Genomic DNA, 53,460 nt, shown 5'->3' with positions numbered 1-53,460 from the left:
CGTCTCTCGCGCCCTTGTGGGTCGGAGTGACTTCCTCGGCGTAACGCGCAATTACCTCGCCCAGGGTCGTGCGCTCAGCCTCAATGCGGCACTGGTGCGTGCCCTTGTCGATCTCTGTTTCTATGGCCCGTGCCCAGGCTTCCGCCTCCTGTTTCGTGCGGAAGCTCTTTACCTCGGGCGGGAACCCCTGGCGCGTAACTCGGGCTTGCCAACGCTCGCCCCGTGGTCTGATTGAAGCCATCGTTCATCCCCATTTGGACAAACGTTGGACAGAAGTTGATTTGAACCCCTGGCAGTGCTCAAAGCCGTGTCGGCTTAGTGAAAGCTGCTCCGATTTTGGCTGGGTTGAATCTCCAGCAAGATCAGAAGCTTAGTCTTCCGCCTTCCAGTGCCCGGACTTGCCGCCTTCCTTTTCGAGCAGGCGGATGCCTTCCATCGTCATGCCCTTGTCCACGGCCTTGCACATGTCGTAAATGGTGAGCAGTCCGACCTGGACGGCGGTGAGGGCTTCCATTTCGACACCGGTACGGCCGACGGTTTCGGCAGTGACGGTGCAGCGGATGGTGTCCTCGCCTTCAGGCACGAAATCGGCGGCGACGCGGGTCAGCGGAATCGGGTGGCACAGGGGGATCAGGTCTGCGGTCCGCTTGGCGCCCTGGATGGCGGCGATGCGCGCGATGCCGATCACGTCGCCCTTCTTGTTGTCGCCAGCAAGGATCCTGGCCAGGGTGGCGGGCTGCATCACGATGCGCCCTTCGGCGCGGGCAACCCGGCGGGTTTCGGACTTGGCAGAGACATCCACCATGTGGGCCTGGCCGTGGGCGTCGAAATGGGTGAAGGCGTCGCTCATGGGGCGGGGAACTGGTTGCAGGGGTCGCGTATCATAGCACCGTGAAAAATCGACTGATCGCCGCCCTGTTGTGCGTGGCCATGATGCCGCGCGGCTTTGCCCAGAACCTGCCGGAGCTCGGCGACAGTTCCGCGAGCGATCTTTCTCCGGTCGCGGAACAGCGCATCGGCGCGCAGATCATGCGCGAGATCCGCTGGCGCGATCCGGCCTACCTGCAGGATGCCGAGATCGAGGACTATCTGAACAATCTCGGTGACCGGTTGGTGGCTGCAGGGGCTGGGGCGGGGCTTCCCTTCGAGTTCTTCGGCGTTAACGACCCTTCGCTCAACGCGTTCGCGATGCCGGGCGGCAAGATCGGCGTGCATACCGGGCTGATCGTCGCGGCGCAGAGCGAGTCTGAGCTGGCCGGCGTGCTGTCCCACGAAATCGCCCACGTCACCCAGCACCATATTGCGCGCATGGTCGGCAAGCAGAGCCAGACCGGTATCCTGATGCTGGCATCCCTGCTGGTGGCGGTGCTGGCCGCCAAGTCCAATTCGCAGGTCAGCCAGGCGGCGATCATGGCCGGCCAGGCGGCGGGCATCAGCAATCAGCTCGCCTACTCGCGGGACTTCGAAAGCGAGGCTGACCGGCTCGGCGTGCAGAACCTGGGCGCGGCGGGTTTCGACGTGCGCGGCATGTCGAGTTTCTTCGAACGCCTGCAGAAGAACAGTCGGCTCTACGAGAACAGCGCTCCGGCGTATCTGCGCACCCACCCGCTGACCTCCGACCGGATCAACGAGATGGAGGGGCGGGTGATGCAGATGCCGTATCGCCAGGTGCCGGACTCCCTCGATTTCCAGTTGGTGCGGGCCAAGCTGAAGATCGGCAAGCAGGTGCGCCGCGAGCAGATCGAGGAGCTGGAGCGGGCAGCGCGCAGCGCGTCCCTGTCGGCACCGACGCAATATGAGCTGACGCGAGCCTACCTGGCAGCCAAGCGGCTGGCGGATGCGGACAGGGCCATGGCTGAACTGCGCAAGCGTCACGTGGTGTCGCCGATGATTGACGGCCTGGAGGCGGATCTACGCCTTGCTCATGGAGATCCGGCCGGGGCGGCAAAGATCTTTCGTGAGGCGCGTGCGCGCTTCCCCCAGTCCCTGCGTCTGCTTTATGGGGAGCTGGGGGCGCTGGCCGATGGCGGGAAATACGCAGAGGCCCTTGATCTGGTCAAGGCCGAGGTGCAGACACGGCCGGGAAATGCCGCCTTGTGGGAGTTGCGGGCCCGTGCCGAGTCGGGCTTAGGCAGGCGTCTCGCTCAGCATCGTTCGCTGGGCGAGGTCTACGCGATCCAGGGCAACTATGCGGCGGCGGCCGAGCAGCTCACGCTGGCACAAGGCGCAGCCGATGGTGATTTCTTCGAGCACTCGGCGGTGGACTCCCGTCTACGTGAGGTGCGGGCGCTGCTGGCGGAACAGATGAAAGAGAAGCGTGAACAGCGTTGATTGACGACGTTCAGATCATCTGGCCGTAACGGGTGTACAGGGCCCATACCAGGTCGGCAAAGGCGCGTTGATTGAAGCGTGGCCGTCCGCTGACCGCCAGTACCAGCCGTGTACGCCCTACATGCATGGGCCAGAAGCTGAGGCCACTGACGCCCGCTGCGTCCACGTTTCCCCAGCCGTCGAGAAGATGGGCCCCAAGTTGCGCCAGTGGAGCCGCCTGCCGTTCGGCGACCGACAGGATGTCGGCCCCGACAGCAGCCAGCGCATCGCCGATGTCGGCCGCGTAGCCGGTAACTGCCAGGCAGAAGCCCTGGTGATCGGCAAGCAAGGCCTGGCCACTGTCGCTGAGTACCGCCAGATACTGGGGCAGGGTGGTTCCCAATGCGCCGGTCGGTGCGCTCCGGGGGGATGGCCAGGCTTCGAGGCTGGCGTCGTTCTGTAGGGACAGGAGGGTTTCCAGGGCTATTTCCGGTGATGCTTCCCCGCTCCACATGGTAGCCGTCTCCAAGTCCAGCAGCGGGCTTTCCACCTTCTGCAGGATGCTGCGCAGGATTCGCCGCCGGGGACAGCCGTCGTCGGTACGGGCAACGGCCTGCCAGGCACCGTAGGGCGTGACGGCGAGATGGTAGCCGGGGACGATTTCAAGCATCGCTCAGTCCAGGATTGAGGGTGAAGAGAAGTGCCTTCACCAGCATTGCCACGTCATCGCGGCTACGGGCGTCGACGCGGAAGACTGCGGGCACAGGGGTGTGCCCGAGTTCGGCCAGGCGGGCCCGATACGCATCCAGATCCGGAGCTGGTGCGCGATCCATGTGCGTGACGCCAATGGTGACGGCAGTGCCGGCGATGAAGTTTGAGAAGGCGCCCAGGTAGTTCTCCAGGTCGGTCAGAGGTTCAGGCTGGGCGTTGTTGATCAGCAGGATCAGGCCGATCCCGCCGTTACTGAGAATCTCCCACATGAAGCTGAAGCGTTCCTGGCCCGGTGTGCCGTAGAGCATGACCTTCTCTCCGCCGGGCAGGTTGAGTACGCCGTAGTCCATGGCGACGGTGGTGGTTTTCTTCATGCCGGCGATCTCGTCGGTGGCCAGCGCTTCGGTGCTGACCGGCAAGATGTCGCTCAAGGCATTGATGGCTGTGCTTTTGCCGGCACCCACGGTGCCGGAGAAGATGATCTTATTGTGACGGACGCGTTCAGACAGCATTGAGAAGTTTCCTCAGAATGCGGGAAAGGATGGAGGGACGTTGGGGGGGAATGGGGGGCGCTACATCGTTGGCCGCTTGTTCAGGGGGCGAGATCGTCGCAACGGGCTCCGGCTGGAACAGTCCGGCAAAGCGAGCGGATGTGTAAACCGAGAAGACGTAGCGTTGCGGAATCCCGAGCCGTCTCGCGATCTCCACCGGACTGGCCCACTCGCGGGTCCATAGGGCGACGATCCGTAGTGCATGCGGTGCCGCCCAGGTCCGCGTGAAGTTGGGCCAAGCCCGCAGGCGCACGGGCCGATAGGGATCGACGCCGATCGGGAGGCGGCCGCGGGCAGCCCATGCCGCAATGTTCCACAGGAAGTCTTCGGCGGTATGGAGCGTGTCCGTGCTGCCGGAGCCGCTGAAGGTCAGGGCATTGACGACGCGTGCCGTAGCATCCGGCAGCTGGGCCATGGAGAAAGGTCGCAATTGCGTGTCGCGGAAGCTCGTGACGCAAACGGGCTGCGGCAAGGGGTGGACGCCGATCAGGCGGGGCAGGCCCGACACGACGTGGGGGCGGCCGGTCTTGATCGCTTCATCCAGCGCCCGGGCCAGATGTCCGACCAGGTATTGGGTGGGTTCGAAAAACAGCTTGGCGGGCAGGGGGGCGCGGGGCGAGGGCGGTATGTCGTCGAGTGAGCCGCATAGATCCGGCTCCTCGTCGCTGGCCCGTGGGCGGGGCTCGCTGCTCTCCGGGATCACCCTGTTGGCCAGGGCGACCTGCTGTGGAGGGCGTCCGAGCTGTGCAGCCTGGTTCAGTACACCGGGCAGTGCATCCAGATTGAGAGGCTTGCTGACGGTGAGATGGTTGGGAAAGCGGGTCTGCAGGCTCTCGGGACGGAACGCATAGCCGACGACACCGATCCCGGGGCGGCTGGCCAACTGCCTCAGAGCTTCGTCGACGCCGGGGCGGTCATGATCCACGAGGACGACGTCGGCTTCGTCGAGGGACTGTGCGAGGCGGATGCTCTGCTTCCAGTGCCGTTCGATGGAGAGTCCGATCAAGCGGTTATCCATGCTTCCGATGTGCAACAGGAAGACTGCGGTCGGGGCCGGGACGAGGACGGGCGAAGGGCGGCTCATGGCATTGGGTGGGGCAGGGATCCACAGAAAGGACTCAGGGGGTACGGGACATGCCGGCAGGGGAGGTGTGGGTTGGCGCAGGCCGGAGGAAGATCCGCTCTCCTTCCACCGGTCTGGCCAGTACAACACCGCGCAGGGCGAGCTCGGGATCGTGGCGATCGACGCCGCGGTGCAGGCGGGCGTGCAGGTAGATGTCCAGATTGTGCTGCTCCAGCGCCGCGTGATGCTGGCGGAGCATGCGAGTCCGCAGATCGAGTCCGCATGCTCCGAGGGCGATCCACAGGTCTACGACCGCTGCTGCGGTCTGGGCGGGATTGCCGAGCGCGTGCCAGACCGAGATCCGTTGCATGTGGGCATGGAGGTTTCCCGGGTGACGTCCGATCTCACCGGCCAGCAGCGTGGCCGTTGCCGGCGACCGCCAGACCGCCGCGATGTCCAGTGTTCGGACCGGGAGGCCGAAATCCGCCGGTGGTGCAGGTTCCTGCAGCCGCTCAGGGGCGTCGGGGATCGTGATGAAGATGTTCACTGGGTCAGAGTGGAAATGATGTCGATCATGAACTCGACGTCTTCCTGCTGGATGGGTTGCCAGCGGGTGGCGCCGAGTGCCGACAGCAGATCCTGCCCCTTTTCCGTTTCGTGCATGGACAGCAGGATGCGTACGAAATCGTCGGCCCGGGAATGCAGATCGCGGCCGATCAGGAAGACATGATGGATGACCTGGATGTCGCTGGTAACCAGGACCTTGAGTTCTCGTCTGACAATGGAGGACAGGCCCCGATAGGCGCCCACCGGCATGAAGCCCACATCGACCTGGCCGCGCAGGACGTCCTTGGCGACCTGGATGTAGGTGCTGCGTTGTTGCTCGAGGGTGTTGTCCGCGTTCAGATTGGCGGGTTCGAGCAGGATGCGGCCGATCGTATTGACGCACGGATCGTTGGCGCAGGCGATGCGGGTTCCGGGTTGAAGGTCACCGATGGCTTGAGCAGGGTGACTGAGCGCCGTGACGACAACCATTTCGTCGGGCGCGCCATCCGGCTGCGCGATGGCGCGAAAGCCCTTCTCCCTTACCAGCAGGGAGGCGTCGAAGGGGTTGGCATGAATCAGGTCCACCTGTCCCGCTTCGATCGCAGCCCGTTGCGCGTCGAAACCGTCATGGAGTTCCAGGTGGATGGGAATCGACAGAGAACGCTGCAACCAGGTGTTGAAGATATACCAGTCGGAAATGCGCTCGGCTGGGAAGCTGGGGCTGACGGTGAAGTTGAAGCTCATGACCGGATCCACTCCCTGTAAGTCGCTTCGGCCTGGGCTACTTTCTCACGGGAGGGTTCCCGCCGGACCGAGGTATAACCGACGATGCGTTCGTCCCGGACGTTGGGGACCACCGTGGCGAACACCCAGTAGTGGCCGCCATCCTTGCGAAGGTTCTTCACGTAACCGTGCCATTGGCGTCCGGCCTGCACCGTTTCCCACAGATCGCGGAAGGCCGCAGCAGGCATGTCTGGATGACGCAGCAGGCAGTGGGGCTGGCCGATCAGCTCGCTGCGCTCGTAGCCCGACATGTCCACGAAGGACTGGTTGCATTGGGTGATGATGCCGCGGGTGTCGGTACGTGAAACGATCAGCCGGCCCTGCGGGTAAGGCGTTTCCACATGAGTCACGAAAACCCGGCGGCGGCTGCCGTCGGCGTAGTCCAGGCGATGCTCGATGGCGCCGCCTGCGTTGGAGGGAGGAGGCATGTCGAGCATCGTGGGCTCCTTGTCAGCCGAGAATTCCGCCGATCGCGTCAGCCGCGCGGCGTACATCGAGAAATACCAGGCCCAGCTTGGCCGTGGGCTTGGCCATGACGGTAAGTACTGCATCGGTGCCTGCCTGAACCATCAGCACGTAGCCCTTGGCGCCCTTGATCAGAACCTGTTCGAGGTTGCCGCGGGCCAGTTCCCGGGCGGTGCGGTCCCCCAGGGACAGCATGGCGGCGCTCATCGCGCCGACCCGGTCTTCGTCCACGGTATTGGGCAGCAGGGCCGCCATCATCAGCCCGTCGGAGGAAATGATGGCTGAGGCCTCTATATCCGCTGAGCTTCCGTTCAGGTCATTGAGTACGGTTTGAAGCATGTCGGATCGCATTGGCATCACTTTCAAGGTCGATTTTCTGTAGAGATCTGCTTTAGCCGGTAAGGCGGAAAGCAGGCCCGGGAATCCCATTCGTTTAGGTGTTTTGATTTGTTTCTGAATGTCATTATTCCATATGTTTTGAGGGTGTATAAGAGTGTCGTCGGGGGATTGTCGATGTCCGGCTCGATAATGGGGCCTCGCGTTAGAATCGCGGTTTGATTGCCTCAGCGCGAGATGGAGCTAGATGATGGATTTCGATAAGGAAGTGGACGCCCGGGGGCTCAATTGCCCATTGCCGATCCTGCGGGCCAAGAAGGGCTTGGCCGAACTGCAGGCCGGGCAGGTGATGCGCGTACTGGCGACGGATCCGGGGTCGGTGAAGGACTTCGCGGCCTTTGCCCGTCAGACGGGCAATGATCTGATCGGTCAGCAGGAGCTGCCGGATGGCGCTTTCGAGTTCTTCCTGAGGCGGAAGTAACAGCGGATGGGCAAAAAAATGGCCACGCAAGCGTGGCCATTTTTTTGAGCGTGGCGCCCCGGAGGCGCCACGGTGTCAGACGCCGGTCAGCTTGGCCAGCTGGGGCTTCAGCTTGTCGACGGTGGCGGTGAAGTTGGCCAGGCGCTCCTTCTCCTGGGCCACGACTGCAGCCGGGGCCCGCGCGACGAAGCTCTCGTTGGACAGCTTGGCGTTGGCCTTGGCGATCTCGCCTTCCAGGCGGGCGATTTCCTTGGACACACGCTCACGTTCGGCGGCGATGTCGATCTCCACCTTGAGCATCAGGCGCTGCTCACCCACCACGGCAACCGGGGCGAGTTCCTCGCTGCCGATCTCATCCACCACCTGCACTTCCGACAGCTTGGCGAGGCCGGCGATGTAGGGGGCGAACTTGCTCAGGCGTTCGGCGTTGCCGGTGGCCACCAGCGGCAGGCGCTGGGCGGGGGAGATGTTCATCTCGCCACGCAGGTTGCGGCAAGCGTAGATCAGGCCCTTGAGTTCGGCCACATCGGCTTCGCTCTTCTCGTCGAGCTTGCCCACGTCGGCCTCGGGGTAGCGGGCCAGGCACAGGCTGTCGCTGTCCTTGCGGCCGGCCAGCGGGGCGACGGTCTGCCACAGCTCTTCGGTGACGAAGGGGATCAGCGGATGGGCCAGGCGCAGCACAGTCTCCAGTACGCGGATCAGCGTGCGGCGGGTGCCGCGCTGGGTGGCTTCGTCGCCGGTCTGGATCTGCACCTTGGCGAGCTCCAGGTACCAGTCGCAGTATTCGTCCCAGATGAACTCATAGACGGACTTGGAAACCTGGTCGAAGCGGTATTCGCCGAAATGGTTGGCGATCTCCTGCTCCAGGCGCTGCAGGCGGCTGACGATCCAGCGGTCCACGAAGGAGAACGCTAGCGGGGCACTGCCACCGCAGCTGGGGCCGTCCTGCTTATGCTCGAGGCCCAGGTCGTGGCCCTGGACGTTCATCAGCACGAAGCGGGTGGCGTTCCACAGCTTGTTGCAGAAGTTGCGATAGCCCTCGCACCGGCTCATGTCGAACTTGATGTCGCGGCCGGGGCTCGCCAGGCTGGCGAAGGTGAAGCGTAGTGCGTCGGTACCGAAAGCCGGGATGCCTTCCGGGAATTCCTTGCGGGTCTTCTTCTCGATGCTGGCGGCCTGCTTGGGGTTCATCAGGCCGGTAGTGCGCTTGGCGACCAGCGCATCGATGCCGATGCCGTCGATCAAGTCGATCGGGTCGAGCACGTTGCCCTTCGACTTGGACATTTTCTGGCCTTCGCCGTCGCGGATCAGGCCGTGCACGTACACGTGCTTGAACGGGATCTTGCCGGTGATGTGCTTGGTCATCATGACCATGCGCGCCACCCAGAAGAAGATGATGTCGAAGCCGGTGACCAGCACCGTGGACGGCAGGTAGAGGTCCAGCGCGTCGTTGGACCTGGCGGGCCACTCGGACGTCCAGTCGAGGGTCGAGAACGGCCACAGGGCGGACGAGTACCAGGTGTCGAGCACGTCCGGATCGCGGGTCAGCGGGCCGGGGTAGCCGGCCTTGTCGGCCAGCGCGCGAGCTTCTTCCTCGCTGTGGGCGACGAAGCACTCGCCATCGATGCCGTACCAGGCCGGAATCTGGTGGCCCCACCACAGCTGGCGGGAAATACACCAGTCCTGGATGTTGTTGAGCCACTGGTTGTAGGTATTGACCCAGTTGCCGGGGACGAATTCGATCTCGCCGGAGCTGACGACTTCCAGCGCCTTCTCGGTGATCGACTTGCCGTCTTCGCCCGGCTTGGACATGGCGACGAACCACTGGTCGGTGAGCATCGGCTCGATGACCACGCCGGTACGGTCGCCGCGCGGAACCTGCAGCTTGTGGGGCTTGGTGTCCACCAGCACGCCGGCGGTTTCCAGGTCGGCCACGATGGCCTTGCGGGCGTCGAAACGGTCGAGGCCCTGGTACTTGGCCGGGGCGTGCTCGTTGATCTTGGCGTCCAGCGTGAGGATGCTGATCTGGGCGAGCTTGTGGCGCTGGCCGACGGCGTAGTCGTTGAAGTCGTGAGCCGGGGTGACCTTGACCACGCCGGTGCCGAACTCGCGGTCCACGTAGTCGTCGGCGATGATCGGGATGTCGCGCTCGCACAGCGGCAGACGCACGGTCTTGCCGATCAGGTGGGCGTAGCGCTCGTCTTCCGGATGCACCATCACGGCCACGTCGCCGAGCATGGTTTCTGGGCGGGTGGTGGCGACGGTCAGCCCGGTCAGTTCGCCGATCTGGCCTTCGCTGAACGGGTAGTGGATGTGCCACATGAAGCCGTCTTCCTCTTCCTGGACCACTTCCAGGTCGGAGACGGCGGTGTGCAGCTTGGGATCCCAGTTGACCAGGCGCTTGCCACGGTAGATCAGACCTTCGTTGTAAAGGCGCACGAAGGTTTCGGTGACGACCTTGTTGAGGCCGGCATCCATCGTGAAGCGCTCACGGCTCCAGTCCGGGCTGGTGCCCAGGCGGCGCATCTGCTTGGTGATGGTGCCGCCGGAGTATTCCTTCCACTCCCAGACCTTCTCGAGAAACTTCTCGCGACCGAGGTCGTGGCGGGACACGCCCTGGGCGTCGAGCTGGCGTTCGACGACGATCTGCGTGGCGATGCCGGCGTGGTCGGTGCCCGGCTGCCACAGGGTGTTCCAGCCGCGCATGCGGTGGTAGCGCGTCAGCGCGTCCATGATGGTCTGGTTGAAGCCGTGACCCATGTGCAGGGTGCCGGTGACGTTGGGCGGCGGCAGCAGGATGCAGAAGGATTGTTCGGCAGGCTTGCTGCGATCGAGGCCGGCGGCGAAGTAGCCGCTGGCTTCCCAGTGTTCATACCAGCGGCGTTCAATTTCCGCCGGCTCGAAACTCTTGGCCAGTTCCATGGGGTCTGTCTTTAAGGCAAAACGCGGATTATAGCGGATGCGCCGGGCTCGACTGCCGGCGACCACCGATGGGAGACGGATCAGCCGAGTTGGGTGTCGTCGTCCAGCGTGTCGGCGATCTCGGCCGACAGGAGAGGGAGGAGCGTGGCGCGAAGATGGGCGGCGGCGGCTTCGCGCAGTCGTTCGGCGAGATCGTCCAGTTCGCGGGAGACCAGTTGAGGCAGCTCGTTGTTGACCCATTCCTCGATATGGCGGCTGATGGCCGTGTCGAGGGCGACGAGGCGTTCTGCGAGATGATCGGTGGCTTGTCCGACGGCCAGTCGCGATGCAGGCTCATCTTCGGGGGCGGGCGCCTCGTTGATCGGCTCCAGGATGATCGGGCTCGAACTCTCGCCTATGTAAGGCTCGATGCGTTCATCGACAACGTCGGTAAGAACGGGTAGATCGTCGCCTTCGTCCGGCTCGTCGAGCGACGCAACGAGCTCCTCGTCATCGAGGGAGATTTCAAATTCCGGCTTGGTTTGTGTCATTCGCCGCTCCGTTGGGCGAGATCGTGGGCACTGAGGGTGTATCCCCGCTCCTTGTAGCTGCGGTAACGGCGGCGGGCGGCCTGGCGTTCCGCCTCGCTGGGGCCGACGATCTCGAGCACCAGCTGGAAGCGGTCGAAGGTGGCAGGCAGTTCGTCCCCGAGATTGACCAGCACTTCATCGTGCGGCAGCACGTCCAGCGAGTTGCCGATGACGACCGGCGTTTCCGCAGCGAGCGGCGAGCCCGCCGCCACGTGGGGAACGAAGGCGAGGGGCTGGAAGCCCCACAGCATCTGGTCGAAGTGGCGGGCGACGCCGTTGTCTGGAGCGAAGACCGAGATCCTGTGCCCGCGGGCGTGGGCCTTGGTCGTCAGCACGCAGGCTACCCGCAGCCGGTCGGGGGCGTTGTGGTAGAAGCGGATCTCGTTCGTCACGCCGGGCTCGTGGGCCGGTTCAGCGGCCACCGGCACGGCCGATCAGGAACTCGGTCAGCAGCGGTACGGGGCGGCCGGTGGCGCCCTTATCTGCCCCGGACTTCCATGCGGTGCCGGCGATGTCCAGGTGCGCCCATTTGTAGGCCTTGGTGAAGCGCGACAGGAAGCAGGCCGCGGTAATGGTTCCAGCCCCCTTGCTGCCGATGTTGGGGATGTCGGCGAAGTTGCTCTTCAGCATGTCCTGGTACTCGTCCCACAGGGGGAGCTGCCAGGCCTTGTCGCCGGCAGCCTGGCCGGAGGCCAGCAGTTCGGCGGCGAGTTCGTCGTCGTTGGCGAGCAGGCCCGAGGTCGCGTTACCCAGCGCGATGATGCAGGCGCCCGTCAGCGTGGCGATATCCACCACAGCGGCCGGCTCGTAGCGCTCGGCATAGGTGAGTGCGTCGCACAGGATCAGGCGGCCTTCGGCGTCGGTGTTGAGGATCTCGATGGTCTGGCCGGACATGGAGGTGACGATGTCGCCAGGTTTGATGGCCGAGCCGCCAGGCATGTTCTCGGTGGTGGGGATCAGGCCGACCACGTTGATCGGCAGCTCCATGCGGGCGATGGCCTTGAAGGTGCCCAGCACGCTGGCAGCACCGCACATGTCGTACTTCATCTCGTCCATGCCCTCGCCGGGCTTGAGGGAGATGCCGCCGGTGTCGAAGGTGATGCCCTTGCCGACCAGCACGACCGGCTTGTCCTTGGCCTTGCCGCCCTTGTAGTTGAGGGTGATGAATTTTGGGGGTTCGTGGGAGCCGCGGGCGACCGACAGCAGGGAGCCCATGCCGAGCTTCTCCATGTCGGCACGCTCGAGCACCTCGACCTTGATCTTGTGGTCCTTGGCGAGCTTGCGGGCGGCGGTTGCCAGGTAGCCCGGGGTGCATACGTTGCCCGGCAGGTTGCCGAGGTTCTTGGCGAGGGCCATGCCTTCGGCCACGGCTTCGCCGCGCAGCAGGGCGGCCTGGAGCTCGTCGCCGGCCTTGCCACGGACGATGAAGGCGAGTTTCTTGACGCCCTTCTTCGATTCGTCCTTCTTGGACTTCAGTGTGTCGCTGCGATAGGTGCTGTCCAGCAGGATCTGCGCCGCCTGGCTGAGTCGCCACGGCAGGTCGCGCGGTGCATCGATGTCGGCCAGAAGGAAGGCTGCATCGTCGGTGGCGAGGCCACCCAGCTGTTTGGCGGCTGCGCTGACTGCGTCACGGTAGGCCTTGTCGGACAGTTCGGCTGCCTTGCCGAGGCTGACCAGCAGGACGCGCGGGGCGGCAATGCCAGGCAGGCTGTGGAGCAGGAGAGTGGCGCCGGCCTTGTCGTCCAGATCGCCGCGCGCAACGATGGCGGCTAGGGCACCGTCACTGGCCTTGTCGAGGGCTTGCGCACCTGCGCTGAGTTCTCCCCCCGCGTATACGCCCACTACCACGCAGCCGTTCTTGAGTTTTTCCGGCGATCCGGCCTTTATGGTAAATTCCACCCGCTTCTCCTTGGAAATACGCGTCAATCGGACATTGCGCCACATTATGGCCGCCACCCCGACCCACGTCAAAACGGCCCGCAGTCGCCGCTAATACTTTTCCCGCATGATTTTTCTTCGAGCTGCCCAGCGCGAATTCACGCAGAACGCCGTGGCGGTCTTCGTGGCGCTGTTCGCAATCCTGATTTCCACGGTCCTGATCCGTCTGCTGGGTCAGGCCGCCGGCGGCCGCGTGCCGGCCGATGCAGTGCTGGCTCTGATCGGCTTTGGCGCCATTGCGCAGATGCCGGTGGTGCTGTCTCTGACCGTGTTCATTGCCATCCTGATGTCCCTGTCCCGCTGTTATCGGGATTCCGAGATGGTCGTCTGGTTCTCCAGCGGTTTGCCGCTCACTGCCTGGGTGCGGCCAGTGCTGCGTTTCACCTTGCCAGTCGTGCTGCTGATTGCGTGTTTGTCCCTGTTCGTTGCACCCTGGGCGCAAAAGAAAAGCGTGGAGTACAAGGAACAGCTGAACAACCGGGACGACGTTTCCCGAGTGGCGCCAGGCTTGTTCCGTGAATCCTCTGGCGGCGAACGGGTCTTCTTCGTCGAGGCGCTGTCCGGTGAGGAGGGGCGGGTCCGCAACGTCTTTGCCAGCAGTATGCAGCACGGGCGGCTTGGCGTTATGGTGGCCGCCCAGGGGCATGTGGAGAACGATGCCTCCGGCAATCGCTTCGTCGTGCTTGAGCATGGGCGGCGCTACGAGGGGACTCCGGGAACGCCGAGCTATCGGGTGATGGAGTTTGAGACGTACTCCATCCGGATGGAGTCCAAGGAAGCCAATACGGCCGAGCGACAGCCGAAGACGCTTGCATTGCCCGCCTTGTTGAAGAATCCCGACGCCCGAAACCAGGGTGAACTGCTTGCGCGGATCAGCACTCCGTTGCTGGCGACGATGCTGGCCCTGCTAGCCATCCCCTTGTCGTTTGTGAACCCGCGTGCCGGGCGTACCAACAACTTGGTGCTGGCGATCCTGGTCTACCTGATCTATAGCAACACCCTCAGCGTCTGCCAGGCCTGGGTCGGCCAGGGGCGGCTGCGTTTCGACGTGGGCTTGTGGGCGCCGCACCTGATCATGCTGGTCGCGTTGGGGGCTTTGTTTTATCGACGTCTCAGCGTTTTTGCGCGCTGGCGGAAACGCTGATGATCCCCGTTTATATCCGTTATCTCAGCCGCGAGATCTACGCGGCGGTTGCGCTGGTGTTGCTGGCCTTTCTCGGCTTGTTCGCTTTTTTCGATCTGGTGAACGAACTGGACGATATCGGCAAGGGGGGCTACATGCTCCATCACGCGGCGATCTACGTCGCGATGATCATGCCGGGGCGGGTGTATGAACTGATGCCCATCGCGGTGCTGATCGGGACGCTGTATGCGCTGACCACCCTGGCGCGTCATTCCGAAATCACGGTGCTGCGTGCGTCGGGCTTGTCGACCCGGCGCCTGTTGTCGGGTCTGCTGGCGATCGGAAGTGTTTTCGTAGCCTTGACCTTCGTCTTTGGAGAATACTTGGCGCCGCCGGCGGAGCGGGCGGCGCAGCAATGGAGGCTGGCTGCAACGCGCTCGATGGTGTCCCAGGAATTGCGTACGGGGCTCTGGGTCCGCGATGGCCGGCGTTTCGTCAACGTCAGTAGCGTGCTGCCGGATACCAGTCTGCAGGGCATCCGCATTTATGAGTTCGACGAGCGCGCAGTTCTGGTGTCGATCAGCGAAGCGGAGTCGGGCGCATACGACGGTAATAATGGTTGGCGTTTGCGCAAGGTGGCCCAAACGCGCTTCTCCAATAGCGGGACATCAACGGTTGAACTGCCGGAAATGGTCTGGAATTCCGAGCTGACGCCAGAGGTCTTGTCGGTGCTGATGGTGGTCCCGGAGCGTATGTCCGTGTCCACGCTGTACTCTTACATCCATCATCTGCGGGAAAATAATCAGAAAACCACTCGCTACGAGATCGCCTTGTGGAAGAAGCTGGCGTACCCGTTTGCCGCATTTGTCATGATGGGATTGGCGCTGCCCTTTGGCTACATGCAGACGCGGGCGGGCGGAGTTAGCTTGAAGGTGTTCTCCGGGATCATGCTGGGCGTGGGCTTCCACCTGCTCAACGGTCTGTTCTCCAACCTCGGTGTGATCAACGGCTGGGTGCCGGCCGTGGCCGCACTGACGCCCAGCATCTCCTTCTTCCTGGCGGCGGCCTTCATGATGTGGTGGGTTGAACGCCGCTGAGGTCGATGCTTCAGTTCTTTGGGCTGTTGAGCAGCAGCACGATGCGGGTGCCGGCCAGCCGGTCATGCAGGAACTGACGTTCCTTGTCGAGCAGAGCCCACACAATTCCGATTCCAAACAGCAGCACGGAAGGCCAGGCCAGCGCGTAGCGGATGCACCCCTGGCGTAGGGAAATCTGCTCGCCCTCGGCGTTTACGATGCGCAGTTTCCAGGTCTGCATCGCCAGCGTCTGTCCGCCAGTTCGCCAGTACCACAGGAAATAGACGCCCAGGACAAGGAAGACATAAACCCAAAGCACACTGCCGGGCGGTGTGTAGTTCAAGGCAGCGCCCACAATCAGCAGTGGGATCATGAAGGTGAGGGCCAGTACGCCGAGCAGCAGCAGGATCTCGTAAAGCATGCTTGCCAGACGGCGGCGCAGACCGGCGAGTTCGACGGCCTGCCGGGCCGGCGTGGGGCTGCCGGCGGCAGGGATGTGTTGGGGCATGGCTCGCCTAAGGCTTGGTGGGGGAGGTCTGGGGCGGGGCCGCTTCCGTGGTGGCAGCAACCGCAGCTGGAGCGGAGGATTGCAGCCCGGTGGTGCTACCGGCCTGTGCCGACGCCGCTGCGGGTTGTTCGGCAGCGGGCGGTGCAAGCTTGATCTTCGGGTAGCTAGGCCTCGGCGGTGGTGGGGCTGTCAGTGGCTTGATGGGCGGTGCGCCAATCTTGGGAATGGTCGGTTTGGCGGGCTGCTTGGCGGCGGCTTCGGTGAAGCGCTTCTTCTCGTCGCTCGGCAGTTCCTGGTAAGCGTTCCACTTTTCCCTGAGGGTCTCCCGCTTTTCGGGGGCGATGCGCTGGAGATTGCGGTATTGATCCCGGGCAATCATCCGTTGCTCCGGGGTCAGAGAAATCCACGTCTGCATGCGATGCTGCAGGCGTTCCTGCTCCTCCGGCGTATAGCCCGGAAAACGGTCGGCGATGCCAACCCACTTCCGGCGTCGCTCGTCGGGCAGATCGCGCCATTCCTTGGCCAGCGGGGCAAGGGTGCGTTGTTGCGCCGGCGTCAGATCACTCCATGCCGGGGCGTTGATCGGTGGTGCGGGCCGGGCGGAAACCGACCAGCCCAGCATGAGCGCAAGGCTCACTCGGTAGAGTCGTTTTGAACCCATGCGTCGAATCCGCGGTCGAGGTAGGCGTCGATCGGGAGGTCATCGGCGAGCAGGGCGCTATCGACTTCCTCCAGATCGGCGGTATGTTGGAACTGTCCGAGCAGGACGCTGCCGAGCGCAGCCGCGATGACCAGAACCATCGCGATGGTGGTCTTGCCCCGCGGCAGTACATGCTCGGTGAGCATTTGGCCAAATCCAGCCAGACTCAGTCCGCGCACGGCAATTTTCTGGCGGCTCAAGGCCTTCTGGCGCGCCTCGTGCAGTCGTGAAGACGCACTCGACGGAATGTTCCACGCCGATGCGTTCAAGTGTTGCCGGACCCGGCGCTGAAATTCCTGCTCGTTCATAGTGTGATGCCCTTTGCTGCAAGGGCCGCGGCCAATGTGTGCGTCGCCCGGGAGCAGTGTGTCTTCACGCTTCCCTCGGAGCACCCCATTGCCGCAGCCGTTTCGGCGATATCCATCTCTTCCCAGTAACGCATGAGGAAGGCTTCGCGTTGACGGGCGGGTAGCTTTTCGATTTCCTTTTCTATGGCCGACAAGGTCTGGTGTTGTTCTAGCTGGGCTTGGGGGGATTCGCTCTTGTGCTCGCTGTCAGCCGATTCGAGCGTTTCCAGAGGGTCGTAGTCTTCCTCGTCCGAGTTTGGCGAAAAGGCGGATAGCAGCGTCGTCCACATGCTGCGCACCTTCTGGCGGCGAAAATGGTCGCGGATCACGTTCTGCAGGATGCGCTGGAAGAGCATCGGCAGTTCTTCCAGCGGCTTGTCGCCGTATTTCTCGGCTAGCTTGAGCATTGCGTCCTGCACGATGTCGAGGGCCGACTCCTCGTTGCGGACCGCGAACAGGGCCTGCTTGAAGGCCCTTTTTTCGACGCTGGCGAGGAAGTCCGATAGTTCAAGACGGGAAGGCAGGGGAGGGATCCTCAACTGGAGCGTGGCACCCCTCTTTTTTCGAGGGCGGGGGCGGGCCAATTAAAACGATGCGCCCGGCATCCGGATTGCAATGCCGCCAGCGGCGCCTTGACCAATCGCCTGGGCGGCGGTAAGGTTCAACGTTTCACATTGCCGAAACAGCTTCGGGTGCAGCGATGGTAATTACCGGTGCGGAAATTGTAATCAGGAGTCTCCAGGAAGAAAAGGTCGATTATCTCTTCGGCTATCCGGGCGGCGCGGTACTTTACATCTACGACGAGCTGTTCAAGCAGGACAAGGTTCGCCACGTGCTCGTGCGTCACGAGCAGGCCGCCATCCATGCGGCTGACGGCTATGCGCGTTCCACCGAGAAGGTCGGCGTGGCGCTGGTGACCTCCGGTCCTGGCGCAACCAATGCGGTGACCGGCATTGCCACCGCCTACTGCGACTCGATTCCGATGGTCATCATTTCCGGTCAGGTGCCGTCTTCGGCTATCGGCCAGGACGCCTTTCAGGAAGTGGACACGGTTGGCATCACCCGTCCCTGTGTGAAGCACAATTTCCTCGTGCGCGATGTGCGTGATATCGCGCCGACTATCAAGAAGGCTTTCTTTCTCGCCAAGAGCGGGCGTCCCGGTCCGGTGCTGGTCGATATTCCGAAGGACATCACTGCGCAGAAGTGCGAGTTCGAATACCCGCAGACGGTGGCGATGCGCTCCTACAGCCCGGTCGTCAAGGGGCATCACGGCCAGATCAAGAAGGCGTTGCAACTCCTGCTCGAGGCCAAGCGTCCGATGGTCTACGCTGGTGGCGGCGTGGTGCTCGGCGACGCCGCCGACAAGCTCACTTCGCTGGTGCGCAAGCTGGGCTTCCCCTGTACCAACACTCTCATGGGGCTCGGCGCCTATCCGGCCACCGATCGTCAGTTCGTCGGCATGCTGGGCATGCACGGTAACTACGAAGCCAACATGGGGATGCACTACTGTGATGTGCTGCTCGCCGTTGGCGCCCGCTTCGATGACCGTGTGATCGGTAGCCCGGCACATTTCGCGTCGGAGCCGCGCAAGATCATCCATATCGACATCGATCCTTCGTCCATTTCCAAGCGCGTGAAGGTGGATGTGCCCATCGTCGGCGACGTGGGTGAAGTTCTCGGTGAGTTGCTGGCGCTGCTCGACAGTACCTCCGCGCGCCCCGATCAGGAGGCCCTCGGCGACTGGTGGAAGCAGGTCGAGGAGTGGCGCCGCCGCGACTGCCTGAAGTTCAATCAGGGTACCGACGTCATCAAGCCGCAGTACGTGGTGCAGAAGCTCTGGGAAGTGACTGGCGGCGACGCCTTTGTGACTTCCGACGTGGGGCAGCACCAGATGTGGGCGGCCCAGTACTACAAGTTCGACAAGCCGCGTCGCTGGGTGAATTCCGGTGGTCTGGGCACGATGGGCTTCGGCTTGCCTGCTGCAATGGGCGTTCAGCTGGCACATCCCGGCTCGCCGGTGGCCTGTATCACCGGCGAGGGTTCGGTGCAGATGAACATCCAGGAACTGTCCACCTGCAAACAGTTCCGCCTGCCGATCAAGGTCATTCTGCTCAACAACGGCTATCTCGGCATGGTGCGCCAGTGGCAGGAGCTGTTCCACGGCAACCGCTACTCGGAGTCTTACATGGATGCCTTGCCCGACTTTGCCAAGCTCGCCGAGGCCTATGGCCACGTGGCGCTGCGCGTGCAGAAGCCGGGTGACGTGGAGGATGCGCTGCGAGAGGCGTTCAAGCGCAAGAACGATCTGGTCTTCCTGGACTTCCAGGTCGATCCGACCGAGAACGTGTATCCCATGGTTCAGGGGGGCAAGGGCCTGACCGACATGATCCTGTCCGCCGAGGATCTCTGATTCGCCGGGGGTGTGCCGTGGATGATCTGCCGCGGCTCGCTCCCGAATCGTTACCGACGCTCGACGCCCATTGGCTGCGCGGGTTGATGGTCAGCAAGCAGAAAACACATATGAGACACGTCATCTCCCTTCTCATCGAGAATGAATCCGGCGCGCTGTCGCGCGTCTCCGGGCTGTTTTCCGCCCGTGGCTACAATATCGAATCCTTGACGGTGGCGCCGACCGAAGACGCCTCCCTGTCACGCATGACGATCGTGACGTCCGGTTCGGACGACATCGTCGAACAGATCACCAAGCAGCTCAACAAGCTGGTTGAAGTGGTGAAAGTGGTCGATCTCTCCGAGTCGGCCCACATCGAGCGCGAACTGATGCTCGTCAAAGTGCGTGCGACCGGCAAGGATCGCGAGGAAATGAAGCGCATGGCGGACATCTTCCGCGGGCGCATCATCGACGTGACCGATACCAGTTACATCATCGAGCTGACTGGCACCCAGGCCAAGCTCGATTCCTTTGTCGGCGCCATCGACGCCGGCCTCATTCTCGAAACCGTGCGCTCCGGCATCTGCGGCGTCGGCCGTGGTGATCGGGTATTGAAAGTGTGATGCGGGGGTGGCGCGGGCCGCACGGCCGGCGCTTCCCTGCAATTTGCTCCTCTTGTATCAGAAAGGCATGAAATGAAGGTTTATTACGATAAGGATGCGGATCTCTCCCTGATCAAGGGCAAGCAGGTCACGATCGTTGGTTACGGTTCCCAGGGCCATGCCCACGCCCAGAATCTGCGCGACTCCGGCGTCAATGTGACGGTCGGCCTGCGCAAGAGCGGCGCTTCCTGGGCCAAGGCCGAAGGCGCTGGCCTGAAGGTTGCCGAAGTGGCCGAGGCCGTTCGCGCTGCCGACGTGGTCATGATCCTGCTGCCGGACGAGAACATCCCCGAGGTCTACAAGAACGACATCGAGCCGAACATCAAGCAGGGCGGCGTGCTGGCCTTTGCCCATGGCTTCAACGTGCATTACAACCAAGTCGTGCCCCGTGCCGATCTGGACGTGATCATGGTCGCCCCGAAGGGCCCCGGCCACACCGTCCGCTCCGAATACCTGAAGGGTGGCGGTGTGCCGTCCCTGATCGCCGTTTACCAGGACAAGTCCGGTAAGGCCCGTGACATCGCCCTGTCCTACGCTGCTGCCAACGGCGGCACCAAGGGTGGCGTGATCGAAACCAACTTCCGTGAAGAAACCGAAACCGACCTGTTCGGCGAGCAAGCTGTGCTCTGTGGTGGTGCGGTTGAGCTGGTCAAGATGGGTTTCGAGACCCTGGTCGAAGCCGGCTATGCTCCGGAAATGGCCTACTTCGAGTGCCTGCACGAGCTGAAGCTGATCGTCGACCTTATGTACGAAGGCGGCATCGCCAACATGAACTACTCCATCTCCAACAACGCGGAGTATGGCGAGTACGTGACCGGCCCCGAAGTCATCAACGAAGAGTCCCGCTACGCCATGCGCGAAGCCCTCAAGCGCATCCAGACCGGTGAATACGCCAAGATGTTCATCCTGGAAGGCAAGACCAATTACCCGGCCATGACCGCCCGTCGTCGTCTCAACGCCGTGCACCCGATCGAAACCGTCGGTGCCCAGCTGCGTGACATGATGCCGTGGATCAAGGCCAACAAGCTGGTCGATCAGTCCAAGAACTAAGCGGACTGACAGGTAGCAAGATCGGGGGACGCAAGTCCCCCGAGTCGTTTATGGGCCTGTCGCATCCACCTGCGTTACAATCGCAACCGACTCCACATATCGTCCCCTCCATGGCCGATCTGCAATCCCGTAAGCCCCTGCTCAACCCGGAACGGCGTCGCAGGGGAATCTATATTCTCCCCAACCTTTTCACGACTGCAGCGCTCTTCGCCGGCTTCTATGCCATCGTGCAGGCGATGAACGGCCTGTTCGAGCAGGCGGCAGTTGCGATCTTCATCGCGATGGTGCTCGACGGGCTCGATGGGCGAGTGGCCCGCCTGACCCGTACCCAGAGTGCTTTCGGCGCCGAGTACGATTCCTTGTCCGACATGGTGTCCTTTGGGGCCGCGCCGGCGCTGATCGTGTACGAATGGGCGCTGAAAGGCATGGGCAAGCTCGGCTGGATGGCGGCCTTCATCTATTGTGCGGGCGCGGCCTTGCGGCTGGCGCGCTTCAACACCAACATCGACGTCATCGACAAACGCTATTTCCAGGGGCTGCCCAGCCCAGCAGCGGCAGCGCTGGTGAGTGGTCTGGTGTGGGTGATGCTCGACAATGGCATTGCCGGGCCGGATGTGCGCTGGTATGCCTGCGTACTGACGATCTTTGCCGGCATCTCGATGGTCAGCAACGTGCTGTTCTACAGCGGCAAGGAAATCAACCTGCGCCGCAGCGTGCCCTTTATCGTCATCATCGCGTTTGTGCTGGGCTTTCTGCTGGTGTCCAGCTATCCGCCGGGGGTCCTCTTCGGTCTGTTCCTGTGCTACGCAGTTTCCGGCTATGTGACGAGTGCCTGGGCCTGGCTCAAGGGAACACGGCGTAGCGCCGAGAAGCTGTCCGACGAGAGCACTCCCGCCGAGAACGCGGATTCCTGAATCGTGCCGACGCGGCCCTGGCGGAGCACCGGGGCCGGGCAGGTGTGTTTGCCTGTCGTGGTACGGAACGGCGCCTGAGCCGTTTGATCAAAACATCAATAATCTGGCAGGAGCCAATCATGAACGACCAGTTGATCATTTTCGATACCACCTTGCGTGACGGGGAGCAGAGCCCGGGTGCCTCGATGACGCGGGACGAAAAGCTGCGCATCGCCCGGCAACTGGAACGGATGAAGGTCAACGTGATCGAGGCGGGCTTCGCTGCGGCGTCGAATGGCGACTTCGAGGCCGTTCGCGCTGTGGCGGAGGTGATCAAGGATTCGACCATCTGCTCGCTGGCCCGCGCCAACGAGAACGACATCCGGCGGGCCGGCGAAGCGATCCGGCCGGCGGCCTCTGGACGTATTCACACCTTCATTGCGACCAGCCCTATCCACATGGAGAAGAAGCTGCGCATGAGCCCCGACCAGGTAGTCGAGCAGGCGGTGCGGGCAATTGGCTGGGCGCGGGAATACACCAGCGACATTGAGTTTTCCGCCGAGGATGCTGGTCGTTCCGAGATCGATTTCCTGTGCCGTATTTTCGAGGCGGTCATCAAGGCCGGTGCCACGACCATCAATGTGCCGGATACCGTCGGCTACAACGTGCCGGAGCAGTTCGCGGAGACGATCCGAACGCTGATCGAGCGCGTGCCGAATTCCGACCAGGTGGTGTGGTCGGTGCATTGTCATAACGACCTGGGGCTGGCGGTGGCTAATTCGCTGGCTGCGGTGCGAGCTGGCGCGCGCCAGGTGGAGTGCACCGTCAATGGCCTTGGCGAACGGGCGGGCAACGCATCGCTGGAAGAGATCGTGATGGCGGTGCGTACGCGCAAGGACGTCTTCCAGTGCGATACGCGCATTGATACGACGCAGATCGTGCCGGCGTCCAAGCTGGTGTCCGGCATCACCGGCTTTCCGGTGCAGCCGAACAAGGCGATCGTCGGTGCGAATGCCTTCGCGCATGAGTCCGGCATCCATCAGGACGGCGTGCTCAAGCACCGCGAGACCTACGAGATCATGCGTGCCGAGGATGTGGGCTGGACCACCAACAAGTTGGTGATGGGCAAGCACTCGGGGCGCAATGCGTTCCGTTCGAGGCTCATCGAGCTCGGTGTAGAGATCAAGTCCGAGGAGCTGCTGAATCACGCTTTCGCCCGTTTCAAGGAGCTTGCGGACAAGAAGCACGAGATCTTTGACGAGGATCTGCAGGCGCTGATGAGCGATGAGAGTTCGGAACCCCAGGAGCATTTCCGCCTCGTGGCGTCGTCCTTCCATTCCGAGACCGGTGAGACGCCCAGTGCGCGTCTGACCCTGTCCGTTGGTGGTAAGGAGGCCAAGGTCGAGTCCAGCGGTTCAGGGCCGGTGGATGCGGCGTTCAAGGCCATTGAGGCTGTTGCCGAGAGTGGCGCCCAACTGCTCCTCTACTCGGTGAATGCGATCACCACCGGTACCGACGCCCAGGGCGAAGTGACCGTCCGCCTCTCCAAGGAGGACAGGGTGGTCAACGGGCAGGGGGCGGACACCGATATCATCGTCGCGTCCGCCAAGGCCTACCTCAATGCGCTCAATAAACTGCACTCAAAGCTGGAGCGTCTGAATCCCCAGGTCTGACGCACATCGCATGGTTCAGGGCTTGCTGTCGGCGGCAGCCCTGGCCAACCGGGACGGCGCTGTATTGCGGGCGTAAAGCACCACCGCGATGAAGAAAACCACGCTCAACACGGCCTCGGCCAGCGCGAGGGCGCTGCCTGGGGGGGCGTCGTTGGTGCGCACCACCCCTTCGGTCAAGTAGAGAAGAATCATCATCGAGCTCCACTGATAGGTGTAGCGTTTGCCGCGCAGAATGCCGAACAGCGCCAGCATCAGCGGGAGGACTTTCAGGGTCATCCACGAGCCGCCTGGGCGTAGCGGGGCCAGGATGGCCTCCCAGGCCAGGCACAGGGCGATCAGGAGCAGCAGCGTGACGCTGGCGATGAGGGATAGGGTTTTGGGGGTCATGGGAGCGAGAGCTTTCTGGCGGTTTCCGCGAGTCGCCGGCCAAGAGCGGTGGCGAGGCGTTTTTCCTCTTCGGTTATCAGGGTGTCGTCGTCCTTGCCGGCCCAGTGGGTGGCGCCGTAAGGGGAGCCGCCACTGCGTGTGCGGGTCAGGTCTGGCTCGGAAAACGGCAGGCCGACGATCAGCATTCCGTGGTGCAGCAGCGGTGTCATCATCGACAGCAGCGTGCTTTCCTGGCCACCGTGCTGGCTTGCTGATGACGTGAATACGCAAGCCGGTTTGCCCGCCAAGGCGCCGGACAACCAGGGGCCGGCGGTGCCATCCAGAAAGTATTTGACCGGCGCAGCCATATTGCCGAAACGTGTAGGGCTGCCGAGTGCCAGACCGACGCACTCTTCGAGGTCGCGGATGTCTGCGTACGGGGCGCCGCGATCGGGAATGCCGTCTTCGACCGCCTCGCAGACGGCGGACACGCGTGGAACGGTGCGTAGGCGGGCGACCATGCCTGGAACGGACTCGACGCCGCGGGCGATCAGTTCGGCCAGCGCCCGCACCGAGCCCCGATGGCTGTAATAGAGGACAAGAACTTCTTGCATGGTAGAGCCTGCAAAACGGAAGCGCATTATACGTAAATGAACCCGAGCCCTGATTTCTCTCGTTTGCATCAGCGCCTGGCGGTGGCGTATCTGGTGTCAGCCGTGCTGCGGCGATTTCGTGACGGGCGATGCGCGCAGGTGGCGGGCAGTTTGGCCTTCACCACGCTGTTGTCGTTGGTGCCGATGGTGACCCTGGTGGTGGTGGTCTTCAGCAAGTTGCCCCAGTCGGCCCGTTTTGGTGACGCCCTGCGCGGGTTCCTCCTCGACAATCTTCTGCCTGACAAGGCTGGCAAGGTGATTGCCACCTATGCGCTGCAGTTCAGCGAGAAGGCGGCCAATCTGACTGTTGTGGGTGCTCTGGTGCTGATCGTCACGACCTTGATGTTGATGAAGACTATCGATCAGGTCATCAACCAGATCTGGATGGTCAATAGCCGCCGCCCATGGGCCACGCGCCTGGCGGCCTACTGGGCAACGCTCTCCCTTGGCCCCCTGCTGCTGGCTGGCTGTGTGTTCGTAGCGAGCGCAATACTCAGCATGTCCCTCGATGTCATGAATGAGCCGGCATGGCTCGAAGGTCTTGGGGTGCGCGTGATTGCGGTGGTGGTTTTGAGCGGAATCTTCGGCACCATTTACTTGGTGGTGCCGCACTGCAGCGTACGTGTCAGGGATGCGATGTTCGCCGGTTTATGTGCGGCAACAGGCTTCTTGGTCATGCAACGCCTGTTTGGTTTGTATCTGGTGCACTTCCCGAGTTACACGCTGGTTTATGGTGCATTTGCGGTGGTGCCAATCTTTCTACTGTGGCTTTATCTGTCGTGGATCGTGATTCTGCTCGGGGCGGTCCTTGCCGCGGTTCTGCCTGAGCGGAAGCTGGCACATGCGCTACTGCCGGCTTTTCCGGGGCGGAGTCTTTTTGTGGCGATGCTGGCACTGAGGGAACTGGTCGTTGCTCAGCGTGAAGGTGGTTCAAGGACGATGGTGCAACTCGCCGAGCTGGCCGCAGTGGGGCATGACGACATGAGGGGTACGCTGGAGGCTCTCGAGTCGGCGGGTATCGCCGCGCGCCTTGACGGAGGAGGATGGTTGCTGGTCAAGGCTGCAGATGCGGTGCTGTTGTCGGAGGTCGGAGGGCTGTTCGGCTGGGGGCAGCTGCCGGACTCGTGGCGCATGCGGGAAGGCTCTGCAGCGGAGGTGTGTGAGCGCTGGGACGAGATGCTTCTAGCCTTTGGGCGTGCAACGGCCCGGCCCATTACATCCTTGCATTCCTGATGTCACCTTAAAGAGGATAAGGGTCAATCTCGTACTGGAACAGTTCGATGGAGGATGTTTGCATGTCGAGGCTCAGTAGCCGCCCCTGCGCCACATAGAGTCGATTGGTGTCGGATACCAGCATGAAGCGCCGCGCAGAATAGGTTCCGGCGGGGGCCAGTATGGCTTGCTGGCGCCCTAGTGCGGCAATGGGGGGGAGGACTAGCGCAGGACGCATCGGGCGCGTTTGGGTTCCGCTGCGGAAGCCGACTGTCACGGGCTTGGCGGTATTGGCTATGACCTGTAGCCCTAGTTCGACCTGCTCGGGGGTTTCCGTACGGATCCAGCGTACAACACACAGGGTCCAAGGGTCGTCCTCGTTACGACGTAGCGCCAGCGCCATGCCGGCTGCTAGTTCCGACGCCGTTCCAGTGACCTGCATGATTGCATAACCTGTCGGACTCTCGTTGACTACCATCCATTCCGACGTGTGCGGCTCTTGCCGTGCTGCGCCAGTCTCGCGGAGCATCTTCCAGATTCCCTCTAGGCCAGTGCAAACCCGAACGGCGTACTGGTTGCGGCGTCGGGAGTGTTCTCGGCATGGTGGCGTGGCCCAGTATTCCCTTACTCTGCGTAACAGGGTCGCGGCTTCTGTCGCAGGAAGCCCTGTGGGAAGTCCATTGAGATCGGGAGGGCTGGCCTCCAGCGCTTCTATCCATGCGGTCGCCTTGCGAGCGAGCTCTTCCGCAGAAAAGTAGATCAGCCCCTCGACCGGAGGCGGTGGGCGCCGGTTGTCCGAAATCGGGGGGGTGTCCTGATCCGGATCGATCCAGAACCAGCCTAAGTCATTCTCGCCAGGTGGCGTGTAGCTGATGCTTGTGTCGCCAGCGACAGAATTCAGCAGCGCAGCCAGCCAGCAAGTCTCGGCACCTGTGAGGCCTTCAGGTTGGGCTGCGGAGAATGTTAGGAGGAACTTGTAGGCGGCCTCCGCATCGGCACTGTTGTTGCCGTTGCCCGTTGTCTGGCATCCCAGAAAAAGGGTGTGCGCCCGCAGCCAGAAGCCGTACGGGGCGCTATTGCCAGCCAGATGGGCAACGGCAAACTGCTCGCCCAGAATCTCGAGCCCCTTGGCGCAAATGGCCTGGGGCGATTGGTGGATGTTCTTGGCGGTTCGGTGGCGTATGTCGTTCAGGCTGTCTTCATACCCCGTGGCGAGTTTGCCGAACGCTGATACCAGACGTGTTGCCGAGCGATGGAAGCTGGCGTTCAGAGGTAGGGCGGTCGACGCCAACTTCTCCCGGAACATCCGGCTGATCTGCATGCCTCGCGCCTGCAGTAGGTCCATGCAGCGCTGCAATTGCCCCTTGCCGACTTCGGGGCGGGTCAGATCCTCGATGTGGCGTACAAAGGCCGCCAGTTCAAGCTCTGCGTCCGGAGAGAGCTCGACGGCGAGCCAGTCGAAGACGGGAGCGGTGCGGTCTGAAAGGGGGGAGTCGGCGGCGCTCATTGCCTGTCGTGTGTTTTGGCCAAGAGCATATTGTAAATAACTTCCCTGCAAACAGGTGCTGATATGGCCCCGCGCCAGTCTGATAGGGCTGCAAGAGGGATTTGGCGATAATCGTGGGGCGGGGTCGGAATTTAGTCAGCTGTTTTCTTGCGGTTTCCTTCGTCGTCATTTAATATCTAGCGTTTTTCCATTCCATCGGATCAAGCACAGTCATGGTTGTCATTCGTCTCGCCCGTAGCGGCTCCAAGAAGCGTCCTTTCTACAACATCGTTGCCGCCGATTCCCGTAATCGTCGCGATGGCCGTTTCATCGAGCGCATCGGCTACTACAACCCGGTTGCTTCCGGCAGCGCCGTTGGCCTCGTCGTGAACGCCGAGCGCCTGGCTCACTGGCAGGGTAACGGCGCTCAGCTGTCCGAGACCGTCTCCCGTCTGGTCAAGCAAGCCTCCAAGGTTGCAGCCTGAGTTGGTTGAGCAGCATCCTGGTCTTCCGGTTGCCGTGCAGATGATCGTGCTGGGGCGGATCGTCGCCCCGTTTGGCGTGGGAGGCTGGGTAAAGGTTCATCCTTTCGGGGATGATCCTTTGTCATGGAAAAAAATGCCGCAATGGTGGATCGGACCTGATCCCGATGGCAACGACTGGACCCCCTACACGCTGAAGGGCTGCAAGGCCCACGGCAAAGCAGGGGGGCTGGTGGCTGCTTTTGGAGAGGTTCCGGACCGCGATTCGGCTGAAGCCATTGACGGTTTATACATCGCCGTACCGCGGGAAGCATTGCCGAGGCCGGATAAAGATGAATATTACTGGGCCGATCTGATTGGTCTGGAAGTATTCAATGCGTCTGAGGCGCGCCTGGGTGTCGTGAAAGGGTTGCTGTCCACCGGAGCCCATGATGTGCTTCAGGTGCAGGATGGCGATCTCGAACGGTTGATCCCCTTCGTCGCCAGCTATGTGACTGAAGTGGATGCGGACGGGCGCCGCATCCGAGTGGATTGGGAGGCGGACTGGTGACGGTGTTCGGCGGCCGCAAGGCCTACGATGTCGTAAGCCTGTTTCCCCAGATGTTTGCCGCGCTGTCGGAGTTCGGCATTACAGGGCGTGCGCGGGAGCGTGGGCTTTACGAGCTGAATTGCTGGAATCCGCGGGATTTTGCTGAAGATCGCTACCGCACCGTGGATGACCGCCCCTATGGCGGTGGGCCCGGGATGGTGATGCTGCCGGGGCCTCTGGAAAAATCCATCAGGGCTGCTCAGGCGCGTCAGGTGGAGAGCGCGGGCGTCGCGGGGCGGGTGATCTATCTGTCTCCGCAAGGGCGTCCGTTGGACCACCAGCGCGTGCTGGAACTGGTGGCCGAGCCTGCCCTCGTGCTGCTTTGTGGTCGCTACGAAGGGGTCGATCAGCGTTTGATCGATCGCTGCGTGGATGAAGAGATTTCGCTGGGTGACTTTGTCCTTTCGGGGGGGGAGTTGCCGGCAATGGTTTTGCTCGACTCTATGATCCGGCAGTTGCCCGGGGCATTGAACGATGAAGACTCCGCCATCGAGGATTCCTTCGTTGACGGTCTGCTCGATTGCCCGCACTACACGCGGCCGGTCGAGTACGAAGGGATGTCAGTGCCCGGTGTCCTCATGTCCGGCAATCATGCCGAGATCCGGCGCTGGCGCTTGCAGCAGTCTTTGGGGCGCACGGAGTTGCGCCGACCGGATTTGCTTACTGAGCGCAAGTTGAGCAAGGAAGAGATTCGTTTGCTGGATGCATTCCGGCAGGCTGAAGGGAAGCTGGAGGGTTGATTTCCAGCTTCCATAACAAAGCCGTGTATCAGGTGGCGACCTGCTCTGCACGAAAGGCCACTGGCCCATATTTTTCAGGAGTTACGCATGAACCTCATTCAGCAGCTCGAACAGGAAGAAATCACCCGCCTGACCCAAGGCAAGACGATTCCGGAATTCGCCCCTGGCGACACCGTTATCGTGCAGGTCAAGGTCAAGGAAGGTAACCGTGAGCGTCTGCAGGCTTACGAAGGCGTCGTGATCGCCAAGCGCAATCGCGGCCTCAACTCCGCCTTCATCGTTCGCAAGATCTCTTCCGGCGAAGGCGTGGAGCGTACGTTCCAGACCTACTCCCCGCTGGTTGCCAGCATCGAAGTGAAGCGTCGTGGTGATGTGCGTCGCGCCAAGCTGTACTACCTGCGCAGCCGCTCCGGCAAGTCTGCCCGTATCAAGGAAAAGCTGGACTACAAGTCCTTCGCTGCCAAGGCTGCCGCCAAGGCCTAAGTTTCCGCGGTACAAAAAAACGGAACCCTCGGGTTCCGTTTTTTTTGCTCCTTGCGGCTTGTATTTGCTGCGAGTCTTCCGATCAGGCGCGCTTGTTCCGTTCGATCAGTGCGTAGGCCGAATGGTTGTGGATCGACTCGAAATTCTCGGATTCGACAACGTAGGCATCGATTCGGCCTTCCCGGTTGAGGGCGCCAGCAACGTCCCGGACCATGTCCTCGACGAACTTGGGGTTGTCGTAGGCGCGCTCGGTGACGAACTTTTCGTCGGGGCGCTTGAGCAGCCCGTAGAGTTCGCAGGAAGCCTGCTCTTCGACGAGTTGGACCAGTTCCTCGATCCACAGGTGGTTGTTGGTGGTGGCGGTCACGGTGACGTGGGAACGCTGGTTGTGGGCGCCGTACTCGGAAATCTTCTTGGAGCACGGGCAGAGACTGGTCACGGGGACGACAACCTTCATCGTGAACTCGTAATTGCCCCCCTCACTGATTTCTCCGATGAAGGTGACTTCATAGTCCATCAGGCTTTGCACGCCCGAGACAGGGGCGGCCTTGTTGACGAAATAGGGGAAGGTCATTTCCACGTGGCCGGTTTCGGCCTCGAGTTTCCTGATCATCTCCCGCAGCATCGGCTCGAAGGACTCGACGGAGATTTCCCGTTCGTGGCTGTTGAGGATCTCCACGAAGCGGGACATGTGCGTCCCCTTGAAATTGTGGGGCAGGCCCACGTACATGTTGAACACCGCGATGGTGTGCTGGATGCCGCCGCTCTTCTTGTCCTGAACCTTGATAGGGTGGCGGATCGCCTTGATGCCCACCTTATTGATGGCCAGTTGGCGTGAGTCGGCAGAGTTCTGTACGTCGGGAATGGGGGTTGCGGCTTCGCAGGTGGTCATGACTGTTCTCGGTAAATCTCGTTGGGGAATGGGGGTCTGGCGCCCCTCTATGGCTTTGATCCTATCATTCCCGACAAAAGCGCTCAACTATTCGTCTGGCCGCCGTCTTCTATGCGCTTGAGGATGCCTGCTGCGTCGAGCCCGATTTCTTCCATCAATTGCTGCTGGTCACCGTGGTCGATGAAGCGGTCGGGCAGGCCCAGTTGTAGAACCTTGACCGTTTTGCCAGCTTCCTTCAGCACCCGGATAACTTCAGATCCGGCGCCGCCGATGGTGGCGTTTTCCTCGAGCGTTACAAGGACTTCGTGGTTGTCGGCCAGTTCGAGAATGAGTTCCCGGTCGATGGGCTTCACAAAGCGCATGTTGGCAACGGTGGCGTCAAGCGTTTCTGCAACCCCCAGCGCAGTGCCGAGCAGGCTGCCAAAGGCGAGTAGGGCGTAGCGGGTTCCGCTTCGACGGATTTCGCCTTTGCCGATGGGCAGGGCCTGCATGAGCTTGGCTGGCTGGATTCCCAGGCCGCTGCCGCGCGGGTAGCGGACGGCGGTTGGACCGTCGTGCTGGTAGGCCGTGTAGAGCATCTGCCGGCATTCGTTTTCGTCTGCCGGGCAGAAAATGGTCAGGTTGGGAATGCAAGCAAGGTAGGAAATGTCGAACGCGCCGTGGTGGGTAGCACCGTCGGCACCCACCAGCCCAGCCCGATCAATGGCCAGCATGACCGGCAGATTCTGCAGGGCGATGTCGTGGATCAGCTGATCGTAGGCGCGCTGCAGGAAGGTCGAGTAGATGGCCACTACGGGCTTGAGGCCTTCGCAGGCCAGGCCTGCGCCGAAAGTCAGGGCGTGTTGCTCGGCGATCCCGACATCGTAATAACGATCCGGGTATTCATTGGCGAAGCGGACCATGCCCGACCCCTCGCGCATGGCAGGGGTAATTGCAACCAGGCGCTTGTCGATGGCTGCCATATCGCACAGCCAGTCGCCGAAAACCTGTGTGTAGGTGAGTTTGCCACCGCTCTTTCCCGCCGTGATGCCGGCGGCGTGGTCGAACTTGGAGACGCCGTGATACAGGATCGGATCGGCCTCGGCGAGCTTGTAGCCCTGCCCCTTGCGGGTGATGACGTGAAGGAACTGAGGGCCCTTGAGAGTGCGCAGGTTCTGCAGTGTCGGCAGGAGGGCTTCAAGATCGTGGCCGTCAATGGGGCCAATGTAATTGAAGCCGAACTCCTCGAACATAGTGCCGGGCATCACCATGCCCTTTACGTGTTCTTCAGTGCGCTTTGCGAACTCGAAAACCGGCGGCGGGAGGTTTTCGAGGAATCGCTTGCCGATGGTCCGCGCTCCGTTGTAGAGGCGGCCCGAGAGCAGGCGGGACAAGTGCTTGTTGAGTGCGCCGACAGGTGGTGAGATGGACATCTCGTTGTCGTTGAGAATGACCAATAGATTGGTGTCGCTGATGTCACCGGCGTTGTTCAGGGCCTCGAAAGCCATGCCAGCCGACATCGCGCCGTCGCCGATGACTGCAATGGCGCGTCGGTCCTCGCCGCGCAGGCGGGCTGCTTCGGCCATGCCGAGGGCCGCGGAGATCGAAGTTGACGAATGGGCGGTGCCGAAGGTGTCATACGGGCTCTCGCAGCGGCGCGGAAAGCCCGAGATGCCCTGATATTGGCGCAGGCCGGCCATGGCCTCACGGCGGCCCGTCAGAACCTTGTGGGCGTAGGTTTGGTGGCCGACATCCCAGACGATGCGATCGTCGGGTGTGTTGAACACGTAGTGCAGCGCAATGGTCAGCTCCACGGTTCCAAGGTTCGACGACAGGTGACCGCCGGTACGGGAGACCGAGTCGATCAGAAAGTTGCGCAGCTCGTCGGCCAGCTTGGGGAGTTCGCCGGGGTCGAGCTGGCGCAGGTCTGCAGGAGATGTGATGCTGTCCAGCAGACTGGTGCGAGGTTTGGCGGGCTGCGTTGTGAAGGGCATTCCGGGATACCGGGTCGTTAATGGGTATTCTTTGTTGTCGATCTGCTGGCCTCAGAACTGACGACGGACGATGAAGCGCGTGAGTTCCGACAGGCGCTGGGCGTCGTCGCCAAAGGCGGCTAGTCTGTTCAGGGCGCTCTGGCACATTTCTTCGGCCAGTTCGCGGGCGCGGCTCACGCCGAGCAGGCTGACGTAGGTGGGTTTGTCATTGGCGGCATCCTTGCCGGCCGTTTTGCCGAGGGTTGCAGTGTCGGCCTCGGCGTCGAGGATGTCGTCCACGATCTGGAAGAGGAGCCCGATTATCTTGCCGACATGGTCGAGCGATGCCATGGCCTCTTCCCCCAGCCGGCGGCCGCATTGGGCGCCAAGTGCAATCGATGCGCGGATGAGGGCGCCGGTCTTGTGGATGTGCATGAACTCCAGCTCGGCCAGGCTGAGCTCCAGTCCGACGGATGCCAAATCGATGGCCTGTCCGCCCGCCATTCCCCGCGAGCCGGAGGCGATCGCGAGCTGGCGGATCATGCCGATCTGTTGAGATGGATCATCACAAACGGCAGCATCTGCGATGTGCTGAAAGGCCAGCGTTTGCAGCGCATCTCCAACCAATAGGGCTGTAGCCTCGTCGTATTCCACATGAACGGTCGGTTTGCCGCGTCGCAATGCGTCGTCGTCCATGCAGGGCATGTCGTCATGAACCAGCGAGTACGCGTGGATCAGCTCCAGCGCACAGGCCACCCTGTCCAGTCGGGCCATATCCGCCTGCGCGAGTTGGCCGGCTGCGTGGACGAGCAGCGGACGGACGCGCTTGCCGCCGCCGAGGACGGCATAGCGCATCGCCTGGTGCAGGCGCTCTGGGGCAATGTTGACCGCTGGTAGTGCGTGATTGAGGGCGGTCTCGGTCCGTTGCTGGATGTTGCCCATCCACTGGCTGAAACTGCAGGTGCTCATGACTGGGGCTGCTCCGGGTTGGCTGCACCGTTTTCCACGACGCGAATGCTCTGCTCCGCCTTGTTCAATACGTCCTGGCAATGCCGGAGGAGGGCTGTGCCGCGCTCGTAGGCTGCGAGTGACTGCTCGAGGGGCAGCGCCCCGTTTTCCATTTCCTGGACGATGGATTCGAGTTCGGAAATCGTTGACTCGAAACTGCTGGGCGTTTTGGCGGGGGCGGATTTGACCATGGGCGGCCGGCTAGGCAGGAGCAAACCGTAAAAATAGCCTATGGCCGGGCTACAGGTCAAACGCGTAATACTATATAATATCGTGCTTTACGTTTCGGGCTTTCGCTTTGAATCAGGGGGTTCGGGATGTCTGACATCGCTTCTCAGGCACAGCTTTCTCCGGCGGTTTCCCAATTGCCGGTCTCGTGGTATTTCGACGAAAAGGTCTTCGAATTGGAGAAGCGTCTCCTCTTCGATGCGGGGCCCGGCTACGTCGGCCACGAGCTGATGGTGCCGGAAGTCAACCAATACCGGTCGCTGGAATGGCTCGACCATTCGAACCTGCTGATCAACCGGGAAGACGGCTTTTACCAGATGTCCAACGTCTGCCGTCACCGTCAGGCGATCATGTTGCAGGGCTCCGGTGTTGCCGACCGAAATATCGTCTGCCCGATCCATCGCTGGACCTACAACCCGGATGGCCTGTTGATCGGTGCGCCGCACTTCGCCGAGAACCCCTGCCTCAACCTGCAGCGCCAGCAGCTGGATAACTGGCATGGGCTGCTGTTCAAGGGGCCGCGTACGGCGTCGGCGGACCTTGCTGGCATGCAGGTGGCCAGTGAGCTCAACTTTGCCGGCTACAAGCTCGACAAGGTCGAGATTCACGAGTGCAACTACAACTGGAAGACCTTCATCGAGGTTTACCTCGAGGATTATCACGTCGAGCCCTATCATCCGGGGCTTGGTCAGTTCGTGACCTGCGACGATCTAACCTGGCAGTTCGGTGAATGGTACTCCGTACAGCGCGTCGGCATCACGTCGTTGAAGAAGCCGGGCTCTCCCGCCTACAAGCGCTGGCATGAGGCCGTGCTCAACTACCATGGCGGCGAGATGCCCAAGCATGGCGCCATCTGGCTGACCTATTTCCCCAACATCATGGTGGAATGGTATCCCCATGTGCTGGTGGTGAGCACGCTGATCCCTACGGATGTGAACAAGACCACCAATGTGGTCGAATTCTACTATCCGGAAGAGATTCTCGAATTCGAACGCGATTTCGTCGAGGCCGAGCAGGCAGCCTACATGGAAACTGCCATCGAAGACGACGATATTGGCGAGAGAATGGACCGTGGTCGCCTTGCGCTGTTGAAGGCCGGGCGTAGCGAGGTTGGTCCCTATCAGTCGCCTTATGAAGATGGGATGCAGCACTTCCACGAGTTCTATCGGCGGATCATGCAGCCGCACCTTTGAGGTGAGTTGGCGGCCGCGGAGTGCTGATGTGCGCCGTAGTTCTTCCGTTGCTCTGAAATAAAAAAAGCCCCCGAGTGTCATCGGGGGCTTTTTTTGTGGTTGTCGGCGCAAGCGCTGGATTTTCAGGATTGGGGGGGACTTGTCCCGGCGGACATCCTCAAGCTTCTTGTTGGCCGGTGTTGCCCTGGAGTTCCTTCGGCAGCGGGAAGGTCACTTTTTCCGGCACGCCTTCGAGCTGACGAACGGAGGCTGCGCCCAGCTCCTTCAGGCGGGCGATTACAGAGTCGACCAGCACCTCCGGTGCTGAAGCGCCGGCGGTTACGCCGACGCGCAGTTTTCCGACGATCCACGCGGGGTCGATGGCTGCGGCGTTATCAACGAGATAGGCTGGAACATTCAGCAGTTCGGCTACCTCGCGCAGGCGGTTGGAGTTGGAACTGTTCGGAGATCCGACCACCAGCACCAGATCCGACTGCGGTGCCATGAATTTCACGGCATCCTGGCGGTTTTGCGTGGCGTAGCAGATGTCGTCCTTCTTGGGGCCGACAATGCTCGGGAAGCGGGCTCTCAGGGCAGCCACGATGGCGCCGGCATCATCCACGGACAGCGTGGTCTGCGTAACGTAGGCCAGCATGTCGGGTTTGGTGACCTGAAGGTTCGCCACATCTTCGACAGACTCCACCAGATAGATCCCGTCGCGGACCTGACCCATCGTACCTTCCACCTCCGGGTGCCCCTTGTGGCCGATCATGATCAGTTCACGCCCCTGGTCGCGCATGCGGGCGACTTCCAGGTGCACCTTGGTGACGAGCGGGCAGGTGGCGTCGAAAACGCGCAGTCCGCGGGCTTCGGCTTCAGTGCGCACGGCCTGGGATACACCGTGGGCGCTGAAGATCACCGTATTGCCGGCGGGTACGTCGGCGAGTTCTTCGATGAACACCGCGCCCTTGGCGCGCAAGCCTTCCACCACGAAACGGTTGTGGACGACCTCATGGCGCACATAGATGGGGGCGCCAAACTGGGCGAGGGCGCGTTCGACGATCTCGATGGCGCGTTCGACTCCGGCACAGAAGCCGCGGGGCGTGGCGAGCAATACTTCCATCGGATACCTCGGTAATGTTCAGTTGATGCCGATCACTTCGACCTCGAAGCGGATCGACTTGCCGGCCAGTGGGTGGTTGAAGTCGATCACCGCATGGGTGTCGAGGACTTCGCGGATCAGGCCCGGATAGCGGGTGCCGTCGGGCGCGGTGAACTCCATGATGACCATCGGCGCCACTTCGGCGTCGGCGGGAAAGTCCTCCAGGCGAACCTTCTCGATCAGATCTTCACGGTGCGCGCCAAAGGCGTTTTCCGGCTCGAGCAGGAAGGTGTGGTGCTCGCCGACCGTGATCCCGGCGAGGCAGCGCTCCAGCGCCGGGGCGATGTCGCCGTGGCCCAACTGCATGGTGGCCGGCTTGGATTCGAAGGTGCTGATGAGGGACTGCCCGTTATCGAGGGAAATCCGGTAGTGGAGGGTCAGCAAGCTGTCGGGCTGGACGATCTGGGTCATGAGAGCTTCTCTTGGGCGGGGGCGTGGCGATGCTCGCGCAACTGCGCAACGATCATCAGGATCACGCCCACCGTGATGGCGGAGTCCGCCACGTTGAAGGCCGGCCAACCGTAGCGGCCGATATGGAAATACAGGAAGTCGACCACCGCGCCAAAGACGAAGCGGTCGATCACATTGCCGATGGCACCACCGATGATCAGCGAGAACGCCAGCGGCTGCAGCAACTCGTGCTGGTGGCGCGCCAGCAGGCGCAGTAACCAGCCACAGATGCCGGCTGCCAGGGCTACGAAGAACCAGCGTTGCCAGCCGGCTTGGTCAGCCAGGAAGCTGAAGGCAGCCCCCGGGTTGAAGGCGAGTACCAGATCGAAGAAGTCAGTGATGCGGATGACTTCGCCGTTGCGCAGGGCGCCGCGGACGAGATGCTTGGTCCACTGGTCGGCCAGCACGATGATGGCCGCGAGGCCGATCCAGTTGCCTAGGCGTAATTTCAAGGGCGGGCTCCTGCTGTTTTACAAGATTCAGGCGGCCGAGCGGGGCTCGCCGGTGCCGAACAGGTTGGACGTGCAGCGGCCACAAAGTTCCGGATGCTCCGCATCGTGACCCACGTCTTCCCTGTAGTGCCAGCAGCGCTCGCACTTCTTGTGCTCGGACGGGGTGACGAGGATGCTCTCATCGGCTTCGTTGTCCACTCGGACCAGCGTCGTCTTAGAGCAGATCAGCACGAAGCGCAAATCGTCGGCGAGGCTGGCCAGGGTGTCGTACTTGGCGCCGGCTGCGCGGATCTCCACTTCGGCCTGCAGCGAGGAGCCAACCTTGCCTTCGGTGCGGACCGATTCGATGACCTTCAGCACGTCGGCGCGGGCGGTGCGGATCGCGTTCCAGCGTTCCAGCAGCGCCTCTTCGGCGTTCTGGGCGGGCAGCTGGTGGAAGGTGTGCAGCATCACGCTGTCCTCCGCGTCCTGGTTCAGCAATTGCCAGATTTCTTCGGCGGTGAAGGACAGGATCGGCGCCATCAGTTTCACGACGGCCTGCAGGACGTGCCACAGGGCGCTCTGGGCGGAGCGGCGGGCCAGGGAGTCGGGCTTGGTGGTGTAGAGGCGGTCCTTCAGGATGTCCAGCCAGAAGCCGCCGAGATCCTCGGAGCAGAAGGTCTGGAGCGCCTGCACTACGCGGTGGAACTCGTAGCGGTCGTAGTCGGCCTGGGCCTGGGCCTGCAGCTGGCGGGTAAAGGCTAAGGCATAGCGGTCGATCTCGAACCATTGCTCCACCGGCAGCATGTCCATGCCGGCATTGAAGTCGGCGATATTGGCCATCAGGAAGCGCAAGGTGTTACGGATGCGGCGGTAGGATTCGACGACGCGGGCCAGGATCTCCTTCGACATGGCCAGTTCGCCCGAATAATCGGTGGCGGCAACCCACAGGCGCAGGATTTCGGCGCCCATCTTGTCGGTGACTTCCTGAGGCAGGATGGTGTTGCCCAACGACTTGCTCATCTTCCGGCCTTGCTGGTCCACGGTGAAGCCGTGGGTGAGCAGGGCCTTGTAGGGCGGGTGGCCGTCGATGGCAGCGCCGGTGAGCAGAGACGAATGGAACCAGCCGCGGTGCTGGTCCGAGCCTTCCAGGTAGAGGTCGGCGCGGGGGCCGGTGGCGTGGCCGTCGTTGTGGGAGCCGCGCAGCACGTGCCAGTGGGTCGTGCCGGAATCGAACCAGACGTCCAGGGTGTCGCTGATCTTGTCGTACTGGCTGGCTTCAGCGCCGAGCAGCTCGGCGGCGTCCAGCTTGAACCAGGCCTCGATGCCTTCCTTCTCGACGCGCTGGGCAACCTGCTCCATCAGCTCGACGGTGCGCGGATGCAACTCGCCGGTTTCCTTGTGCAGGAAGAAGGGGATGGGCACGCCCCAGTTGCGCTGGCGGGAAATGCACCAGTCGGGCCGGTTTGCGATCATGGACTGCAGGCGGGGCTTGCCCCAGGCCGGATAGAAAGCAGTGGCCTCGACACCGGCCAGGGCCTTTTCGCGCAGGGACTTGCCGTCCGTGGGCAGGCGGTCCATGCCGACGAACCACTGGGCGGTGGCCCGGTAGATCACTGGGGTCTTGTGGCGCCAGCAGTGCATGTAGCTGTGCATGACGCTACCGTGGGAGAGCAGGTTGCCGACTTCCGTGAGCTTGTCGCAGATGGCCTGGTTGGCCTTCCAGATCGACATGCCGCCAAAGAAGGGCAGATCATCCACGTAAACGCCGTCGCCCTTGACGATGGAGATGATCTCGTCGTTGCCACGACCGTAGGTGCGCCAGGCGTTGAAGTCGTCTACGCCGTGGGCCGGTGCGCAGTGCACGATGCCGGTGCCGGCGTCCAGGCCCACGTAGTCGGCCAGATAGACCGGGGCGACGCGATCGTAGAGGGGGTGGCGGAACTGCAGGCCTTCCAGGGTCTTGCCCTGGGCGGTCGCCAGGATGCCGCCTTCGCGACCCTGGCGCTTGAGGCTTTCCTCCACCAGGTCCTTGGCAAGAACCAGCAGGCGGTCGCCCGCGTCGACAAGGGCGTATTCGTGCTCGGGGTGGATGTTGAGGGCCTGGTTGGCCGGTATGGTCCACGGGGTGGTGGTCCAGATCACCGCGTAGGCAGTCTTGGGCAGGCTGGCAAGGCCGAAAGCCGCTGCCAGCTTGGGGGCGTCGGCTTCACTGATCGGGAAGGCCACGTCGACGGTCGGCGATTTCTTGTCGGCGTACTCGACTTCAGCTTCGGCCAGGGCGGAACCACAGTCGAAACACCAATTCACCGGCTTCAGGCCCTTGAACACATAGTTCTTCTTGACCATCTCGGCCAGGGCACGGATCTCGCCGGCCTCGTTGGCGAAGTTCATGGTCAGGTAGGGATTGTCCCAGTCGCCCAGGACGCCCAGACGGATGAATTCCTTCTTCTGAACTTCCACCTGTTCGGCGGCGTAGGCGCGGCACAGTTCGCGGACCTTGTCGGCGGGCAGGTTCTTGCCGTGGGTGACTTCGATCTTGTGTTCGATCGGCAGGCCGTGGCAGTCCCAGCCTGGCACGTAGGGCGCATCGAAGCCGGCCAGGGTCTTGGAGCGGACGATGATGTCCTTGAGGATCTTGTTCAGCGCATGACCCAGGTGCAGGTTGCCGTTGGCGTACGGGGGACCGTCGTGCAGAACGAACTTGGGCCGGCCGGCAGATGCCTTGCGGATCTTCTGGTAGAGCTTGCGCTGCTGCCAGTCGGCGATCCAGGCGGGCTCGCGCTTGGCGAGGTCGCCGCGCATCGGGAAGGGCGTGTCGGGCAGGTTCAGGGTCTTGCGATTGTCGGACATGGTCGGTGCGTGAATTCAGAGGGGATTCTGGACGAAGTAGGCGCGGGCCTCTTCGGCGTCGCGGGCAATCTGGGCGGTGAGGGCTTCGAGGCTGTCGTAGCGCTCCTCGTCCCGTTGCTTGCGCAGGAAATTGATCCGTAGATGGGCGTCGTAGCAGTCGGCGCTCCAGTCGAAGAGATTGACTTCGAGGGTTGCGCGGCCGGCGTCGTTGATGGTGGGCCGCACGCCGATGCTCGCCACGCCGGGCCAGGGCTTGTCGGCCAGGCCGTCGACGCTGACGGTGTAGATGCCCATCAGCGGCGGGCTGCGATGCTTGAGCTGGATGTTGGCGGTCGGGAAGCCGATCGTGCGGCCGATCTTGTCGCCGTGCATGACGCGGCCGCTGATGCTGTACGGGCGGCCGAGCAGGCGGGCCGCGTGGGGCATGTCGCCGTCGGTCAGGGCGTCGCGGATTGCCGAGCTGGAGACGCGCTCGCCGTCATGAACCAGGGTGTGCATCGCCTCGACGGTGAAGCCTGCGGTCTGGCCTGCGTGCTGCAGCATTGAAAAGTCGCCCTTGCGGCCTTTGCCGAAGCGGAAGTCGTCGCCGATCATCAGATCGCGCACACCGAGTCCGCGGATCAGGATGTCGTCGATGAACTGTTCGGCGGTGAGCGACGCGAAGCGCGCGTTGAAGCGGCCGATGTAGAGGCGGTCTACGCCCTCGGCGGCAAGGAGCTGGATTTTTTCGCGCAGGGAGGTGAGCCGGCGCGGCCGGTTCTCGTGGGCGAAATACTCGCGCGGATGGGGCTCGAAGGTGAGCACCGAAGCGGGCAGGCCGGTGGCGCGCGCCTTTGCGGTGAGTTTCGCCAGCAGCGCCTGATGGCCGCGGTGCACGCCATCGAAGTTGCCGATGGTGAGCACGCAGCCGTGTTCGGTGCGTTCGGGAATTCCGCGGAAAACCTGCATGGGGAGATGCTGGTAAAAGGCGCGATTATAGCGGCAAGGGCCGGGCGGGCGAAGCATCCCCGGCTTACAGGCCGCTTACTCTCCCTGGCCGGCCCGTTCCCGGTGGAAGCGGGCGACGTAATCGCTCAGCGTGCCGCTGGCAATAGCATCGCGCAGGTCACGCATCAGCTGCTGGTAGTAGTGCAGGTTGTGGATGGTGGCCAGCCGTGCGCCGAGGATCTCGTTGAGGCGATTGAGGTGATGCAGGTAGCCGCGGGAGAAGTTGCGGCAGGTATAGCAGTCGCAGGTTTCGTCCAGCGGCCGGGTGTCGGACTTGTGGCGGGCGTTGCGGATCTTGATGTCGCCATGACGGGTGAACAGCCAGCCGTTGCGCGCATTGCGGGTGGGCATCACGCAGTCGAACATGTCGATGCCGGCCTGCACCGAGAAGACGATGTCTTCCGGCGTGCCGACACCCATCAGGTAGCGCGGCTTGTGCTGAGGCAGACGCGGCGCGGTGTGGTGCAGGATGCGCTGCATGTCGTCCTTGGGCTCGCCGACCGACAGGCCCCCGATGGCATAGCCGTGGAAGCCGATTTCCTCAAGGCCGGCGAGGGATTCGTCACGCAGGTTTTCGTACATGCCACCCTGGACGATGCCGAACAGCGCGTTGTCGTTTTCGAGCCGGTTGAACTCGTCCTTGGAGCGCCGTGCCCAGCGCAGGGACATGCGCATGGAGTCGGCAGCCTCCGTCACCGTGGCCGGGTAGGGCGTGCATTCGTCGAAGATCATCACCACGTCGGAATTGAGCACCTTCTGGATGCGCATCGATTCCTCGGGGGTGAGGAACAGCTTGTCGCCATTCACCGGTGAGCTGAAGCGCACGCCTTCTTCGCTGATCTTGCGCAGGGCGCCGAGGGAGAAGACCTGGAAGCCGCCGGAGTCGGTGAGGATAGGGCCGTCCCAGGCCATGAACTGGTGCAGGCCGCCGAAGGCTTCCATCACCTCCAGGCCGGGGCGCAGCCACAGGTGGAAGGTGTTGCCGAGGCAGATCTGGGCGCCGATGTCGCGCAGATCCTGCGGCGAGATGCCCTTGACCGAGCCATAGGTGCCGACCGGCATGAAGGCCGGTGTGTCCACGGTGCCGTGGTTGAGGGTCAGGCGGCCGCGACGGGCGGCTCCGTCGGTGGCGAGAAGTTCGTATTTCATTGGGAATCCCGGGTCAGGAACATGGCGTCGCCGTAGCTGAAGAAGCGGTAGCGCTGCTCGATGGCGTGGGCGTAGGCGCGGCGGATGGTGTCCATGCCGGCAAGAGCGGACACGAGCATCAGCAGTGTGGATTTGGGCAGGTGGAAATTGGTGATGAGGGCATCTGCCACATTAAATTCGTAGCCGGGCAGGATGAAGAGGTCGCTTTCCGCCTCTCCCGCCTGCAGCGTGCGGCTGCGCGCGGCCGATTCGAGGGCGCGCATGCTGGTGGTGCCGACGCACACCACGCGCTTGCCGGCCGCTTTGGTGGCAGCGATGGCGTCCACCGTGGCCTGGGGTACGAAGTAGGCTTCGGTGTGCATCTGGTGTTCGGACAGGTCCTGGACACGCACCGGTTGGAATGTACCTGCGCCGACGTTGAGGGTGACGTAGGCGCTATTCACGCCCTGCTCGGCGAGGCGGGCGAGGAGAGGCTCGTCGAAGTGCAGGCCGGCGGTCGGCGCGGCGACCGAACCCGGGTTCCGTGCATAGACGGTCTGATAGCGGGATTCGTCGGCATTGCCAGCGCTGCGCTCGATGTACGGCGGCAGCGGCAGGCGGCCGTGGCGTTCGAGCAGTTCGACCAGGTCTTCGGTCGCGGGAAAGCGCAGATGGAAGAACTCGCCGGCGCGACCCAGTACTTCGACCTCCAGCGCACCTTCCAGGTGCAGGCGGGTGCCGGGCTTGGGCGACTTGCTGGCGCGTATCTGGGCGAGGGCTTCATGGGCGCCGAGAGGGCGCTCGATCATGACCTCCACCTGGCCGCCGGTATCTTTGGTGCCGAAAAGGCGGGCATGCAGCACGCGGGTGTCGTTGAAGACGAGCAGGTCACCGGGCGCCAGCAGGCTGGGCAGATCGGAGAAGCGCAGGTCGCCCAACGTGGTCGAAACCTGGAGCAGGCGACTGTCGGTGCGGCGTTCGAGAGGGGCTTGGGCAATCAGCTCCTGGGGGAGCAGGTAGTCGAAATCGTCGAGGGTTAAAGCCATGGGTTGATACGGGTAACAGTTTCGTAGATAATGCGCGGCTTCCCGTGCCGGGATGGCGGAATCGGTAGACGCAGCGGATTCAAAATCCGCCGCCGCAAGGTGTGGGGGTTCGAGTCCCCCTCCCGGCACCAGCAGTACTCTAGCAAGTCCCCCGCTTTTAGTCTATTTTGTTTGCCCAATCAACGGCTTATCGATCGATAGTCGAAGGTTTTCGGGCAGCGCCTCGTGCCCTTGATGCACACTTCGTGCTTGGTCGGTGGGCGCCAGTCGGCGATTTCTTCTTTTCATTGGTCTCATCTTTGCTTGCCTCCGGGCTCTGGGCTGGTTTGGCTCGTTGCGGCGTGGCCGTCGTTGCCTCACAAACTCGGAGAGCGGTGATGAAGGTTCTCGTTCTGGGCGACGAACGCTGGAATTCGTTGCGGACGATCTGTTCGGACAGGGCGGCGATCTTGCCGGGGCGGAATTCTGGACAGGGTTGCGACCAATGACGCCCGACGGTACTCCGGTGCTAGGTGCGATACCTCTGCCGAATCTTTATCTCAGCACCGGTCATGCCACGCTGGGGAGGACCACGACGGCTGGAATGGGGCGTGTGATGGCGAATGTGCTGTCCGGTCGCGAGCCGGAGATCGACATGTCGGCTCTTGGGCTTGAGCGCTATGACCGGCGTGAAGTCAGGTAGAATTCATCTCAAAGTGCAAGTCTTTGATTGGTTTGTCTTTGTTCTATCCGATGTGTGTCCGTGACGAAAGTTGCGGCTCGAATTTAACGAGTGAAGCGCTCGTAGCCCCTTGACGGGGTGGTTCAGCTTCGCCGCTTTTGCCCCATACAGACTCCCATGGCCCTCGATCCCCAAGCCAAAGCCTTGCTCGACATGGTTTACCGTGTCGGCGCGCCGCGCTTCCATGAACTGGATGTGCATCAGGCCCGTCATTCCTTTGAAAAGCTGCAGTTTGCGCTGAGGCCCGAGGCGCCGGCGGTGGCGTCTATCACCGATGTGCCCATCCCGCGCACCCACGTTCGTGATGGTGTGATCATGGCGCGCCTGTATCGCCCCCTTCATGCGAAGGCGGATGAGAGCCTTCCGTTGGTTTTCTATTTCCATGGCGGTGGCTGGTGCGTCGGCAATATTCCGAGTTACGACGTGCTGTGCCGAGAGCTGGCGAATTACAGCGAATGCGCCGTGCTTTCGGTGGATTACCGGTTGGCGCCGGAACACCCGTTCCCCGGTGCAGTGGAGGACGCCCATCGGGCTGTGGTCTGGGTATTGGCAAATGGCGGGATGCTCGGTATCGATCCAGCTCGTTTCGCGCTTGCGGGGGACAGTGCGGGCGGTACGCTGAGTGCTGTCACTGCGCTGCAGTTGCGTAATGAAGAAGGGCCGCGGGCGGCGCTGCAGCTGTTGATTTATCCGTGCACCGACATTCTCAGCCAGCGCCCTTCCCGTCGAGCCTACGCTAGCGGTTATTTCCTGGATACGGAGAGCCTGGCATGGTTCTTCGAGAAATACCTGCCATCCGATTCCGACTGGAACGATTGGCGTGCGTCACCGCTACTTGCATCGCGCTTTGATGACCTTCCTCCGGCAACCTTCATCGCGGCGGGTTGCGACCCTCTTACCGATGATGTGCGTGCTTACGCCGATGCCTTGCGCCAGGCTGGGGGCGTGGTGAGCTTCCACGAGTTCGAAGGTATGGTTCACGGCTTTTTCACGCTCGGGAAGTTCTTCCCGCAGGCCGGGGAGGCTGTCCGGCTGGCTGGTCGAGCTTTGGCGGGTGCGCTGCGCGCCTGATCTACATGCAGACGAAGCTGATCAACTGAGGGCTGCTGGCGCAACTGCGGCCCGGTGAGAAATGACCGCGGCCGCGTAGTACGACCTCTTCGCGGGATAGCTGAAACTCCCGTTCGCCTTCGATCAGCACGAAGGTGCCGTTGCTGCTTCGGTCGATCAGCACGAATTTGTCGCCGCGCAGTTCGATTTCTGCATGGCGCCGGGACGATTGGCTGTCACTGATCACGATGTCGGCGGCGGGGTCGCGGCCGATCCTGACGCTTGGACGCGCCGAATTCAGCACAACGGAGCTGTTGCCGAAGTACAGGTGAAGCTCGGGCTCGGTTTCCAGCAGAAAATGGTCGGATTGCACGATGGTCAGCTCGCCGACCGCTTCGCACATCAACTCACATAACTCAACCGGGCGGCTCACGCCGCGGATGACCCGGGGGGGAGGGGGTGCAGCACGGAGCGCCACTCGGGTCCCAGGCGACGGGCTGTCTCCGCCGAGATGATTGCCTTGCCGGGGGAAGCCAGTTCGGCGAGGCGGGCTGCAAAATTAACCGTATCCCCGAACACATCTGTCCCGCTGACCACGACTGCGCCAAACTGGAAGCCGATACGAACGGCAAGCCGCTGTTCCGGTAAGGAGGGGAGCTCCTTGATGCTCAGGTGGATGGCCAGTGTGGCGTCGGCGGCGCTGTCTGCGTCACGGAACACGGCCATCAGGCCGTCGCCGGTGTGTTTCACTACCCGGCCGCCCTTGGTCTCGACAGAAATGCGCATCGCGCGGATGCTACGGTCGACCACCTCGAATGCTGATTTGTCACCGACGCGCTGATATAGCTGTGTGCTGCCGACAAGGTCGGCAAACAGGACAGCGCATTCTTGGGCGGGCGGCGTCGGGTCCGGCATCTGGGTGTGACTGGCTTAGGAGGCGTGATTCTAGCGGAGTCCGTGACATTTTCCGCATGGGCAAGGTAACAAATTTGCCGCACTGCGGCGAGCCGTCTGTCGGTGAAAGGTGCTCGCAAGGCGAGTCTGAGTGACGGAGACACATTTTCCTTGATCTAAGTAGAGGCAAGGAGGCCGCGCAGTGGGATAATGATACGTTTAGCCGCGAACGGAACCGTCTCCTCGTGGCGCGTCATGTCTGTCTGGAAGGGGTTTCATGAAACGAGTTGATGATTTCCGTCTGCGCTTTGGCAAGCAGGAGCTGGTGCCTATCGTGATCGGCGGCATGGGGGTGGACATCTCCACCGCGGATCTGGCGCTGGAGGCTGCACGCCTGGGCGGAATCGGTCACATCTCGGATGCAATGATCAAGACGGTTGCCGATCGTCGTTTCAATACCAAGTATGTGAAGGACAAGCTCCGGCAGTACAAGTACAACGTGGCCAATTCAGACAAGTCGGTCGTCCAGTTCGATCTTGGGCAACTGGCCGAGGCCACGATGCTGCACGTCGGCAAGACCATGGAGGCGAAGCGTGGGCCTGGTCTGGTCTTCGTGAACTGTATGGAAAAGCTGACGATGAACGCGCCGAAGGAAACCCTACGCGTGCGTTTGACGGCGGCGCTGGATGCGGGCGCGGACGGCATCACCCTTGCTGCGGGCCTGCATCTTGGCTCCTTCGGTCTGATCGAGGATCATCCGCGCTTCCGGGATGCCAAGCTGGGCATCATCGTGTCGTCCCTTCGCGCCCTGCAGCTCTTCCTGCGCAAGAGCGCCCGTACGAACCGTCTGCCGGATTATGTCGTGGTGGAAGGGCCGCTGGCCGGCGGGCACCTGGGCTTCGGCATGGACTGGGCCAAGTATGACCTGGCTGTCATCGTGGCCGAGATCCGTGCATGGCTGATTCAGGAGAAGCTCGAGATTCCGTTGATTCCTGCGGGCGGTATTTTTACTGGCAGTGATGCTGCTGCCTTCCTCGAGAGCGGTGCGGGCGCAGTGCAGGTGGCAACGCGCTTCACTGTGACGAAAGAGTGTGGCTTGCCCGAGGATGTTCAGCAGCATTACTTCAAGGCCAGCGAAGAGGAGATCATCGTCAATCAGATTTCCCCTACCGGTTACCCGATGCGCATGCTTACCGGAAGCCCCGCGATTGGTTCGGGCATTCGCCCGAACTGTGAGGCCTATGGCTACTTGCTCGACAGCAGCGGCAATTGCTCGTACATCGATGCGTACAACAAGGAGGTGGCTCTGCATCCGGGGGTCAAGAAGGTCTCCGTGATGGACAAGACCTGTTTGTGCACCCATATGCGCAACTTCGATGTCTGGACTTGTGGACATTACACTTATCGCCTGAAGGATACGTCGTACAAAAAGGCCGACGGCAATTACGAGATCCTTTCGGCCGAACACGTCTTCCACGATTATCAGTACAGCACTGATAATTCGATCCTGTTGCCTGAAAAGATGCAGGGTGCGGAATAAGGAATAGGCCAGACTCGATTAGCCGCGGGTTTGGTGAGAATTAAAAATGGGGCGATTTTATCGCCCCATTTTTTTATTCCTGGAAGAAGCGGGCTGCTGCTTCTGCTGGAATTTCCATGCCGGTCGCGCGCGCGCGCTTCAGCAACTCCCAGTAATAGCGGTAGGAGGCCCGATCGTGCAATTTTCCGGCATGCTGGATCGGGCCCCAATGCTTGTCCTGGGCGGCGACGAGAATCTGGCATGCATCCTCGACCTCGGAGAAATTCGGGCGCATGGCTTCGACAATGGGCACGATCTGGTTGGGATGGATGCTCCACATTCTCAGGTAGCCAAATTCCTGGCGAGCCCGCTCGGCGTCGCGGCGGATGTAGTCGAGATCTTTCAGTTCTGTGGTGACGTTGTGGGCGGGGACAACGCCGTTGGCCAGGGCCGCGGCGGCGATGTCGCATTTGGCGCGTGCCACGAGGGGGTGGTCGAACTGGCCAGGGCTGCGCATCGCAGAGCCGGGGATTGCGCCGTGGTGGCCGCTGACGAAATCCATCAGGCCGAAGTCGAGGGATTCGACGCTTTCGAGTGCGGCAATCTCCCATGCGTCGCGAAGCGCGCCATGGGTCTCGATCAGCACATGGATCGGAATCTCCCGCTTGATGCCATGGCGGGCTTCCGCATCACGGATTGCGTCGATTTGCTTGGCGACATCGGCCACGCTGCGTGGCTTGGGTAGGGTTAGGAAAGCCAGGCGCAAACCGGCCTTGCCGACGAGAATATCCACGTCCGCCTCCCAGTGGGGGTGCGTGATGTCGTGGATGCGTGCGCCGACGCGGTTGAATCGATTCTCGTCGGACATCACGATGCCGGCGGCCATGGTCGCGTGCTCGGTCTCTGCGCCGGCATGGGCGCCGTCCTCGCAGTCACAGGTGATATCGAAGACAGGGCCGAGCTCCTGCTGCAGGTTCAATGCCTTGCGCATCAGCTTCTCGCTGCCGGCGTAATGATCGACTGCGGGCAGGATGGGGAAGGGGGTTTCGCCCTGAAACAGGACGAGGTCGGGATGGGGCAGGGCGGACATGACGGATGTGATTGTTTGATTTGATCGGCCGGAGGGTAGCAAAAAAAGCCGCATAAAAAAACGCGGGGACGTTTCCGTCCCCGCGTTGTCGTGAAGCTGAATTGCTGCGGCTTGAATTAGCCCAGCAGATCCTTCACGCCGTCACGCTCTTCAAGCAGTTCGTTGAGCGTGTTGTTCATGCGGTCGCGGGAGAATTCGTCGATTTCCAGGCCCTGAACGATCTTGTACTCGCCGTTCTCGGTGGTGACCGGGAAGCCGTAGATGATGCCTTCGGGGATGCCGTAGGAGCCGTCGGACGGGATGCCCATGGTGACCCATTCGCCGTTGGAGCCGAGCCACCAGTCGCGGATGTGGTCGATGGCCGCGTTGGCGGCGGAGGCGGCGGAGGAGAGGCCGCGGGCTTCGATGATTGCGGCGCCACGCTTGCCAACGGTCGGCAGGAACACGTCGCGGTTCCAGGCTTCGTCGTTGATCAGGTTCTTGACGTTGTCGCCATTGGCGGTCACCGCACGGTAGTCGGCGTACATCGTGGGGGAGTGGTTGCCCCAGACGACCAGGTTCTTCAGGCTGGAGACTTCACGGCCGGACTTGGTGGCCAGTTGGGACAGGGCGCGGTTGTGATCCAGGCGCAGCATGCCGGTGAAGTTCTTGGCCTGGACGCGGCCGTACTTGACGGCGATTTCCTTGGCAATGTAGGCGTTGGTGTTGCAGGGGTTGCCGACGACCAGCACCTTGACGTCCGGGTCGGCGTACTGGCCGATGGCGGCGCCTTGCACCGTGAAGATCTTGGCGTTCTCGGTCAGCAGGTCCTTGCGCTCCATGCCGGGGCCACGCGGGCGGGCGCCGACGAGCAGAGCAACTTGGGCGTCCTTGAAGGCGACATTCGGGTCGTCGGTGGCGATCACGCCGGCCAGCAGGGGGAATGCACAGTCTTCGAGCTCCATGATGACGCCCTTGACGGCCTTCTGGGCTTGCGGGAGGTCAAGCAGCTGGAGGATGACGGGCTGATCCTTGCCCAGCATTTCACCACTGGCGATGCGGAACAGGAGGCTGTAGCCGATCTGGCCGGCGGCGCCGGTAACTGCGACACGAACGGGGGCTTTTGCCATTTATGAAACTCCCTCTAGTAAGAAGTGATTCGACACCATGCTGCAGACTCGCGCGGCCTCCCACAGGTCGTCGCGGATGCGCAATCGAAGTTGTGATCAATGGGTGATCGCTCAACACGTGAATCGTAGGTGCATTTGTGAAGACTGTCAATTCATGTCTTATGTCTTATATAAGATAGAAGATGTGCCGTGGACTGTCTTCTAAAAGTGTGCTTCAATAACCCAATGCGACCCGAATCGCCCACCTTCAGCCCTCTGTATCGTCAGATCAAGAATCTGATGATCAACGCCCTCCAGTCCGCCGAATGGCGGCCGGGGCAGGCCATTCCCAGCGAGCAGGAACTTGCACTGCGATTTAATGTAAGTCAAGGGACTGTGCGAAAAGCCATCGACGAGATGGCCGCCGAGAACCTACTTGTCCGCAAGCAGGGCAAGGGCACGTACGTCGCATCGCACAACGATCCGCGCGCGTTGTTCAGGTTCTTGCGCCTCGTCCCCATGGATGGCGATCTATCTCATCCGCACAGCATTCCGCTCGATTGCTGGAAGGCAAAGGCCGGGAATGAGGCGGCACGAATGCTCGGGATCGAGCTCGGCGCGCCCGTCACCATTCTTCGACGCCTGCTGCGCTTTTCCGGAAAGCCGGTGGTGGTGGATGAAATCTATTTGCCTGGCGAGATCTTTCATGGGCTCACCATGGAGGTGCTTCAGGCCGCTCATGGATCGCTTTATGGTTTGTTTGAGGCGCGCTTTGGTGTGCGGATGATCCGCGCCGAAGAGCGGATCCGCGCCGTGGCGGCAGACCGGATGACCAGCGAGACGCTGGGTGTTGTTGAAGGCACGCCGTTGCTGTCCGTTGAGCGAGTGACTTACACGTATGGAGACCGTCCTGTCGAATGGCGGCGTGGGTTGTATTCGACGGCAGAACACTATTATCTGAACGAACTCAGTTAGGTTAATCAGGGTGAATTGATGGGCGCGCCCGGCCTGTCAATGCTGGGTAAGGGTATATACTTATAATTTTGTGTGGGAAAAGTGCGATTTTTGATCGCAATTGTTAGAGGGAAAAATCTATGACAGAGGTGACTTTGAAAAAACAGCGCCCGAAGCATCTGGCGTTGAACGAGATCAGGCTGCCCTTGCCTGGCAAGGTCTCGATCCTGCACCGGGTTAGCGGTGCCGGTCTATTCCTGATGCTGCCGGTTTTGCTGTCGCTTTTCGGGAGCAGCGTCGGTTCGCCCGAGTCCTTTGCTTCCTTCAAGGAAGTCGTGGACAACGTTTTCGTCAAACTCATTCTGTCTGGTTTGGTCTGGGCTTACCTGCATCATTTCTGTGCCGGTATCCGTTTCCTGCTGCTGGATGTGCATGTTGGCGTCGATAAGCAGTCCGCCGTGTCCAGCGCCCGCATCGTGCTGATCGTCAGTCTCATCCTCACTGTCATTCTGGTGTCCAAGCTATGGTAAAGCCCGTCATCGTCGGCGCCCATTACGGTTTCCGTGATTGGCTCGCCCAGCGCATCACCGCGGTGGTGATGGCTATTTACACGGTTGTTCTTGCCGTTGTCGTGCTGTCCTCCTTCGATGGCTCCTATGAGAGCTGGCGCGGCGTGTTCAGTGGCGGTTTCATGCGCTTCGCGACCTTCCTGTTCTTCATGTCCCTGTTCTTTCATGCCTGGATCGGCGTGCGGGACATCTTCATGGACTACATCAAGCCGACCGGCATTCGTCTGACCCTGCATTCGGTCGTTGCTCTTCTGCTCATCGGCTATGCCGGCTGGGCTGCTCAGATTCTCTGGAGGCTGTAAGTGAAAGTCGCAAAGCGTACCTTTGATGCGGTGATCGTCGGCGCTGGTGGCGCCGGTCTGCGGGCCGCCCTGCAGCTCTCCGAAGCCGGTCTCAAGACCGCCGTTCTGACCAAGGTCTTCCCGACTCGCTCCCACACCGTGGCAGCGCAGGGCGGTGTGGCCGCTTCCCTTGGCAATTCGACCGAGGACAACTGGCACTGGCACATGTACGACACCGTCAAAGGGTCGGACTGGCTGGGCGACCAGGATGCCATCGAGTTCATGGTCAAGAAGGCCAACGAAGTGGTCGTCGAGCTCGAACACTACGGCATGCCTTTCGACCGTACCGACAACGGCAAGATCTACCAGCGTCCGTTCGGCGGTCACTCGCAGAATTACGGCCAGACCCCGGTCTCCCGTTCCTGTGCGGCGGCTGACCGTACCGGCCACGCGATGCTGCACGCGCTGTACCAGCGTAACGTGCGCGCCAACACCCAGTTCTTCGTCGAATGGATGGCGATGGACCTGATCCGCAATGCGGATGGCGATGTGCTCGGCGTGACCGCCATGGAAATGGAAACCGGCGAAGTGTCGATCTTCCATGCCAAGGCCACCATTTTCGCGACCGGTGGTTCCGGCCGTATCTACTACAGCTCCACCAATGCCTTCATCAACACCGGCGACGGTGTCGGTATGGCGGCCCGCGCCGGCATCCCGCTGGAAGACATGGAGTTCTGGCAGTTCCACCCGACCGGCGTGGCCGGTGCCGGCGTGCTGATCACCGAAGGTGTGCGTGGTGAAGGCGGCATCCTGCGTAACGCCTCCGGCGAGCGCTTCATGGAGCGCTATGCGCCGAACCTGAAGGATCTGGCCTCCCGTGACGTGGTGTCTCGCTCGATGGTCACCGAGATCAACGAAGGCCGTGGCTGCGGTTCCGAAAAGGACCACGTGCTGCTCGACATCACCCACCTGTCGCCCGAAACGATCAACAAGCGTCTGCCCGGCATCCGCGAGATCTCGATCCAGTTCGCCGGTGTGGATCCGATCAAGGCCCCGATTCCGGTCGTGCCGACCTGCCACTACCAGATGGGTGGCATTCCGACCAACTATAAGGGCCAGGTCGTGGTGCCGAAGGATGGCAACCCGAACGTTCCGGTTGCAGGCTTCTACGCCGCTGGCGAATGTGCCTGCGCGTCAGTGCACGGCGCCAACCGCCTGGGCACCAACTCGCTGCTCGACCTGCTGGTGTTCGGCAAGGCTGCCGGTGAAACCGTGGTGTCGGACTTCCAGTCCGGCCAACTGACCCTCAAGCCGCTGCCCGAAAATGCAGCCGACGTGTCGCTGGCACGGATCGCCCGTCTGGAAACCCAGACCAACGGCGAAGAGGTCCATGAAGTTCGCCTCGCCATGCAGCGCACGATGCAGAAGCACGCCGGCGTGTTCCGTTTCGCCGACATGCTGAAGGAAGGCGTCACCAAGATCCTCGAGGTCGCCGAGCGTGCCAAGCACACCCAGATCAAGGACAAGTCCAAGGTCTGGAACACCGCCCGTACCGAAGCCCTGGAACTCGACAACCTCATCGAAGTCGCCAAGGCCACGATGGTTTCCGCCGAAGCCCGGAAGGAATCCCGCGGCGCCCACGTCCGTGACGACGCGATCGATTGCGCCGAGACCCCGAACGGTCGCGACGACAAGAACTGGCTCAAGCACACGCTGTGGTACAGCGAAGGCAACCGCCTTGATTACAAGCCGGTCACCCTTCAGCCGATGTCGGCCGACGTCGAGCCGATCGCCCTTGCCAAGCGTACCTACTGAGCGTTCCGGAGAATAGAACATGAGCAGCAAGCGAACCGTACAGTTCAAGATTTACCGCTACGATCCGGACAAGGACGCCGCGCCGTACATGCAGGACATTTCCGTCGAGCTCGAAGAGTCCGACAAGAAGCTGCTGGACGCATTGGTGCGCCTGAAGGCCAAGGACGATTCCCTGTCCTTCCGCCGCTCCTGCCGCGAAGGTGTGTGTGGCTCCGACGCCATGAACATCAATGGCAAGAACGGCCTGGCCTGCCTGACCAGCATGGACGACATCGCCCAGCCGATCACGCTGCGCCCCTTGCCGGGTCTGCCGGTCATCCGCGACGTGATCGTCAACATGACCCAGTTCTTCAAGCAATACCACTCGATCAAGCCGTACCTGATCAACAACGAGCCCGCTCCCGAGCGTGAGCGCCTGCAGTCGCCGGAAGACCGTGATGAACTCAACGGTCTGTACGAGTGCATCCTGTGCGCCTGCTGCTCCACGAGCTGCCCGTCCTTCTGGTGGAACCCGGACAAGTTCGTCGGTCCCGCTGGTCTGCTCGCGGCTTACCGCTTCCTGGCGGATACCCGCGACCAGGCAACCAGCGAGCGTCTGGACAACCTGGAAGATCCGTACCGTCTGTTCCGTTGCCACTCCATCATGAACTGCGTCGATGTGTGCCCGAAGCACCTGAACCCGACGAAGGCGATCGGCAAGATCAAAGACATGATGGTTCGTCGCGCGGTATGACGCTCAATCGGGGGCGCGTGCGCTGGCAGTGCCGTCGGGCTCTCCTTGAGCTCGATCTGGTGTTCACGCGCTTCCTCGAAAGGCACTTCGATCGTCTCACCGACGATCAGCTGGCCGATCTTGATGATCTCTTGCTCGTCGAAGACCATGACCTGTGGGCCATGGTCAACGGCAGCAAGCCGGTCACCAAGGAGCGCTGGCAGGAAATGGTGGACCTGCTCCGGGCTCGATAGCCCGGCAGGTCCAGTCAATAGGGAGCTGGAGTTTCAACAGGGAAAAGGGATCAAATATGACCACGCAACGTACTGCAACACTGACCGTAGGTGACAA

At 62.0% G+C, this 53,460-nt stretch carries 60 protein-coding genes and 1 tRNA gene (2 of these 61 running past the window's edge); 26 read left to right on the top strand and 35 right to left on the bottom strand.

Translation table 11 applies throughout. The features are described from left to right. Both AC1PQG_RS14645 and moaC read right to left on the bottom strand, forming a co-directional pair. Nucleotides 1-241, bottom strand: the beginning of a protein-coding gene (locus AC1PQG_RS14645) for a tyrosine-type recombinase/integrase (RefSeq protein ID WP_481118571.1). 743 nt of this gene lie to the left of the window's left edge; only the first 241 of its 984 coding nucleotides appear in the window; it begins with the start codon at nt 239-241; the stop codon falls past the left edge of the window. Between the two features lie 129 nt (nt 242-370). Then, nucleotides 371-850: a cyclic pyranopterin monophosphate synthase MoaC gene (gene moaC / locus AC1PQG_RS14640; RefSeq protein WP_481118570.1), complete on the bottom strand. Its 480-nt coding sequence runs from the start codon at nt 848-850 to the stop codon at nt 371-373. A 41-nt stretch (nt 851-891) separates the two neighbouring features. Here moaC and AC1PQG_RS14635 point away from each other — a divergent pair, with 41 nt between their 5' ends. Beyond that, entirely contained in the window at nt 892-2,331 is a 1,440-nt protein-coding gene (locus tag AC1PQG_RS14635) for a M48 family metallopeptidase (RefSeq protein ID WP_481118569.1), read from the top strand. Between the two features lie 10 nt (nt 2,332-2,341). Here AC1PQG_RS14635 and AC1PQG_RS14630 read toward each other — a convergent pair whose 3' ends face one another. The 7 genes from AC1PQG_RS14630 to AC1PQG_RS14600 all read right to left on the bottom strand — a co-directional run bounded on the left by AC1PQG_RS14630 (nt 2,342) and on the right by AC1PQG_RS14600 (nt 6,768). Continuing rightward, the gene (locus AC1PQG_RS14630) at nt 2,342-2,980 is read right to left on the bottom strand and encodes a hypothetical protein (protein WP_481118568.1); all 639 of its coding nucleotides are present in this window, start codon (nt 2,978-2,980) and stop codon (nt 2,342-2,344) included. Then, a complete protein-coding gene (locus AC1PQG_RS14625) occupies nt 2,973-3,533 on the bottom strand; it encodes a GTP-binding protein (RefSeq protein ID WP_481118567.1) in 561 nt (186 codons plus the stop codon). The genes AC1PQG_RS14630 and AC1PQG_RS14625 overlap by 8 nt, the downstream gene beginning before the upstream one ends. After that, entirely contained in the window at nt 3,523-4,590 is a 1,068-nt protein-coding gene (locus tag AC1PQG_RS14620; protein WP_481118566.1) for a hypothetical protein, read from the bottom strand. Before AC1PQG_RS14620 ends, AC1PQG_RS14625 begins: the two co-directional genes overlap by 11 nt. Before the next feature lie 100 nt (nt 4,591-4,690). Beyond that, nucleotides 4,691-5,182 carry a hypothetical protein gene (locus tag AC1PQG_RS14615; RefSeq protein ID WP_481118565.1) on the bottom strand — a complete coding sequence of 164 codons (492 nt, stop codon included), beginning with the start codon at nt 5,180-5,182 and terminating at the stop codon, nt 4,691-4,693. Beyond that, the gene (locus AC1PQG_RS14610) at nt 5,179-5,925 is read right to left on the bottom strand and encodes a phosphate/phosphite/phosphonate ABC transporter substrate-binding protein (protein ID WP_481118564.1); all 747 of its coding nucleotides are present in this window, start codon (nt 5,923-5,925) and stop codon (nt 5,179-5,181) included. Before AC1PQG_RS14610 ends, AC1PQG_RS14615 begins: the two co-directional genes overlap by 4 nt. Next, entirely contained in the window at nt 5,922-6,401 is a 480-nt protein-coding gene (locus tag AC1PQG_RS14605) for a PAS domain-containing protein (protein WP_481118563.1), read from the bottom strand. Before AC1PQG_RS14605 ends, AC1PQG_RS14610 begins: the two co-directional genes overlap by 4 nt. 13 nt (nt 6,402-6,414) lie before the next feature. Continuing rightward, nucleotides 6,415-6,768 carry a roadblock/LC7 domain-containing protein gene (locus AC1PQG_RS14600; protein ID WP_481113684.1) on the bottom strand — a complete coding sequence of 118 codons (354 nt, stop codon included), beginning with the start codon at nt 6,766-6,768 and terminating at the stop codon, nt 6,415-6,417. 247 nt (nt 6,769-7,015) lie between these two features. Here AC1PQG_RS14600 and AC1PQG_RS14595 point away from each other — a divergent pair, with 247 nt between their 5' ends. Further along, nucleotides 7,016-7,246, top strand: coding sequence for a sulfurtransferase TusA family protein (locus tag AC1PQG_RS14595; protein ID WP_481118562.1), 231 nt, complete (start codon nt 7,016-7,018; stop codon nt 7,244-7,246). A gap of 75 nt (nt 7,247-7,321) precedes the next feature. On the opposite strand, the gene AC1PQG_RS14590 is transcribed toward AC1PQG_RS14595, so the two are convergent. The 4 genes from AC1PQG_RS14590 to AC1PQG_RS14575 all read right to left on the bottom strand — a co-directional run bounded on the left by AC1PQG_RS14590 (nt 7,322) and on the right by AC1PQG_RS14575 (nt 12,636). Then, on the bottom strand, nt 7,322-10,168 hold the full coding sequence (locus AC1PQG_RS14590) for a valine--tRNA ligase (RefSeq protein ID WP_481118561.1): 2,847 nt from the start codon (nt 10,166-10,168) through the stop codon (nt 7,322-7,324). A gap of 80 nt (nt 10,169-10,248) precedes the next feature. Continuing rightward, a complete protein-coding gene (locus AC1PQG_RS14585) occupies nt 10,249-10,698 on the bottom strand; it encodes a hypothetical protein (RefSeq protein ID WP_481118560.1) in 450 nt (149 codons plus the stop codon). Further along, complete coding sequence (locus AC1PQG_RS14580; RefSeq protein ID WP_481118559.1) at nt 10,695-11,129, bottom strand: DNA polymerase III subunit chi; 435 nt, start codon at nt 11,127-11,129, stop codon at nt 10,695-10,697. The genes AC1PQG_RS14585 and AC1PQG_RS14580 overlap by 4 nt, the downstream gene beginning before the upstream one ends. A gap of 19 nt (nt 11,130-11,148) precedes the next feature. Continuing rightward, nucleotides 11,149-12,636, bottom strand: a complete 1,488-nt coding sequence (locus tag AC1PQG_RS14575; protein WP_481118558.1) for a leucyl aminopeptidase — start codon at nt 12,634-12,636, stop codon at nt 11,149-11,151. A 106-nt stretch (nt 12,637-12,742) separates the two neighbouring features. On the opposite strand from AC1PQG_RS14575, the gene lptF reads away from it, so the two are divergent. Both lptF and lptG read left to right on the top strand, forming a co-directional pair. After that, nucleotides 12,743-13,819: an LPS export ABC transporter permease LptF gene (gene lptF, locus AC1PQG_RS14570; protein WP_481118557.1), complete on the top strand. Its 1,077-nt coding sequence runs from the start codon at nt 12,743-12,745 to the stop codon at nt 13,817-13,819. Next, nucleotides 13,819-14,895 carry an LPS export ABC transporter permease LptG gene (gene lptG / locus AC1PQG_RS14565; protein ID WP_481118556.1) on the top strand — a complete coding sequence of 359 codons (1,077 nt, stop codon included), beginning with the start codon at nt 13,819-13,821 and terminating at the stop codon, nt 14,893-14,895. The genes lptF and lptG overlap by 1 nt, the downstream gene beginning before the upstream one ends. A 10-nt stretch (nt 14,896-14,905) precedes the next feature. Here the strand turns inward: lptG and AC1PQG_RS14560 are convergent, their stop codons facing one another. From AC1PQG_RS14560 to AC1PQG_RS14545, 4 genes are read right to left on the bottom strand one after another with little or no spacing between them, the layout of a single operon-like run. Beyond that, nucleotides 14,906-15,382: an RDD family protein gene (locus AC1PQG_RS14560; RefSeq protein ID WP_481118555.1), complete on the bottom strand. Its 477-nt coding sequence runs from the start codon at nt 15,380-15,382 to the stop codon at nt 14,906-14,908. A gap of 7 nt (nt 15,383-15,389) precedes the next feature. Further along, nucleotides 15,390-16,043, bottom strand: a complete 654-nt coding sequence (locus AC1PQG_RS14555; RefSeq protein ID WP_481118554.1) for a DUF3106 domain-containing protein — start codon at nt 16,041-16,043, stop codon at nt 15,390-15,392. Then, the gene (locus AC1PQG_RS14550) at nt 16,016-16,390 is read right to left on the bottom strand and encodes a DUF3619 family protein (protein ID WP_481118553.1); all 375 of its coding nucleotides are present in this window, start codon (nt 16,388-16,390) and stop codon (nt 16,016-16,018) included. Before AC1PQG_RS14550 ends, AC1PQG_RS14555 begins: the two co-directional genes overlap by 28 nt. Continuing rightward, entirely contained in the window at nt 16,387-17,013 is a 627-nt protein-coding gene (locus tag AC1PQG_RS14545) for an RNA polymerase sigma factor (protein WP_481118552.1), read from the bottom strand. Before AC1PQG_RS14545 ends, AC1PQG_RS14550 begins: the two co-directional genes overlap by 4 nt. An 89-nt stretch (nt 17,014-17,102) precedes the next feature. Between AC1PQG_RS14545 and AC1PQG_RS14540 the strand changes: the two genes are divergently transcribed. The 5 genes from AC1PQG_RS14540 to AC1PQG_RS14520 all read left to right on the top strand — a co-directional run bounded on the left by AC1PQG_RS14540 (nt 17,103) and on the right by AC1PQG_RS14520 (nt 23,096). Continuing rightward, the gene (locus tag AC1PQG_RS14540; RefSeq protein ID WP_481123011.1) at nt 17,103-18,839 is read left to right on the top strand and encodes an acetolactate synthase 3 catalytic subunit; all 1,737 of its coding nucleotides are present in this window, start codon (nt 17,103-17,105) and stop codon (nt 18,837-18,839) included. Nucleotides 18,840-18,949: 110 nt separating this feature from the next. Further along, on the top strand, nt 18,950-19,441 hold the full coding sequence (ilvN, locus tag AC1PQG_RS14535) for an acetolactate synthase small subunit (protein WP_481113695.1): 492 nt from the start codon (nt 18,950-18,952) through the stop codon (nt 19,439-19,441). Nucleotides 19,442-19,513: 72 nt separating this feature from the next. Then, nucleotides 19,514-20,530 carry a ketol-acid reductoisomerase gene (gene ilvC, locus AC1PQG_RS14530; RefSeq protein ID WP_481118551.1) on the top strand — a complete coding sequence of 339 codons (1,017 nt, stop codon included), beginning with the start codon at nt 19,514-19,516 and terminating at the stop codon, nt 20,528-20,530. A 110-nt stretch (nt 20,531-20,640) separates the two neighbouring features. Further along, nucleotides 20,641-21,444: a CDP-diacylglycerol--serine O-phosphatidyltransferase gene (pssA, locus tag AC1PQG_RS14525; protein ID WP_481118550.1), complete on the top strand. Its 804-nt coding sequence runs from the start codon at nt 20,641-20,643 to the stop codon at nt 21,442-21,444. Nucleotides 21,445-21,563: 119 nt separating this feature from the next. Next, entirely contained in the window at nt 21,564-23,096 is a 1,533-nt protein-coding gene (locus AC1PQG_RS14520) for a 2-isopropylmalate synthase (RefSeq protein WP_481118549.1), read from the top strand. Nucleotides 23,097-23,111: 15 nt separating this feature from the next. Here AC1PQG_RS14520 and AC1PQG_RS14515 read toward each other — a convergent pair whose 3' ends face one another. Further along, complete coding sequence (locus tag AC1PQG_RS14515) at nt 23,112-23,483, bottom strand: DUF2069 domain-containing protein (protein WP_481118548.1); 372 nt, start codon at nt 23,481-23,483, stop codon at nt 23,112-23,114. Continuing rightward, a complete protein-coding gene (gene wrbA / locus AC1PQG_RS14510) occupies nt 23,480-24,076 on the bottom strand; it encodes an NAD(P)H:quinone oxidoreductase (protein ID WP_481118547.1) in 597 nt (198 codons plus the stop codon). The genes AC1PQG_RS14515 and wrbA overlap by 4 nt, the downstream gene beginning before the upstream one ends. 36 nt (nt 24,077-24,112) lie before the next feature. Here wrbA and AC1PQG_RS14505 point away from each other — a divergent pair, with 36 nt between their 5' ends. Then, nucleotides 24,113-25,348 carry a YihY family inner membrane protein gene (locus AC1PQG_RS14505; RefSeq protein ID WP_481118546.1) on the top strand — a complete coding sequence of 412 codons (1,236 nt, stop codon included), beginning with the start codon at nt 24,113-24,115 and terminating at the stop codon, nt 25,346-25,348. 7 nt (nt 25,349-25,355) lie between these two features. Here AC1PQG_RS14505 and AC1PQG_RS14500 read toward each other — a convergent pair whose 3' ends face one another. Next, nucleotides 25,356-26,834, bottom strand: coding sequence for a hypothetical protein (locus AC1PQG_RS14500; protein WP_481118545.1), 1,479 nt, complete (start codon nt 26,832-26,834; stop codon nt 25,356-25,358). A 212-nt stretch (nt 26,835-27,046) separates the two neighbouring features. On the opposite strand from AC1PQG_RS14500, the gene rpsP reads away from it, so the two are divergent. From rpsP to rplS, 4 genes are all read left to right on the top strand, one after another. Then, the gene (gene rpsP, locus AC1PQG_RS14495; protein ID WP_481113703.1) at nt 27,047-27,298 is read left to right on the top strand and encodes a 30S ribosomal protein S16; all 252 of its coding nucleotides are present in this window, start codon (nt 27,047-27,049) and stop codon (nt 27,296-27,298) included. Between the two features lie 40 nt (nt 27,299-27,338). Then, on the top strand, nt 27,339-27,845 hold the full coding sequence (gene rimM / locus AC1PQG_RS14490; RefSeq protein ID WP_481123010.1) for a ribosome maturation factor RimM: 507 nt from the start codon (nt 27,339-27,341) through the stop codon (nt 27,843-27,845). After that, nucleotides 27,842-28,624: a tRNA (guanosine(37)-N1)-methyltransferase TrmD gene (trmD, locus tag AC1PQG_RS14485; protein ID WP_481118544.1), complete on the top strand. Its 783-nt coding sequence runs from the start codon at nt 27,842-27,844 to the stop codon at nt 28,622-28,624. Before rimM ends, trmD begins: the two co-directional genes overlap by 4 nt. 87 nt (nt 28,625-28,711) lie before the next feature. Then, the gene (gene rplS / locus AC1PQG_RS14480) at nt 28,712-29,107 is read left to right on the top strand and encodes a 50S ribosomal protein L19 (RefSeq protein WP_481113704.1); all 396 of its coding nucleotides are present in this window, start codon (nt 28,712-28,714) and stop codon (nt 29,105-29,107) included. A gap of 82 nt (nt 29,108-29,189) precedes the next feature. On the opposite strand, the gene folE2 is transcribed toward rplS, so the two are convergent. The 4 genes from folE2 to xseB form a co-directional block, all read right to left on the bottom strand. Further along, complete coding sequence (gene folE2 / locus AC1PQG_RS14475; RefSeq protein WP_481118543.1) at nt 29,190-29,999, bottom strand: GTP cyclohydrolase FolE2; 810 nt, start codon at nt 29,997-29,999, stop codon at nt 29,190-29,192. Between the two features lie 83 nt (nt 30,000-30,082). Further along, nucleotides 30,083-31,972 carry a 1-deoxy-D-xylulose-5-phosphate synthase gene (dxs, locus tag AC1PQG_RS14470; RefSeq protein WP_481118542.1) on the bottom strand — a complete coding sequence of 630 codons (1,890 nt, stop codon included), beginning with the start codon at nt 31,970-31,972 and terminating at the stop codon, nt 30,083-30,085. Between the two features lie 51 nt (nt 31,973-32,023). Beyond that, a complete protein-coding gene (locus tag AC1PQG_RS14465) occupies nt 32,024-32,920 on the bottom strand; it encodes a polyprenyl synthetase family protein (protein WP_481118541.1) in 897 nt (298 codons plus the stop codon). Further along, nucleotides 32,917-33,150, bottom strand: a complete 234-nt coding sequence (xseB, locus tag AC1PQG_RS14460; protein ID WP_481118540.1) for an exodeoxyribonuclease VII small subunit — start codon at nt 33,148-33,150, stop codon at nt 32,917-32,919. The genes AC1PQG_RS14465 and xseB overlap by 4 nt, the downstream gene beginning before the upstream one ends. 126 nt (nt 33,151-33,276) lie before the next feature. Here xseB and AC1PQG_RS14455 point away from each other — a divergent pair, with 126 nt between their 5' ends. Next, nucleotides 33,277-34,380: an aromatic ring-hydroxylating oxygenase subunit alpha gene (locus tag AC1PQG_RS14455; RefSeq protein ID WP_481118539.1), complete on the top strand. Its 1,104-nt coding sequence runs from the start codon at nt 33,277-33,279 to the stop codon at nt 34,378-34,380. A gap of 157 nt (nt 34,381-34,537) precedes the next feature. On the opposite strand, the gene ispH is transcribed toward AC1PQG_RS14455, so the two are convergent. The 7 genes from ispH to queA form a co-directional block, all read right to left on the bottom strand. Next, nucleotides 34,538-35,482 carry a 4-hydroxy-3-methylbut-2-enyl diphosphate reductase gene (gene ispH / locus AC1PQG_RS14450; protein WP_481118538.1) on the bottom strand — a complete coding sequence of 315 codons (945 nt, stop codon included), beginning with the start codon at nt 35,480-35,482 and terminating at the stop codon, nt 34,538-34,540. Between the two features lie 18 nt (nt 35,483-35,500). After that, nucleotides 35,501-35,932, bottom strand: a complete 432-nt coding sequence (locus tag AC1PQG_RS14445) for an FKBP-type peptidyl-prolyl cis-trans isomerase (protein WP_481118537.1) — start codon at nt 35,930-35,932, stop codon at nt 35,501-35,503. After that, the gene (gene lspA, locus AC1PQG_RS14440; protein WP_481118536.1) at nt 35,929-36,423 is read right to left on the bottom strand and encodes a signal peptidase II; all 495 of its coding nucleotides are present in this window, start codon (nt 36,421-36,423) and stop codon (nt 35,929-35,931) included. Before lspA ends, AC1PQG_RS14445 begins: the two co-directional genes overlap by 4 nt. A gap of 27 nt (nt 36,424-36,450) precedes the next feature. Next, nucleotides 36,451-39,255 (bottom strand): isoleucine--tRNA ligase, encoded by a 2,805-nt coding sequence (ileS, locus tag AC1PQG_RS14435; RefSeq protein WP_481118535.1) that lies wholly within the window; start codon nt 39,253-39,255, stop codon nt 36,451-36,453. A gap of 15 nt (nt 39,256-39,270) precedes the next feature. After that, on the bottom strand, nt 39,271-40,203 hold the full coding sequence (locus AC1PQG_RS14430) for a bifunctional riboflavin kinase/FAD synthetase (protein ID WP_481118534.1): 933 nt from the start codon (nt 40,201-40,203) through the stop codon (nt 39,271-39,273). A 75-nt stretch (nt 40,204-40,278) separates the two neighbouring features. Then, on the bottom strand, nt 40,279-41,391 hold the full coding sequence (gene tgt, locus AC1PQG_RS14425; protein WP_481118533.1) for a tRNA guanosine(34) transglycosylase Tgt: 1,113 nt from the start codon (nt 41,389-41,391) through the stop codon (nt 40,279-40,281). After that, a complete protein-coding gene (gene queA, locus AC1PQG_RS14420) occupies nt 41,388-42,416 on the bottom strand; it encodes a tRNA preQ1(34) S-adenosylmethionine ribosyltransferase-isomerase QueA (RefSeq protein WP_481118532.1) in 1,029 nt (342 codons plus the stop codon). The genes tgt and queA overlap by 4 nt, the downstream gene beginning before the upstream one ends. A 46-nt stretch (nt 42,417-42,462) precedes the next feature. On the opposite strand from queA, the gene AC1PQG_RS14415 reads away from it, so the two are divergent. The 3 genes from AC1PQG_RS14415 (at nt 42,463) to AC1PQG_RS14405 (ending at nt 44,208) form a co-directional block, all read left to right on the top strand. Beyond that, nucleotides 42,463-42,547 (top strand) — tRNA-Leu (locus AC1PQG_RS14415). Nucleotides 42,548-42,672: 125 nt separating this feature from the next. Then, nucleotides 42,673-43,098 carry an FAD-dependent oxidoreductase gene (locus AC1PQG_RS14410; protein ID WP_481118531.1) on the top strand — a complete coding sequence of 142 codons (426 nt, stop codon included), beginning with the start codon at nt 42,673-42,675 and terminating at the stop codon, nt 43,096-43,098. 156 nt (nt 43,099-43,254) lie between these two features. Beyond that, complete coding sequence (locus AC1PQG_RS14405) at nt 43,255-44,208, top strand: alpha/beta hydrolase (RefSeq protein WP_481118530.1); 954 nt, start codon at nt 43,255-43,257, stop codon at nt 44,206-44,208. Between the two features lies 1 nt (nt 44,209). Here the strand turns inward: AC1PQG_RS14405 and AC1PQG_RS14400 are convergent, their stop codons facing one another. Continuing rightward, nucleotides 44,210-44,620 (bottom strand): FHA domain-containing protein, encoded by a 411-nt coding sequence (locus AC1PQG_RS14400; RefSeq protein WP_481118529.1) that lies wholly within the window; start codon nt 44,618-44,620, stop codon nt 44,210-44,212. Then, nucleotides 44,617-45,102: an adenylate/guanylate cyclase domain-containing protein gene (locus AC1PQG_RS14395; protein WP_481118528.1), complete on the bottom strand. Its 486-nt coding sequence runs from the start codon at nt 45,100-45,102 to the stop codon at nt 44,617-44,619. Before AC1PQG_RS14395 ends, AC1PQG_RS14400 begins: the two co-directional genes overlap by 4 nt. 256 nt (nt 45,103-45,358) lie before the next feature. Here AC1PQG_RS14395 and AC1PQG_RS14390 point away from each other — a divergent pair, with 256 nt between their 5' ends. Then, nucleotides 45,359-46,621, top strand: coding sequence for a nitronate monooxygenase (locus AC1PQG_RS14390; protein WP_481118527.1), 1,263 nt, complete (start codon nt 45,359-45,361; stop codon nt 46,619-46,621). A 73-nt stretch (nt 46,622-46,694) separates the two neighbouring features. On the opposite strand, the gene AC1PQG_RS14385 is transcribed toward AC1PQG_RS14390, so the two are convergent. After that, complete coding sequence (locus tag AC1PQG_RS14385) at nt 46,695-47,690, bottom strand: HpcH/HpaI aldolase/citrate lyase family protein (protein WP_481118526.1); 996 nt, start codon at nt 47,688-47,690, stop codon at nt 46,695-46,697. 116 nt (nt 47,691-47,806) lie between these two features. Beyond that, nucleotides 47,807-48,799 (bottom strand): malate dehydrogenase, encoded by a 993-nt coding sequence (locus AC1PQG_RS14380; RefSeq protein ID WP_481118525.1) that lies wholly within the window; start codon nt 48,797-48,799, stop codon nt 47,807-47,809. Nucleotides 48,800-49,024: 225 nt separating this feature from the next. Here AC1PQG_RS14380 and AC1PQG_RS14375 point away from each other — a divergent pair, with 225 nt between their 5' ends. The 7 genes from AC1PQG_RS14375 to gltA all read left to right on the top strand — a co-directional run. Beyond that, complete coding sequence (locus AC1PQG_RS14375) at nt 49,025-49,753, top strand: GntR family transcriptional regulator (RefSeq protein ID WP_481118226.1); 729 nt, start codon at nt 49,025-49,027, stop codon at nt 49,751-49,753. Nucleotides 49,754-49,872: 119 nt separating this feature from the next. Then, entirely contained in the window at nt 49,873-50,262 is a 390-nt protein-coding gene (sdhC, locus tag AC1PQG_RS14370) for a succinate dehydrogenase, cytochrome b556 subunit (protein ID WP_481118524.1), read from the top strand. Next, complete coding sequence (gene sdhD, locus AC1PQG_RS14365; RefSeq protein ID WP_481118523.1) at nt 50,256-50,603, top strand: succinate dehydrogenase, hydrophobic membrane anchor protein; 348 nt, start codon at nt 50,256-50,258, stop codon at nt 50,601-50,603. Before sdhC ends, sdhD begins: the two co-directional genes overlap by 7 nt. Continuing rightward, a complete protein-coding gene (sdhA, locus tag AC1PQG_RS14360) occupies nt 50,604-52,397 on the top strand; it encodes a succinate dehydrogenase flavoprotein subunit (RefSeq protein WP_481118522.1) in 1,794 nt (597 codons plus the stop codon). Between the two features lie 19 nt (nt 52,398-52,416). After that, complete coding sequence (locus tag AC1PQG_RS14355) at nt 52,417-53,130, top strand: succinate dehydrogenase iron-sulfur subunit (RefSeq protein ID WP_481118521.1); 714 nt, start codon at nt 52,417-52,419, stop codon at nt 53,128-53,130. Continuing rightward, nucleotides 53,127-53,363, top strand: coding sequence for a succinate dehydrogenase assembly factor 2 (locus AC1PQG_RS14350; RefSeq protein ID WP_079436768.1), 237 nt, complete (start codon nt 53,127-53,129; stop codon nt 53,361-53,363). The genes AC1PQG_RS14355 and AC1PQG_RS14350 overlap by 4 nt, the downstream gene beginning before the upstream one ends. Before the next feature lie 56 nt (nt 53,364-53,419). After that, nucleotides 53,420-53,460 carry the start of a citrate synthase gene (gltA, locus tag AC1PQG_RS14345; RefSeq protein WP_481118520.1) on the top strand. The gene runs 1,255 nt beyond the window's last position, so 41 of the gene's 1,296 nt are visible here — the first part of the coding sequence; its start codon is at nt 53,420-53,422; its stop codon lies beyond the right edge, outside the window.

The organism is Zoogloea sp. GDB6 (genome assembly GCF_056724105.1).
The sequence above is the reverse complement of the archived record's forward strand: the minus strand, read 5'-3'. Positions and strand labels throughout refer to the sequence as shown.

What these genes read in the sequence shown, in the direction of transcription:
- folE2 (WP_481118543.1), bottom strand. Translation starts at nt 29,999, where the DNA reads ATGACCACCTGCGAAGCCGCAACCCCCATTCCCGACGTACAGAACTCT.
- pssA (WP_481118550.1), top strand. Translation starts at nt 20,641, where the DNA reads ATGGCCGATCTGCAATCCCGTAAGCCCCTGCTCAACCCGGAACGGCGT.
- ispH (WP_481118538.1), bottom strand. Translation starts at nt 35,482, where the DNA reads ATGGAAGTATTGCTCGCCACGCCCCGCGGCTTCTGTGCCGGAGTCGAA.
- sdhC (WP_481118524.1), top strand. Translation starts at nt 49,873, where the DNA reads ATGACAGAGGTGACTTTGAAAAAACAGCGCCCGAAGCATCTGGCGTTG.
- AC1PQG_RS14630 (WP_481118568.1), bottom strand. Translation starts at nt 2,980, where the DNA reads ATGCTTGAAATCGTCCCCGGCTACCATCTCGCCGTCACGCCCTACGGT.
- queA (WP_481118532.1), bottom strand. Translation starts at nt 42,416, where the DNA reads ATGGCTTTAACCCTCGACGATTTCGACTACCTGCTCCCCCAGGAGCTG.
- AC1PQG_RS14590 (WP_481118561.1), bottom strand. Translation starts at nt 10,168, where the DNA reads ATGGAACTGGCCAAGAGTTTCGAGCCGGCGGAAATTGAACGCCGCTGG.
- AC1PQG_RS14395 (WP_481118528.1), bottom strand. Translation starts at nt 45,102, where the DNA reads ATGCCGGACCCGACGCCGCCCGCCCAAGAATGCGCTGTCCTGTTTGCC.
- rimM (WP_481123010.1), top strand. Translation starts at nt 27,339, where the DNA reads ATGATCGTGCTGGGGCGGATCGTCGCCCCGTTTGGCGTGGGAGGCTGG.
- rplS (WP_481113704.1), top strand. Translation starts at nt 28,712, where the DNA reads ATGAACCTCATTCAGCAGCTCGAACAGGAAGAAATCACCCGCCTGACC.
- AC1PQG_RS14445 (WP_481118537.1), bottom strand. Translation starts at nt 35,932, where the DNA reads ATGACCCAGATCGTCCAGCCCGACAGCTTGCTGACCCTCCACTACCGG.
- AC1PQG_RS14560 (WP_481118555.1), bottom strand. Translation starts at nt 15,382, where the DNA reads ATGCCCCAACACATCCCTGCCGCCGGCAGCCCCACGCCGGCCCGGCAG.
- ilvC (WP_481118551.1), top strand. Translation starts at nt 19,514, where the DNA reads ATGAAGGTTTATTACGATAAGGATGCGGATCTCTCCCTGATCAAGGGC.
- AC1PQG_RS14380 (WP_481118525.1), bottom strand. Translation starts at nt 48,799, where the DNA reads ATGGCAAAAGCCCCCGTTCGTGTCGCAGTTACCGGCGCCGCCGGCCAG.
- sdhD (WP_481118523.1), top strand. Translation starts at nt 50,256, where the DNA reads ATGGTAAAGCCCGTCATCGTCGGCGCCCATTACGGTTTCCGTGATTGG.
- ileS (WP_481118535.1), bottom strand. Translation starts at nt 39,255, where the DNA reads ATGTCCGACAATCGCAAGACCCTGAACCTGCCCGACACGCCCTTCCCG.
- AC1PQG_RS14465 (WP_481118541.1), bottom strand. Translation starts at nt 32,920, where the DNA reads ATGAGCACCTGCAGTTTCAGCCAGTGGATGGGCAACATCCAGCAACGG.
- AC1PQG_RS14455 (WP_481118539.1), top strand. Translation starts at nt 33,277, where the DNA reads ATGTCTGACATCGCTTCTCAGGCACAGCTTTCTCCGGCGGTTTCCCAA.
- lptG (WP_481118556.1), top strand. Translation starts at nt 13,819, where the DNA reads ATGATCCCCGTTTATATCCGTTATCTCAGCCGCGAGATCTACGCGGCG.
- AC1PQG_RS14350 (WP_079436768.1), top strand. Translation starts at nt 53,127, where the DNA reads ATGACGCTCAATCGGGGGCGCGTGCGCTGGCAGTGCCGTCGGGCTCTC.
- AC1PQG_RS14500 (WP_481118545.1), bottom strand. Translation starts at nt 26,834, where the DNA reads ATGAGCGCCGCCGACTCCCCCCTTTCAGACCGCACCGCTCCCGTCTTC.
- AC1PQG_RS14405 (WP_481118530.1), top strand. Translation starts at nt 43,255, where the DNA reads ATGGCCCTCGATCCCCAAGCCAAAGCCTTGCTCGACATGGTTTACCGT.
- dxs (WP_481118542.1), bottom strand. Translation starts at nt 31,972, where the DNA reads ATGCCCTTCACAACGCAGCCCGCCAAACCTCGCACCAGTCTGCTGGAC.
- AC1PQG_RS14625 (WP_481118567.1), bottom strand. Translation starts at nt 3,533, where the DNA reads ATGCTGTCTGAACGCGTCCGTCACAATAAGATCATCTTCTCCGGCACC.
- AC1PQG_RS14355 (WP_481118521.1), top strand. Translation starts at nt 52,417, where the DNA reads ATGAGCAGCAAGCGAACCGTACAGTTCAAGATTTACCGCTACGATCCG.
- lptF (WP_481118557.1), top strand. Translation starts at nt 12,743, where the DNA reads ATGATTTTTCTTCGAGCTGCCCAGCGCGAATTCACGCAGAACGCCGTG.
- AC1PQG_RS14610 (WP_481118564.1), bottom strand. Translation starts at nt 5,925, where the DNA reads ATGAGCTTCAACTTCACCGTCAGCCCCAGCTTCCCAGCCGAGCGCATT.
- xseB (WP_481118540.1), bottom strand. Translation starts at nt 33,150, where the DNA reads ATGGTCAAATCCGCCCCCGCCAAAACGCCCAGCAGTTTCGAGTCAACG.
- AC1PQG_RS14555 (WP_481118554.1), bottom strand. Translation starts at nt 16,043, where the DNA reads ATGGGTTCAAAACGACTCTACCGAGTGAGCCTTGCGCTCATGCTGGGC.
- rpsP (WP_481113703.1), top strand. Translation starts at nt 27,047, where the DNA reads ATGGTTGTCATTCGTCTCGCCCGTAGCGGCTCCAAGAAGCGTCCTTTC.
- AC1PQG_RS14585 (WP_481118560.1), bottom strand. Translation starts at nt 10,698, where the DNA reads ATGACACAAACCAAGCCGGAATTTGAAATCTCCCTCGATGACGAGGAG.
- ilvN (WP_481113695.1), top strand. Translation starts at nt 18,950, where the DNA reads ATGAGACACGTCATCTCCCTTCTCATCGAGAATGAATCCGGCGCGCTG.
- AC1PQG_RS14390 (WP_481118527.1), top strand. Translation starts at nt 45,359, where the DNA reads ATGAAACGAGTTGATGATTTCCGTCTGCGCTTTGGCAAGCAGGAGCTG.
- AC1PQG_RS14595 (WP_481118562.1), top strand. Translation starts at nt 7,016, where the DNA reads ATGGATTTCGATAAGGAAGTGGACGCCCGGGGGCTCAATTGCCCATTG.
- AC1PQG_RS14620 (WP_481118566.1), bottom strand. Translation starts at nt 4,590, where the DNA reads ATGGATAACCGCTTGATCGGACTCTCCATCGAACGGCACTGGAAGCAG.
- AC1PQG_RS14375 (WP_481118226.1), top strand. Translation starts at nt 49,025, where the DNA reads ATGCGACCCGAATCGCCCACCTTCAGCCCTCTGTATCGTCAGATCAAG.
- wrbA (WP_481118547.1), bottom strand. Translation starts at nt 24,076, where the DNA reads ATGCAAGAAGTTCTTGTCCTCTATTACAGCCATCGGGGCTCGGTGCGG.
- AC1PQG_RS14605 (WP_481118563.1), bottom strand. Translation starts at nt 6,401, where the DNA reads ATGCTCGACATGCCTCCTCCCTCCAACGCAGGCGGCGCCATCGAGCAT.
- AC1PQG_RS14550 (WP_481118553.1), bottom strand. Translation starts at nt 16,390, where the DNA reads ATGAACGAGCAGGAATTTCAGCGCCGGGTCCGGCAACACTTGAACGCA.
- AC1PQG_RS14600 (WP_481113684.1), bottom strand. Translation starts at nt 6,768, where the DNA reads ATGCTTCAAACCGTACTCAATGACCTGAACGGAAGCTCAGCGGATATA.
- AC1PQG_RS14505 (WP_481118546.1), top strand. Translation starts at nt 24,113, where the DNA reads ATGAACCCGAGCCCTGATTTCTCTCGTTTGCATCAGCGCCTGGCGGTG.
- tgt (WP_481118533.1), bottom strand. Translation starts at nt 41,391, where the DNA reads ATGAAATACGAACTTCTCGCCACCGACGGAGCCGCCCGTCGCGGCCGC.
- AC1PQG_RS14385 (WP_481118526.1), bottom strand. Translation starts at nt 47,690, where the DNA reads ATGTCCGCCCTGCCCCATCCCGACCTCGTCCTGTTTCAGGGCGAAACC.
- moaC (WP_481118570.1), bottom strand. Translation starts at nt 850, where the DNA reads ATGAGCGACGCCTTCACCCATTTCGACGCCCACGGCCAGGCCCACATG.
- AC1PQG_RS14520 (WP_481118549.1), top strand. Translation starts at nt 21,564, where the DNA reads ATGAACGACCAGTTGATCATTTTCGATACCACCTTGCGTGACGGGGAG.
- AC1PQG_RS14430 (WP_481118534.1), bottom strand. Translation starts at nt 40,203, where the DNA reads ATGCAGGTTTTCCGCGGAATTCCCGAACGCACCGAACACGGCTGCGTG.
- AC1PQG_RS14515 (WP_481118548.1), bottom strand. Translation starts at nt 23,483, where the DNA reads ATGACCCCCAAAACCCTATCCCTCATCGCCAGCGTCACGCTGCTGCTC.